Raw genomic sequence first — 44014 nt, 5'->3', positions numbered from 1 at the left:
CCTCCACCACCCAGTTCCTGCTCAAGAACACCCACGCCAAAGGCAACGCCGACCTCACCTTCACCGGCTTCACCGCCGGCATGATCCCCCTGCACGGCGACTGGGACGACGTGTGAACACCGGTCACGGCGTGTACAGGTCCCGGTAATGGGCGACCTGGTCGGTGTACGGCTTCACCTTGGGCGGAATGCCACCGGCCTGGTTGACGCTGGTCGCGGAGGTTCGATAGGCCGCGGCCAGCAGCAGCCCGCGATCGCCGTTCACTGCGGTGAGTCTCTCCGACTGGAAGCACAGCAGCTTGCCCATCGGCGGGATCGACATCTCCGGCGGGAACGGCGGTGCCGGGGGAGTGGGCGACACACTGCCCGGCAGGTAGCCGGCGAGTACCCGCGGCGTCCAGCGGGCGATGCCGTACTCGTCGTTGACCGGGTCGCTCAGATCGGGATCGAAGTCGCTCTCCACCTTGAGCATCGCGGCGATCAGGGCCGGGCTCAGACCCGGGGCCTGGCAGGTGGTGCCGGCGACGACGATCAGCTGCCGGTACTGCTCGGGAATGCCGGCATCGCGCCGCAGCAGATCATCTCCGGGGAAAGCGCCGTCGTCCCCGGCGTACGACACGGACACGGCCGTCGCCGCGGCGGCGACCGCGAGCGTCACGACCGCGGCCGCCAGCCGGCGACCCCGCCGGCGCCGGCGTACCGGCTGCCCACGCATCCGGTCCAGCAGGGACTCGGCGGTGTGCCGGCTGCGGTCGGCGTGGGTCGGCGCCAGGCAGTCGCGGATGATCGACCGCCATGCCGGCGGCACCTCGTCCGGGATCGGCAGCGGGGTGCCACTGTTCGCGTACTCCGCGGCGGCGGCCGCCCACGCCCGTTCCCCGGCGCCGGGGAACGGGAACCCTCCGGTGAAAGCCTGGTATGCCAGCACACCGAGAGCCCAGATGTCCGAGGTGGTCCGCACCGCGATACCACGTTCGCCCAGCTGCTCGGTCCAGTACTCCGGGGGAACGTATCCGGACGAGCCGATCGGAGGCAGATAGCCGTGCGTGCCCTCGACCTCCGCGGTCAGCCCGAAATCCGCCAGCCGCACCGACCCGTCCGCCGCCAGCAGCACGTTCGCCGGTTTCAGGTCCCCGTGGATCCAGCCGTTGCCGTGCATGTAGGCCAGGCCCTCACACACCTGGGTCACCAGCGTGGCCGCGTCCGGCACCGGCTGTCCCGCATGCTCCCGCAGCAGATCGGCCAGCGATCGCTCCGCGCGTTCCATCACGATCACCACCGCGCCGTCGAGGGCGGGGTGTGCCGGATCGTCGACGACGAGGATCTCGTGGCAGCGCACCAGCCGGTCGTGGGCCTCCCCCTGATGGAAACGCATCTCCCGGCCGGCCATCGCGGTCAGGTGGCTCAGCTGCCGGGCGGTGACGGTCCCGGTCGGCAGGAACTTCAGCGCCACCCGCTCCCGCGGGGCGCCGGAGCGGCACGCCTCGTACACGCTGCCCCAGCTGCCGGAGGCGATGCCGGCGGTGACCTCCCACGTGCCGACCCGGTAGCCGGTCGGCACCTCGACCGCCCACGGCGTGCTCATCCGGCCGCCACCGGCGTGGGAAGCAACCGCAGATGATCCTCCCGGACCAGGTTGAACCGCAGCGCGAGCGACACCAGCGCGGCCCGTTTCGTGTCCAGGCGACCGGCGTCACCGACCGGGTCCTGCTTGACCCGCAGCTTCGTACGGGCCAGGTAGTCGATATGGAAGTTGACCGCGGCCACGCTCAGATCGGCGCAGGCCGGCAGCGGCCGCAGCCGGTGCACCACGGTCTCCACCGTCGGGATCGCCACATGCGAGCGGTCGCGCAGCCGCGGCTCACAGAGAGCCACCAGGACCAGGAAGTACTTGGCGGACTCGTCCATCGGGAAGGCGGCCAGGGTCCCCTCGCCGTCGGGTGTCACCACGGCGGTGCGGTCCAGGTAGGCATGCATGGGCGCGAAGACGTTGAACCGTACGAAATCCTGCTCCGCCGGAAGGACGACCCGGGAGATCTCGAACGGAATCGGCGCCAGCAGCCGGCCCGGTGGCACCTTGACGTGCTCGCCGCCGCCTTCCGGGTTCTCCACCACGTAGGTCTTGTCGGCGCTCAGATTGCTCAGCAACCAGTGGTCACCGGTCGCGTGGATGTCACCCGCCGACCGCGGCACACCCCGCCCCGCGAGCCGCACATCGACCGGCGCACCGGGCGCGCCACGCCCGAAGCGGGCCTTCGACCCGGGGGACAGGGACACCCTTCCGGTACGGGGTGAGCCGTCCCGGCCGATACCGCCGGTGAACTGGATGAGCACCGTCTCCATAGGCCCATGTCTATCAACTTCTGGTGAGCCGGGGTCGCCCTGAGAGGTCTCAGGACAGTCACGCTGCCCTGGCGTGCGTCAATGGGTCGCGTCGACGTCCGACGGATACGGGGAGCCCGACGATGAACATCCTGACCGGCACCGGCCTGCATTTCGGGGTGCTCGGCCCACTGGAACTGTGGCAGTGCGACACCCGCACCACCCTGACCGCCCCGAAACTGCGGGGCCTGCTCACCCTGCTGCTGCTCGACGACGCGCCGGTCCCGGTCGCCCGGGTCCGCGGCGTGCTCGACGAGGACGAGACCTGGCGCGACGCCTCCGGCCCGCTGCACGTGGCGATCCACCGGCTGCGCCGCTGGCTGTCCCAGCACGGCGGCCATCGCCTCGACCTCGAACCCGGCGGCTACCGCCTGACCGTCACCGGCGGCGACACCGACGCCCGCCGCTTCCGCCGGCTGATCCGCACCGCCCGCGATCTGACCGGCCCGGCCGACCGCTGCGATCGGCTCCTGGCCGCCCTCGCCCTGTGGCGCGGCCCGGTCGCCGCCGACGCGCCCGCCGTGGTGCGCCGCCAGCATGCCGCCTGCCGGCTGGAACAGCTGCGCCGCCAGGCGACCCTCGATCTCGCCACGACCTGCCTGGACTCCGGCCTGTCCGGCCGGGCGCTGCCGGTCCTCGAACGGGCGGCCGCCGAAACGCCCTACGACGAGCAGACCCAGTCGCTGTACGCGTTGTCGCTGGCCGCGTGCGGTCTGCCGGCCGCGGCCTTGGACGTGATCGACCGGACGCGCCGAATCCTGGCCGCCGACCTCGGCCTCGACCCCGGCCACCACATGCGCGACGCCCAGCTGCGGATCCTGCGCGGCTGACCGCTCCGGTCACCAGTGTGCTGGTCGTACGGTGGTGGTCGGTGAGTGTCCGGGTGTGATGCACTTGGTCCTCGTTGGACGCTCGATCGGCCAAGGGGTGAGCCGCCATCGGACCGGAGTTCGACCTTGCGCGCGTCGTCGAGGTGATGACCCTGCTCCCCGGCGACCCCGGCTACGGCTACGGGTCGGGCTACCTGGTCGCGCGTGACCTCGTTCTGACCGCCCGCCACGTCCTCGCCGGAGCGATGGGCATCGATGTTCGCTTCGGCACCCGGCCCGGCCGACCGGTGTGTGGCTGCTCCGTGGTGTGGGAGGGCGCGTCGCCGGGCATCGACCTCGCGCTGTTGAAGTTGCACCGGCCGATCGATGACCAGGTCGAGCCGGTGTGGTTCGGCGACGTCGACCAGATCGCGGGTGGCCGGGCGACATTCACCGCCGTCGGCTTCCCCGCCCTCAAACGCCAGCGCATCGACGATACGGTCGTGCGGGACACCGAGCGACTCGACGGAGTGATCCAGGCCGGGTCGAATGCCAAGAGCGGGATGCTCGACCTGCTGCACCGCGACCGGCCCGGTTCGAGGGGCGCGGACTGGCAGGGCATGTCCGGCGCGGCGGTCTTCTCGCGGGAGTACCTCGTCGGGGTGGTCACGCAGGCCGAGAGCGCTGATACGCCACTGCGGGCGACGCCGGTCTCGCGGGTTCTCAGCGAGCGGGTCGCGTTGTACGGCGCGGAGTCGCCCACGAGCCGGGACCTGTTCCGAAGCGTAGCCGCAGCCGCCGGCCTGCCGGCCGGATTCCAGCCGGTCCGGCGCGGCGCCTCCTACCGGGCCACCGTCCGGCGTCTGGTGCAGCAGCTGCCCGTGCCGCCCAACTTCGCGGCCAATCGCGCGGCCCTGCTCAGTTTCGCCACCACTACGTCGAAGCCGCAGTACCAGTGGTGGGTCGGCGACGCCGGATCCGGCAAGACCTGCCTCGCGGCTCACCTGGCGAACCAGGACCACGACAACCTGGACATCGTCTCGTTCTTCTTCTCCCGCTCCTCCGGCCAGGATCTCGAACAGTTCTGGCCGGCCGTGTCCGACCAACTCGCGGCCCTCATCGGCCGGCCGGCGGTGCTCGACGCCCACCCGGCCGAGTTCCACTTCCTCTGGGAACGGGCGCGGCAGGCTGCTGTCAGGAGAAGCCGGCATCTGCTTCTGATCATCGATGGCATCGACGAGAGTCGGCGCCCGAACGTCCTGATGGCGAACCTGCCCGAGACGGGTAATCACAGCCATGTTCTGCTGCTGAGCCGGCCGCTGCCGCTCGACGCCAACGCCCTGCCGGCCGGGCATCCGGTGCGGTCCCGGATCACCTGCCCGCAGATCAGCCTGTCCTCCGACGGTGAGGCGAGAAGGAGCTGGTTGGAGGCGGTCGTCCCCGCCGAGCCCTCGCCGGAGCTCGGTCCGGCGCTGGCGCTCCACCAACGGCTGGACACCTTTCACGGCCGTCTCGAGGGCGATCCCACGCACTACCTCAGCGGTGACCGGGTCGTCGACCACGACAGATTGAGCGGCTATCTGGATGCGGTCGAGGAACTCCTCGGCCGTGAGCGGCTCGGTGATCTCCTCGCTCACCTCGAAGGCGCCGTCGTCCGGGATTCCTCCAACTTCTGGGACGCCCTCGTGCCCCTGCCGCGCGGCGGGCCGGTCGAGGCCGAGTTCCAGGCGCGGCTCGCCAGGCGGGTGCACACCGCCCTGCCGGCCGCGGCCGCGGCCGTCCCGGCCGCTGATGTCATCGAGCAACAGGCGCGCGAAGCCGTAGCCGAGCAGCGGTTCCAGGACGCCGAAGACCTGCTGCGCCGTGCCGGCGAGCTGGACGCCGCCCGCGCCGAACGGCTCGCCGGGGAGTTCGGGTTCCTCGGGCTCACCGGCGACGACCGCCTGGTGCTGACCGGACTCTGGGCGATCACCGCGGCCCCGAACGACTTCTCGCCTCTGGTGCCCGCTGACCGGCCGCCCGCCGCCGGAGGCACCAGCGCCGGACCGTCATCCGCCCGGACGGTGTCCCGGCCGGCACCGACCAGGGCTGCCGGTACGACGGCGCCGGTTCGCGAGCAACGCTCCGGCCAGAGGCACAGCGGGTCAGCGAGCCCGTTCGTGGCGCTCCAGGAACTCATGACACTGCTGTTCGCCCCGGACCAGCCGGCTCGATCACTGCCACGCTGGGACCAGCCGGCCACGCTCCGCACGCTGCACAACGACACGGTCCGATGCCGGGTCGAGGCCACGCACCAGCGGGACCCGGTCGGGCTCGCGGCCATCGCCACGGCCGTCGTCACCGCGTCGTTCCGTCAGCAGACCGACGCGATCGACCACTGGATCCTGCTCGCCCCGCACGCCGATCCCGACGACGACCTCTCCGCGATGCTGTCCGCCTGGGGCACGACCGGGCAATATCCGTTCACCGTGCATGTCTGGGGCCGCGCACGGCTGGCCCGGTACCTGGCCGCGACGCCGTCTGCCTACCGGGAGCTCTACGACGCCGAGCCGCCGGCGGAACTGGCCGGACGGCCGCCCGGTGAGACCGTCGCGGAACTGCGGGCCCAGCTGACGCCCCGGCTCCGGATCGCCGGGGTGTGGCAGCGCTACCTCGCCGACCCGCACGCGCACTGCTTCGTCAGCGAGGACCCCCGCGACTTCGATGCGCTCTATCGCGGTCACCTGCACCTCAACGTCGCCGACGCCGCCGGCTCGCGGCTGCCGGGCACTCTCGACTCCAAGGTCGACGACTGGCTGGACGACCGCAACGCACCGAGCCTGCTGCTGTTCGCCGAGTTCGGCGAGGGCAAGAGCTACTTCACCTACTGTCTGTCGCGCCGGTTGTCCGACCGGTTCCGGGACGGACGGCCCGGTGGGTATCTTCCGCTGCGTCTGCCGTTGCGGGAGTTCCGTACGGCGGGTAGCGCCCGAGCGCTGCTCCAGCAGCGGCTCGCCTACCTCGGAGCCACGCTGGCCGACTGGCGCACGTTGCGGGCGGAGAACCGGACCCTGGTCGTGCTGGACGGGTTCGATGAGATGTCGGTCAACCTGTCACCGGCGACGGTCACCGAGAACATGCGGGCGCTGCATCAGTGTTTCGAGGAGGTCGGCGCGACCAAGACCCTGGTCACGTCGCGCGGGCGGGTCCTCGGCCGCGACCAGGACCGGCTCGTCGACCGCCTCGACCGGCCGGAGATCGTCACCATCGCCCCGGTCGAACGGTCCGAGTTGTTGAAGTACCTGGAGAATGCGGTCCACGACGAGAGCTCGAAGCGTGCCCTGGAACGGGTCCGGGAGCTCTACGACCCGATCGGGCTGGCCGCCAAGCCCCTGTTCCTCGAAATGATCCGGGAGACACTGCACGACCTGCCGGACGGCGACCTCGACGAGAGGGTGCTCTACGACACCTACATCCGGCGCAGCCTACGGCGCAAGATCGATTTCCTGGAGGACGACGACCTGCTTCTCCTCCGTGATGAGCTGATCGACAACCTGCTCGAAGTGCTGGAGATGGTCGCGCTCAAGCTTCAGCTTGCCAACAAGCCGTACGTGTCGCTGCGGCAATTCACGCAGGTCGCCGAGCCGCGGCTGGCAGAGATGCTCTGGCGTATGAAGGACGCGCCGGCCGGAACCGCCGTGTCCGGTTCCGAGGACGATGCGACAGCGCGGGTGGGCGTGCGATCGCTGCTCAAGGTGGTTCCCGGAGCCGATGCCGATCAGTGGCCGGTCGACTTCTTCCACCGGTCCATGCGGGAGTATTTCGTGGCCCGGGCCATCGCTCGCGCCCTGCGCGCCGATCAACACAAGGCCCGGGAGATCCTGCGTAAACTGGCCCCGTCGCCGGAGATCACCCACTTCGCCACGGCCATGCTGCGCGCCGGCGAGACCGGGCCTGTCCGTGATGTGCTCGCCGCCTTCGCCCGGTCGGCGACCCTCGCGGTGGACGAGCGCCATCTGGGCGGCAACGCCCTCACGCTGCTCTACGCGACCGGGGACGGTCTGCCGGACACGGATTGGTCGGGGCTGCGGTTGGACTATGCCTCGCTGCCGGGCGCCGACCTGAGCCGCGCCCGATTCGCCGGGGCCTCGCTGCGGTACGCGAATCTCGACAACGCCAACCTGGAGTACGCCGACTTCACCGGGGCCGACCTGGAGGGCGTGCGGCTCGAGGAGACTGCCCAGGTGCTGGCGGTGACCGCGCTGCCGGGCGGCCGGATCGCGGCGGCATACGGCGACCGGAGTGTGCGCGAATGGCAGCCCGGCCCGAGCGGACGTTTCGAGAGCCGCCCGGTGGCGACCCTCGACTTCCAGCCGGAGCGCCTCCAGAGCACAGCGGCGGGACGGCTGGTGGCCGCGGGCGAGAGCATGCTCAGCGTCCTGGACCGGCGAACGGATGGCGGCTGGGCCGAGATCGCCCGTTTCCGCACCAAGTCACGCTTCCGCCCGATCGCCTTCGGTCCCGGGGCGGCGACCTACACCGAGGAGCTGGCCGGCGGGCTGAGCCGCCTGGTGCGATTCCGTCCGTCCACCCTGGAGCTGCTCAGCTTCGACGACAGCCCGGCGGTGTCGGGTGGCCCGTACGCCGAGTCCGGCGCCGCCTACGCGCACGCGACGCCGCATCAGGTGCGCGTGGTGATGCCGGGCGGTACCGATGCGATGGTCGAGGAGAAGAACGTCAGCTGCCTGCACCTGCGGCCCGACGGCGATCGGCTCCTGCTGGTCACCGGCCACTACGACGGGACGGTCACGCTCGTCCAGGTGGAGCCGGACCGGCCCCATTTGCGGCCGGTCCAGCTGTGGTCACGGCCGCTGCACGAGGGCATGGTGACTTCGGTCGAGCTGGCCGACGACCGGGTGCTGAGCGGCGGCGTGGACCGGGCCATCTCGATCGTGCGGCTCGACGCCGGGCCCCAGGACCGGCCGCTGCTTCTGCGGCTCACGCTGCGATGCCGGGGAGTGCGATTCGAGGGCGTCCGCACCGACCGTGAACAGCAACGCCTTCGTGACTCCTCGACGAGTGACCCGACGGAAGGAACCTGCCGATGAACCCGGACACACTCCCGCTGACCGAAGCGATCGACAGCCTGCGTGGCGAGCTGCTCTATGCCATCGAGCAGTCCGCGGACAAGGACCTGCGCTTCTCGGTCGAGGCTGTGGAGGTCGAGCTTCAGGTGGTGCGCACCGCCGGAGGCGAGGCCAGTGCCTCCGGCGGCCTGTGGCAGGTGCTCACCGTCGGTGGCAAGGCGACGTACTCGTCGGCCGCCACCCACAAGATCAAGCTGGTATTGCGTCCGCTCGCGCCGGACGACGACCCCGCACGGAAGTTCATCGTCGGCGACACCGAGATAATTCGCCCGGAGTGACCGTTGGGAACGCCGAAAGGTGCCTGCTGTCAGGATGCGCGGGGCGGTTGCTGGCAAGCTGGACCGATGGAGTCGGTCTGGGACTATCCGCGGCCGCCGCGGGTCGAGCGTGTCGTGGCCAGGGTGACCGTCGTGTATTCGGGGGTGGTGGTCGCCGACAGTGTGCGCTGCCGGCGGGTTCTGGAGACCTCGCATCCGCCGGTCTTCTACATTCCGCGCGACGACATCGCCGACGGGGTGCTGGAGGCCGGCGCCGGTCGCTCGTACTGCGAGTTCAAAGGGGTCGCCACCTACTGGGACCTCGTCGTCGGTGACGTCCGGGTGCCGCGGGCCGGTTGGTCCTACGAGCATCCGTCGCCCGGCTACGGAGAGATCGCCGGGTCAGTCGCCTTCTATCCGAGCCGCGTGGGTGAGTGCCGGGTGGGTGGTGAGCTCGTCCGGCCGCAGGAGGGCGACTTCTACGGCGGGTGGATAACCGGCGACATCACCGGCCCGTTCAAGGGCGGCCCGGGTACGGGAGGCTGGTGACATGGGGCAGACGGAGGATTTCCTCGCGGACGTCCTGCCGCGTCTGCGGGCGGCCGAGTTCGCGCTGCACACCGGCGATGCCTCCCTGCGCAACGAGCTGTGGTCGCACCGGGATCCGGTGACCCTGTTCGGCGCGGAGGTCAACCGCACGGGCTGGGCCGAGCTGGAACCCACCTTCCACTGGATCGCCGGCCGTTTCTCCGCGTGCACGTCCCTGGAGTACGAGATCATCGCCGCCGGCGCCGACGGTGATCTCGCCTATCTGGTGGCGATCGAGCGGATGACGGCGACCGCCAACGGCATCCCGACGACGTACGCCCTGCGGGCGACCACGATCTTCCGGCGTGAGGACGGTGCCTGGCGGGTCGTACACCGTCATGGTGATCCGCACCGGGAGCCGCCGGTGAGGCCATGATGGACTCCGTGACCGATGACGATCTCTGGTTTGCGATGCCGGCTCTGACCGGCCGGCTCGTGCGTCTCGAACCGCTGACCCTCGACCATGCCGCCGGCTATCTCGCCGCTGCGGGGACCGCGGAGCAGTCGGCGGAGATCTTCCGCTGGCAGAGTCCGCCCGGTGGGGCGCTGCAATGTCCGGTCACCGTGCGCGACGCCGAGCGGCACATCACGGCGGCTCTCGCCGGCCGGGCCCGGGGGAGTCGCCTGCCGTACGCGCAGATCGAGATCGCCGGCGGCCGGTTCGCCGGGACCACCTCGTTCGCCGAACCCGATCCGCGGTTGCGGACGGTGATGATCGGCTATTCCTGGCTGGGGCAGCGGTGGTGGGGTGGTGGCATCAACGCCGAGGCCAAGCTCCTGATGTTGGCTTTCGCTTTCGAAACCCTCGGCGCGGTACGGGTACCGCTGGTCACCGACATCCGCAATGTGCGTGCCCAGTCGGCGATCGAACGGCTCGGTGCCCGGCGGGAGGGTGTCCTGCGCAAGCATCGCCGTCGCGCCGACGGCTCGTGGCGTGACACGGTCCTGTACGCGATCGTCGACGACGACTGGCCGCTGCTCAGGCAGCGGCTGGAGTCGCGGCTGCGTGGCGTGAACATATCGTCAATTTGCGATTAGACGATAAATTTCGAAAATGATTATCGTTCCACTCCTCAGTGACAGGAGTGAGATCGATGAAGCACGCCCCCCGCCTGGCCTGGACCGCCGTCACGGCCGCGGTCACCCTCGCCATGGCCGCCTGCGGTTCCGAGACCCCCGCACCCGCCGCCTCCACGGCCGGTGGCCCGAAGCTGGCCGTCGTGGCCACCACCCCGGAGGTCGCCGACTTCGTCCGCAACATCGGTGGCGACGACGTCGCCGTCACCCAGATCATCAAGCCCAACGTCGATCCGCACGACTACGAGCCGACGCCCGCCGACCTGCAAGCCATCGCCACCGCCAAGCTGGTCGTCAAGAACGGCGTGGGCCTCGAGGAATGGCTCGACCGCACCATCGAGTCGGCCGGCTTCAGCGGTACGGTCGTCGACTCCAGCCAGGGCGTCACGCTGCGCGAGGGCGGACACCATGAGGAAGAGGGCGAGCACGCCGAGGAGGAGGGCGAGCACGCCGGCGAGGAGGGCGAGGAGCACGACCCGCACATCTGGCACGACCCGCGCAACGCCAAGATCATGGTGACGAACATCCAGAAGGGTCTCGCCGCCGCCGACCCGTCCAGGGCCGCCACCTTCGCCACCAACCTCGCCACCTACAGCGCCGAGATCGACAGGCTGGACAGCGACAACGCCGCCGCCTGGGCGAAGATCCCGCAGACCGACCGCAAGCTGGTCACCAACCACGACGCCTTCGGCTACTACATCGCCCGCTACGACCTGGAGTTCGTCGGCTCGGTCATCCCCAGCCTCGACACCTCCGCCGAACTGTCGGCCAAACAGCTCACCGACCTGGTCGCGAAGATCAAGGCCACCGGCACCACCGCCATCTTCGCCGAGAGCTCCCTTCCGCCGAAGACCGCCGAAGCCATCGCACAGCAGGCCGGCGTCGAGGTCGTCGCCGGCGAGGACGCGCTGTTCGGTGACAGCCTCGGCGCGCCCGGCACGCCGGAGGGTACCTACCTCGGCGCCGAGCGGCACAACACCCAGGTCATCGTCGACGCGCTGGCCGGCTGACATGACGACCGCCGCCCTGTGCCTGGCCGGGGTCAGCGTGGGCTATTCGGGCACCCCGGTTGTCACCGGCGTCGATCTCGAACTCAGGCCTGGGCAGCGGCTCGCCCTGGTCGGCCCCAACGGCGCCGGCAAGTCCACACTGATCAAAGCCGTCCTCGGCCTGGCCGACGTCCTCGATGGCACCGCCACCGTCCTGAACACGCAGCCGGCCCGCGCCCGGGCCCACACCGGATACGTCGCGCAGACCGGCAACCTCGACCCCGACTTCCCGGTCAGCGTCCGGCAGGTCGTCATGATGGGCCGCTATCGGCAACTCGGCTGGTGGCGGCCGGCCCGCGCGGCCGACCGCCGGGCCGTGGCCGAGGCCCTCGACCGGGTGGGACTCGCCGACCGGGCCGGCCTGCGGTTCGGTCTGCTCTCCGGCGGCCAGCGGCAGCGGGTGCTGCTGGCGCGCGCGATCGCCGCCCGGCCACGGCTGCTGCTGCTCGACGAGCCGTTCAACGGTGTCGACGCGGTCAGCCAGGAGGCGATCGTCCGGGTGCTGCGCGAGCTGTCGGCCGACGGGACCGCACTGGTGCTCAGCACCCACGACCTCACCGTCGCCCGTGACCTCGCCGACCTGGTCTGCCTGGTCAACGGCAGGCAATGGGCGGTGGGCGCGCCCGCCGAGACCCTCACGGCAGAGCCTTTGCGGCAGACGTACGGCAGCGCCGCGATCGACCTGGCAGACGGCCGGATGGTGGTGGTCGAACCGTGATCGAGCCGTTCGCCGTACCGTTCATGGGCCGGGCCCTCGCCGAGATCGCCCTGCTGGCGCTGATCTGCGGCCCGGTCAGTGTGTTCGTCTTCGTCCGGCGGCTGTCGTTCGTCTCCGACGCCCTCACCCACACGGTGTTCCCCGGGGTGGTGATCGGGTTCGTGGCCGGTGGTGTCGAGGGCCTGTTCACCGGCGCGCTGGTGGCCGGTGTCCTGACCGCCGTGGTGCTGACCGTGCTGACCCGTGGTGCCCGGCTCACCGACGACGCCGCCACCGCGGTCGTGCTCACCGCGATGTTCTCGATCGGGGTGGTCCTGGTGTCGCGGCGTACGTCGTACACCTCCGATCTGACCGCCTTTCTCTTCGGCCGGCTGCTGACCGTGACGCCGCGGCAGATCGCCGAGACCGCCGTCCTCGCCGCGGTGATCCTGCCGGCGCTCGCGATCGGCGCCCGGGCACTGGTGTTCCGGGCCTTCGACCCGGCCGGCGCCGCGGCGGCCGGGCTGCGGACCGGCTGGCTGGACCTGTGGCTCAACATCCTGCTCGCCCTGGTGGTGGTCGCCGCGGTCCGTGCGGTCGGCACGATCCTGGTGGTCGCGCTGCTGATCGTCCCGGCGGCCGCGGCCCGGATGGTCACCGACCGGCTGATTCCGATGGCCGTGACCGGCACCGGCCTGGTGCTCGCCGCCGGCTACTTCGGGCTGCTGCTGAGCTGGACCGCGTCACTGCGCTACGGCGTCGCGCTGACCTCGGCGTCCGCGGTGGTCCTGATGCTCGTCCTGGCCTACCTGTTGCTGCTGCCCCTGCGCCGGTGGCGCGATCGGGCCCCGGCGGAGAGGACGTCACCGCATGAACTGGTGGGATGACGTGATGCACCGCGCCGTCGCCGAGGTGGTCCTCGTCGGCGCGCTGACCGGGCTGATCGGGGTGCAGGTGGTGGTGCGGCGGCTGTCGTTCTTCACCATGGCCCTGACCCACGCCACGTTCCCCGGCGTCGTCGCCGCGTCGATCGTCGGCGTCAACCTGCTGCTCGGCGGGGTGGTGACGGGCGCGGTGGTGGCACTCGGGGTGGCCGCGCTGACCCGGCGGCGTGGGCAGGACGCGGCGGCCTCGACCGGTGTGCTGGTGTCCGGCGGGTTCGCGCTCGGTGCCGCGCTGGTGGCCACGCAGAGCGGGTTCAGCCGGGACCTGTCGTCGTTCCTGGTCGGCTCGATCCTCACGGTCAGCGCGCCGGACCTGGTCGTCACCGCGGGTGCGCTGGCCGTCGTCGCGCTGGTCCTGCTGGTCTGCGCACGGCCGCTGCGGTACACCGGTTTCGACCCGGCCGGCGCCCGTGCGGCGGGGATGCGGGCCGGTGTCTGGGACGTGGTGCTGCTGCTGACGATCGTGCTGGTGGTGGTGACCGTGGTGCCGGCCGTCGGCACGATCCTCGCACTGTCGCTGATCGTCGCCCCGGCTGCCGCCGCCCGGTTGTGGTCCGATCGTCCCGCGGTGGTCACGGGACTGGCGGTGGTGTTCGGTGTGGCGAGCGGGCTGGCCGGGCTGTACGCGTCGAGTCGCTGGAACGTGGCCGCGGGCGCGAGCATCTCGCTGGCCGCGACCGCCGTACTGGTGGTGTCGTGGGGCCTGCGGCGGGTGGTGCCGGCATGAGCGCCGAGTTGATCGATCCGGCTGATCTGGATCGGGCGGTCGAGGTGCTGCGGGGCATGGCGTACCAGCACCGCCTGCACATCCTGCTGGTTCTGCGCGCGGGTGAGGCCACTCCGGCGGCGCTGTGCGAGGTGGTGCCGGCGCATCCGACGGCCATCTCGCATCACCTGCGCCATCTGACCGGCGCCGGCCTGATCCTGCGCCGCCGCCAGGGGCAGCGGGTCTACTACTCGCTGCCGGGTGAGTCGACCGGCAAGCTGATCGACGACCTCCTCGCCTTCGTGACGGGGGCCGCCCGTTGATCGGAGATCACCCACCCCGCGTCTTGTTGAAAACGGTTTTCATTATAAGGTGGGTGGCATGTCCCACGTCTGTGACGTGACCGGCGCCAAGCCCAGCTTCGGCAACGCCGTGTCGCACTCCCACCGCCGCACCCGCCGCCGCTGGAATCCCAACGTCCAGCGCCGCCGCTACCGCCTCGCCGACGGCACCGCGATCCGGCTGAACGTCAGCACCACCGGCATCAAGATCATCGACCGGGACGGCATCGACTCCGTGGTCGCCCGGCTGCGCGCCAAGGGGGTGCGGATCTGATGGCCAGGAGCACCGACATCCGGCCCGTGATCAAGCTGCGCAGCACCGCCGGCACCGGCTACACGTACGTCACCCGCAAGAACCGCCGCAACGACCCCGATCGCCTGGTCCTGCGCAAGTACGACCCGGTCGCCCGCAAACACGTCGACTTCCGCGAGGACCGCTGACGACTCCGGCCGGGTGCCGGCCTGTTGCCGCGGGCCGCACCCGGCCGGCCCGGCCGTACTGTCAGATCGTGCGCAGGTCCAGGACATGCCACTCGGCGGCGCCGCCGGTGCTGGTGTACCACCACACCAGCCCGCCGCGGCTCTGCGTGTCGTTCGCCGCGGCGGCCAGCTCCACGGTGTCCCCGGTGTCGATGTCGTAGACGAGCAGCCCGGCGGTGCCGGTGTTCCCGGAGTTCTGGTCCGGCTCGGCGAGGATCTCGAACCGGTCGAGCGCCGCCACGTCGGGGACCGCCGTCCGGGCCGAGCCGGCCGCCATCGGGCGCCGTTGCGAGCCGTCCGGCCGCATCAGGTCGATGCGGGTCAGATCGTCACCCGCGACGACCATCACCCGGCACCAGGACGGGCTGCACGCCGCGAACTCGGAGGCACCGGTGGGCACGGTGATCTCCCGGCCGGTGCTCATGTTGCGGATCAGTGTGGCGGCCACCCCGCCGCTGGCGCCGTCGTCGAGCCACGGCCACGACGCCATCGTCCACTCGCCCGGCTGGCGGGTGACCCGCACCGGACCGCCGGTCAGCGCCACCGAACGGATCTCGGTCACCGAACTGCCGTCGTCGGGAGCCGCCGCCCAGTACACCCGCCCGGCCTGGTGCACCAGGTCGTACTGGCTGCCGTAGAAGACCACGTTGCCCAGATCGCCGGTCAGCCTGCGGGCCGGGCCGCCGCCGACCATGTCGGCCGCCCAGATCTGCGGTGGCCCGCCGTCGGCGAACTCGGTCCAGACGACGTCGTCGCCGGCCGGTGTCACGTTCTCGAACCGGGGGCCGGCGGCCGTGTCCAGCCGGCGCAGCTCCCGCAGGGTGCCGTCGGGGCCGCGCCGCAGCAGGCGCAGGAACTTGTCGTCGTTGCTGGTGGCGGTGCCGATCACGGTGCTGGTGTCGAGGAACAGCAGCGGCCGCAACGGCAGGCCGCCGAGGGTCTGTAGCTCCGCTGTCGGCCAGGCCGTCGCGACCGTCGGCCGTGGACTGCCGGCCTCCGGCACGGGCGCCGGTCCGGCCGGGCCGCCGCGCAGGATCAGGACGCCGGTCGCACCGAGCGCGACGGTAAGGCCGGCGGCGGAGAGGGCGCGCCTGCGCCCGGATGCGGTCCTCATTCGTACGGCCGCCGCGGTGCCGTGGTCTTCTGCCAGCTCTCCACCTCGAGGTAGGGCACCCCGGCACCGTTGACCGGGTCCTTGTCCATCCGGCTGCTGTAGGTGCCGATCACCTGCACCCACGTGTCGACCGGCGCGTCGACGGTCACGTCACCGGCCAGGCCCACCTTGATCGGCCGGCCGTCGGCGGCGCAGCAGGCCAGCACCATGCGGGCCACCATCGGCCGCCCGTCCGGGCCGGGTGTGACGAAACCGGTCAGCCGCACGGTACGGCCTTCGAGGCTCCGCCCCTGGTCGAAGACCGCCCGGGACGCGTAGTCCATCAGGCTCAGCGGCACCGGATCACCCGGCGGCAGCGGCGAGAACTCCGACTCGACCTGCGCGGAGGCCAGGATGCTGCCGGACTGCCCGGCGGCGTACGACCCGAGGGCCGGCGGCGCGATCAGCAGCAGGCCGATCGCGGGCAGGATCAGCAGCCATCCGACCCGCGGCTCGTGATGGGCGTGCCCGTCGTCGCCGGCCCGGGAGCGGAGGTCGTGGACGAGGGTCATCACCGCGGCCGCGAGCAGCAGCAGCGCCGCCGCGATCAGGAACGGCCGCAGGCCCTCCTTGACGTAACGCAGGTACACGTCGGTGACACTGGCCTTGAGGACCGCGCCGCCGAGCAGCACCATCACGATCGCCTGCGCCTGCCGGTTCACCAGATCACCGCCCCGACCGCCGTGCCCACCAGGACCGCGGTCACGAACGTCGCCGGCGCGAACCGGACGGCGAACCGCCGGCCGAACATCCCGGCCTGCATCGAGATCAGCTTGAGGTCGACCATCGGGCCGACCACCAGGAACACCAGCCGCGACGTCAGCGAGAACTGCGACAGCGACGCGGCGACGAACGCGTCGGCCTCGCTGCAGATCGACAGCAGCACGGCCAGCGTGGCCAGGGCCAGCACCGACAGGACCGGATCGGCGGCCAGCCCCTGCAGCCACGACTCGGGCACCACGACGTTGATGGTCGCGGCCGCGGCGGCGCCGATCACCAGGAACCCGCCGGCGTGCATCACGTCGTGCCGGCACGCGGCCCAGAACGCCCGGCTGCGGGAACCGTCGCCGTCGTCGGCCCGGTGCGGCAGCCGAATCCATTCGCTCCTGCCCAGGCGCAGCCACAACCAGCCCATCGCGATCGCGATGGCCAGGCTCGCGAGAGCGCGTGCCACCACCATTTCCGGGTTGCCGGGAAAAGCGACGGCGGTGGCGGTCAGCACGATCGGATTGATCGCCGGTGCGGCCAGCAGAAAGGCCAGCGCGGCGGCCGGTGTGACGCCGCGGCGGATCAGTGAGCCCGCGATCGGCACGCTGCCGCACTCGCAGCCGGGCAGGACGACACCGGCGAGACTCGCGGCGGGCACGGCCGCGGCCGGGTGCCGGGGCAGGGCCTTCGCCCAGAACGAACGGGGCACGAACACGGCGATCACGGCCGACAGCGCGACACCGAAGACCAGGAACGGAACGGCCTGGACCAGCACCGACACGAACACCGTGGTCCACGTCTGCAACCGGGGGTCGGAGACCAGGCCGGCCAGCGGCGACCGGAAGGCCACCAGGAGGACGAGCAGGACGGCGAGGGCTTCGACGGAGCCGGGGCGCCAGCCGCCGGCCGGGCCGGCGGTCCCGGACGTGGCCGGACGCGAATCGGTGGTCAAGAGGTCCAAGAATGCGCTCCAATTTCCGCCACGGGGATCTTCCCGGTTGCCGGAATAGTCACGGCCGTCAATCAATCTACAGGGCGGCGGGGAATGCGCAAGATTCGCTTCCGTATTCGGCTACCGGAAGCGGAGAAATCAATTGATGCTCAATTGCTGATATGTTCAGGTCGCCTGGCGGCGCCGGTTGAAAGCGGCCGGTCCGAAGCCGGCCAGGGCGACCAGGAGAGCGAGCCCGGACGCGATGGCCGGGGTCGCATAGCCGGTGTGCGCGCCCGCCACCTCGACGACCCAGCCGCCGATCGACGCGCCGGCCGAGATCCCGATCAGCAGACCGGTGGTGGTCAGGGTCATGCCCTCGGTGAGCCGGGACTGCGGAACCAGTTCGTGGACCAGCGTCATGCTGGTGATCATGGTGGGGGCGGTCGCCAGGCCCGCGATGAACAGCAGTGTGCCGAGGACCCAGACGTCGGTGGCGAGCAGCACCGGCTGCATCAGGACGGCCATCGCCGCCACACAGATCAGGAAGTGGACCGGCGTGCTCCCGGGCAGTCGAAGAGTGCCGAACAGCAACCCGGCCACCGCCGAACCGCCGGCGAGCAGCCCCAGGATGATCCCGGCCGCTGCCGGATGACCCAGCGACTCCGTGTAGGCGACCGTCACCACCTCCATGCTGCCGAACACCGCGCCGGTGGCCAGGAACGTCAGGGTGATCTCCAGGACGCCGCGGATCCGCAGCGGGGAGCGCCCCGGCTCCCGGGTGGCCTCGGCGTGCACCGGTGGCTGGGTGCGGCGCTGCGCGGCGAACGCCAGCGAGCCCGCCACCATCAGCGCAATCGCCACGATCAGCCCGGCCTGCGGCGCGACGGTCGTGCACAGCAGCGCGGCGAGGACCGGGCCGGCCATGAAACAGAGCTCGTCCAGGGACTGTTCCAGGGCGTTCGCGCTGTGCCGCAGCTCGGGCCGGCCGGGGAAGAGGACCGCCCAGCGGGCCCGGGCCATCGCGCCGATGTTCGGGCTGGTGGAGGAGGCGGCATAGGCGGCGAACAGGGTCCAGGCGGGCACGTCGGCACCCGCACAGAACGCGAGGACACCGGCCGCGACGGCGGAGACGATCGTGGCCGGCACCGTCACCCGCGCCTGACCGTGCCGGTCCACGAGACGGCCGATCCACGGCCCGGTGACGGCGATGGCAGCGAGACCGGCCGCCGAGACCGAGCCGGCCAGGGCATACGAGTCACGCAGCGTCGCCACCATCACCACGACGCTCACACCGAACATGGAGATCGCCAGCCGGGCCGGCAGGGCGGCCACGGTGAACGCCAGCGCGCCGGGTGCCGCGAACAACCGGCGGTATGACTGGAACACGCGACCCCCTCGGGCTTCGATGAGCCCGATGATCCTTACCTGCCCGGTCGCCGGGAGGCACCCGAATTCCCAGCGGTGCCGCTGCACCCGGTGCCGGCCTGCGCCGGACCGCAAACGCAGGTGGTGGCAGTGGTCCTTCCGTGCTGATGCAAATTGTGGGAACGTTTGCACGGCATTGTCGTCCACCAGGAAGGGCCCCGCGTGAGCCTGCCGACGAAAGTCCTGCAGATCGGCGCCGGTAACTTCCTCCGCGGGTTCGCGGACTGGATGATCCAGCGCGGCAACGACGCCGGCGTCCTGGACCACGGCGTCGCGGTCATGCGGGTGACGCCCCGCCACGACCTGCGGGCCGCCCGGATCGTCGACGGCTTCGACGTGGTGCTCGACGGCATCCGTGACGGGCAGCCGTTCACCGAGACCACCCGGGTGACCGCGGTGCGGGAGTACGCCAGCGCCCACGACGACTGGGACGCCTGCCTCGCCCTGATCCGTAACCCGGACCTGCGCCTGGTCGTCTCCAACACCACCGACGCCGGCATCGTCTACGTCGACGACGACCTCACCGCCCGGCCGCCCGCCTCCTTCCCGGCGAAGATGACGGCACTGCTCCGCGAACGCCGGCGGCACTTCGACGGCGACCCCGCCGCCGGCCTCGTCTTCCTGCCCTGCGAACTCATCGAGGACAACGGCCAGGCCCTGCGGTCCGCGATCCTGCGGCACGCCCGGGCCGAACCGGACCTCGCCGAGTGGATCGCCGGGCACTGCCGGTTCTACGACACCATCGTCGACCGGATCGTCCCCGGCACGGTCGTCCCGGGCGGCCTCGACGTCCGGGGTGAGTACTACGCCAGCTGGGCCATCGCCGGCGACGACGCGATCCGTGACGAGTTCCCACTGGACCGGGCCGGTCTGCCGGTCGAATTCTTGCGCGACATCCGCCCGTACCGCCAGAAGAAGGTCTCGGTCCTCAACGGTGCGCACACCGCGCTGGCCGCCGTCGCACCCGCGCTCGGCTGCCGAAGCGTCAGCGAGGCGATGGCCCACCCGGTCGCCGGCGCCTATGCGCGCCGCCTGCTCACCGACGAGGTCCTGCCGACACTGCCGGGAAGACCACAGGACCTGCAGCGGTACGCCGTAGCGACGCTCGACCGTTTCGCGAACCCCGCGCTGGACCATCGACTGGCCGACATCGCCCTCAACGCCACCGCCAAATGGCACACCCGCAACCTGCCGGTCTGGCGTGCCGCGGGAACCGCACCGCTGACCACGTTCGCCCTGGCCGCACTGCTCACCGGCTACACCGGGGCGCTCGGCGACGTGCCGGTCCGCGACGACCCGGACGTGGTGACACGGATCCGGGCCGCCTTCGACCCGGCCGAACCACGGCAGTGGATCACGGCGGCGCTGCACACGCTCGGCTGGGACCTGTCCGATCCGGAACGCGACCGGCTCGCCACCCACACCGCCGAGCACGTCCGTACCCTGCTCGACCTGGGCCCGGAGAAGGCGGTCACCGCACTGGCCGGCTGACCACCATCCGGACAGCTCTCAGGGGAAGGGAAATACGGATGCGCAACGTCGACGGGTGTGCGAAAGATTGACCGGTGACGATTCTTGACGACGGCCTGATCGAGCTCCGGCGGGAGATCCACCGTCATCCGGAGGTGGCCGGAGAGGAGAAGGCGACGGCCGGGCTGGTCGCGGACCAGCTGCGTGCGGCCGGGCTGGACGTGACGACCGGCGTCGGCGGGCACGGGGTCATCGGGGTGCTCGACGGTTCCGCCGGCGGCCCGACGGTGATGTACCGGGCTGACATGGACGCGGTCGACGTGCGCTACAACGCGCTGCCCTTCCCCCGGTCGGGTCAGGTCTTCGACGAGGCCTTCGCCTCGCGCGTCCCCAACGTCGCCCACCTGTGCGGGCACGACCTGCACACCACGGTCGGGGTCGGCGTCGCGCGGGCGCTGGCTCGGGACTCCAGCCGGGTTCGGGGCCGGCTGGCGTTCGTCTTCCAGCCGGCGGAGGAGCCACTGCAAGGTGCGCGGGCGATGCTCGGGACCGGACTGGTGCAGAGGCTCGCGCCGCGGGAGAGCTATGCGGTGCACTGCGCCCCGTTCCCGGCCGGGACCATCACGGTGTCTCCCGGGTACGGCCTGCCCGGCGTCGACAACATCCGCATCGTGCTGCCGGACAGCGACGACACCGCGGTGGCCGCCGTGGCGACCGAGGTGCAGAAGATCAACACCGTCGAGTTCCCGCAGAGCGTCGCCGACTATCACGCGCGCTTCCATGCGGTGCTGGATCCGGAGGTCGCCGCCTCGATCCAGGAGTCGGTCAGCGTCATCCAGTGGACCGAGCAGACACCCGAGGGGCAGCCCGTCGTCAGCATCATGCTGAAGGTCTGGCCGCAGGAGCGGTTCCCTGAGCTACGCACCCGGATCGAGCAGCTCGCGGCGCAGGCGGGCGGGAACGTGGAGTACCCGTACGGCGACGCGTTCCCCGCCATGGTGAACTCGGCGGATCTCAGCACGGCCGCCGGGCGGTATCTGAGCACGGCGATGGGCCCGGAGTCGGTGCTGTGGGGCCGGGCGTCCTGGCCGCACAACTGCGAGGACTTCGCCCTGTTCCTCAGGGAGGCGCCGGGTTCGATGTTCTACCTGGGAGTGGCGGACGCCGAGAAGGGCATGAACGGCGCACCCCACACCCTCGACTTCGCCGCCGACGAACGGGCGATCGGTCACGGCGTACGAGCCATGACCACCCTGCTGACCCACAGGTTGGCGGCCCTCGCATCACGCGGGTGAGTCACTGATGAAGGCCTCCGGCCGGCACAGCACGGTGATTCGATATGACAGGCCGACGTTGGACCAGATCCGGCCCCGCAGCGTGAGGCAGATGCCGACCCGGTCTTCGTGCTCCGGGTGCTCGAAGAAATCCGCACTCGGGTCCGCGATGGCGCCGACCAGCCCTTGTGAGCCCTGCGTGGTGCCCGGCACCTGGAGCAGGCCGGCGACAACCTGGATCTCGGCGTCGTCCAGCTCGCCGACGGTGTACCAGTGGGTGTCCGGCAGAAACAACTGTGAGTCGACGACACGCCGCTGGTAGTTCGGCCCCATCATCCCGGATGCCGGGTCGGGGATGTCACCGATCCAGGCCGTCCCCGCGAAGTCGGTGCGCAGCCGCTGGGCGCCGGAGCGGAACTCCGTCACGAGCGTGTCGAGACGAGGCTGGGCGACGAGGTGCACGGATGCGTCGGTCATGATCGCACTCTAATCCGGCCGAGTTCGGTGCCGGCGGCCACCGCGGCGTTGACGTCGCGAAAGCCGTGCGCGGAATCACGGCATGCCGCCGCCAGGTCCGACGGGTCGGCAATGCGGCGAGTCGGTTCGGAGGCTCACCGTGCTCCGTTGCCGGTCGGCCTGGCGCGCACCCGCTCGTAGAGTCCCTCGGCGGCGGCGGTGAATGCGGCGACGTAGTCGACGCGGTCGGGCAGCGTCGACCACTGGTCGCGGAGGCCCTCGTTGAGGGCCAGCAGTTCGAGGACGAGCTGCTGCGGATCGGTGCCCTCGGCGATCTCACCGGCGGTGATGCGCTTCCGCACGAACGGGACCAGCGTGTCCAGCGCGGCTTCGAGGTTGCGGCGGGCGCGGCCCTGCACCGGATGGCCTTCGATGCGGGAGGCGCCGGTGAGCATGACGCGGAATCGCAGCAGGTCAGGATCTTGCGCGGCCAGCCGTACGACCGCGATGAACTCGTCGAACAGGGCCCGCACCGACTCGTCGGGCAGCCTGATCGTCTGGTAGACCTCCTCGCGGCGTTCGACGACGGCCATGAACAGGTCGTGTTTGGTGGCGAAGTGGTGCAGCACCCCGGCGTCGGTCACCCCGGCCGACCGGGCGATGTCGGCGATGCGGGCGCTCTCGTAGCCCTTGCGGCCGAACTCCCTGGTGGCGGCGGTGAGGATCCGGTCGCGCCGGGCGTCGCCGCGAGCGAGCCGGTAGTCGCCGCCGGGGGGACGCTCTGAGCTCTCCACCCCGGAAACCCTACGAGATGTGGTCCGGGTCGATGCGATGGGACCTGGACGGGCACAAGATCCACCGGCTAACTTAGTCGCCACTAGGTTTGACCCGACCGCGGACGAGAAGGAGGTCGCGTGAGCGCGATCATCGCCGGGACCTACAACTCCCGGGACACCGGAGGCATCCCGCTCACGGCGGGCGGTTCGACCCGCCCCGGGGTGCTCTACCGGTCCGACGCGCTCGCCGGCACGACCGACGACGGCATCAAAACCCTGACAGCGAGCCCGATCGGTACGATCGTCGACTTCCGCACCGACATGGAGAAGGCCGGACTGCCGAACCGGGTCGGCACGCAGCGCCCGTTCACCGCCGTTGAGCTGCCGCTGCTCCAGGGCGCGTTCACGAGCATGCCGTCGGCGGCCGACGTCGACGAGACCGCGATGCGGGAGATCTTCGCGCGCATCCCCACGCTGGCGGACCTGTACATCCAGATGCTCGGTTCGGCCGCCGGGACGTTCGCCGAGGTCGCGCGACTCGTCGCCAGGCCCGCCGACGACACCTACGGTGGCGTGCTCGTGCACTGCACGGCGGGCAAGGACCGGACCGGCGTGGCCGTGGCCCTGCTGCTCGACGCGGCCGGTGCGGACCGCGACGCCGTCATCGCCGACTACGCGCTCAGCGAGACGAATCTCGCCGGCGCGTGGGCCGACCTCATGCTGACCCGCCTGGAAGCCTGGGGCGTACCCCTCATCCCGGCGATCACCGACCTGGTCACCGCCACCCCGCCGGAGGCGATCAAGGCCGCCTTCGGGTGGCTCGACGAGCGCGGCGGCTCAGCCCGTTACCTGTGCGACGGCGGCCTGTCCGACGCCGACCTCGGAGCCCTCCGCGAGCGCATCGCCGGCTGAGACGCCGGAGGCGGCGGGGACGGCCGGGGTCAGGCCGGGACGCGGGAGGTGTTCACGCACTCGGCGACATCCAGGACCAGCAGCAACCGGCCCTCGATCTTGTACGCGCCGGTGACCAGCGCACGTGACGGGCCGGTCAGTGTCGCCGGCGGCTCCTCGAACAGGTCGGCGTCCAGGTAGGCGACCTGCCCGATGCGGTCCACCAGCAGGCTCACCGGCTCACCGGCGTAGCGCACGATCACGTTCATCACCAGGCCGGTCATGTCCCGTCGCGGCAACCCGAACTGCACCCGCAGGTCGACCGCGGCGATCACCTGGCCGCGCAGGTTGAACAGGCCACCGACGGCGTTCGGCGCCATCGGCACCGGGGTGTACTCGCTGTACGACAGAACCTCCTGGACGGCGTCCACGTCCACACCGAAGAACTGGCCGGCGACCTCGAAGGTGACGAACTGGCGACTCGACATGCGCAACTCCTGGGATGGTGCCCGCCGAGAGGCTGGTGGCGACGGAACACCAGGAATATCGGAGATCCGGCAGCCGACCAAAGGAATCCGGCGGCTCTTTTCCGCCCGGCGCCGGTCAGGACTTCCGGTCGGCCTTGCGCTGCTTCTCGGCGGCGTCGGCGATGCCGTGGGCGACGGCCGTCCGGATCACCCGATAAAGCACTGCCACGCCCAGCAGCGCGAGCACTATCGACCCCATGCCGATCCCCCCGTTCACGGCACGAGACTAGATGATCATCTTGGCCCCCGACAACGCCGAGTCCGCACTCCACCGCGGCCGGGAACAGCTGCTGGACGACGTCAGCTGATCGTCCGGTACTCGGCCGGCGGTTCAGCGAGATCGGGGTGCGAGATCCAGTACCGGTTTCCGTGGATGTCCAGCATCGCCCGGTGCCAGGCCTCGTCGTGGAAGGCGATTCCTCGATAAGGGTCGTCGCTCGCCTCGAACGGGTAGCGCTTCTCCGCCGCGATCCCGGCCCGGGTCGCGTCCAGACCCGCGTGACGCCGCATCACCCACGCATAGCGGCGCCGCGCGTCATGCAGGCACTGGAGATATTCATCCTCGTCCCAGTCCGGCGACACGTCGCACAGTATCGGGCCAGCATGCACCTGGAGCGCAACCTCCCGGACTGTCACCTCCGCCACACCGATGCCGATGGTGACGCGACAGGTGGCTGCGGGAAGGCGAAGATATGTCGGCGCGGGTGGCTTCGTGGTGGCTGGCAGGGCTGCTCGCAGTCGTGCTGGCCGGCCTGTCCGGGCTGGCGGTTTACGGGTCGTGGCGGCAGGCCGCGATCGTCGACGAACTCGCCCGGGACAGTGCGAGCACCGACGCCTACCAGGAGGCGGCCTACCTGGTCAGCTGGGAGATGGCGCTGATCCAGGCGTCGCTGGTGGAGCCGCACGGCGAGGAACGCTGGCAGCTCTCCGCCGTGCACACCCAGACGCAGGGCGCCATGGAACGCATGGCGGCCGTCGACACCGACCATCCGAAGGTCACCGCCGGGCTCGTCGAGGCGCACCGCAACCTGAACTCCGAGGTGGCCACCTACCTCCGGTCGATCGACCTCGGCGACATGGAGAGGGCGGAGCAGAACCTGGAGTGGACGATCGAGCCGGCGGCCAAGGCGATCATGACCGCGGTGGTGGCCGAGCGCCGGCAGCATCTCGCCAGCCATGCGGCACTGCAGTCGGCCGGGCAGCGCGAGTCCCGGCTGCTGCTCTGGGGCAGTGGCCTGTCCTTCGTGGCGGGTCTGCTCGTGCTGGCGCTGTTCGCGTACTCGGTGCGCGTACACCGCCGGAGGGTGGAGAGGACCGCCGCGACCGACTCGCTCACCGCCCTGCCGAACCGCCTCGCCTTCACCGCCCGGACCGGGCGCGCGATCGCCGAGGAGGCGAGCCGCCGCCGGCGCCGTGACAGGTCGCGGCGGGGCCGGGTCACCGTGCTGGTGGTCGACGTCGACGGTTTCCACGAGGTCAACGACCAGCTCGGCCACGGCCACGGTGACCTGCTGCTCACCCAGGTCAGCCGGCGGCTGCGTGCCGCCGTCCGGTCGCAGGACGTCGTCGCCCGGCTCGGCAACGACGAGTTCGCCGTCCTGCTACGCGACACCGACCCGGCCATCGGCGAGGCCATCGCCCAGCGCCTGACCGGTGTCTTCGACGACCCGTTCGTGATCGGCGACATCACCGTCGACCTGGAGGTCAGCATCGGTGCCGCCACGGCCGCGCCCGGCGACGACGTACCCGCCCTGCTGCGCCACGCCGACACCGCCATGAAACAGGCCAAACGCCGGCGCCTCGGTTTCCGCCGCTACGTCGCCGACCACACCGGCGACGACGGCAACGCCCGGCTCACCCTGCTCGGCGACCTGCGGCGCGCCCTCGACGGCTCCGGCGAGATGACCCTCGACTACCAACCCAAATTCCACATGGGTACGGGCGAACTGGCCGGCGTGGAAGCGCTTGCCCGCTGGCAGCACCCGATCCGGGGCAAGGTCGCGCCCAGCGAGTTCATCCCGGTGCTGGAGGCCACCACGCTGATCCACCGGTTCACCCACCAGGTGCTGACGCAGGCGCTGACGCAGGCCCGTGCCTGGCTGGAGTCCGGGCACCGGGTCCCGGTGGCGGTCAACATCTCCACCCGGTCGCTGTTGGACACCGGTTTCCCCGGCCGGCTCGCCGAGCTCCTGAGTCAGACGGGTGTCCCGGGCGACCAGCTGTGCATCGAGGTGACCGAGCACAGCATCATGACCGACCCGGACATCGCCATCGAGACCCTCAACCGCATCCGCGAACTGGGTGTCCACACCTCCGTCGACGACTACGGCACCGGTTACTCCTCGATGGCCTACCTGCGGCAGCTGCCCCTGAACGAGATCAAGATCGACCGCTCGTTCGTCAAGGACATCAGCACCGACCACAGCAGCCGGGCCCTGGTCGCCTCCACGACCGAACTCGGCCACATCCTCGGCCTCACGGTCGTCGCCGAGGGCATCGAGGACGCCGCGACGCTGGCCGTGCTCAGCGAGATCGGCTGCGACCTGGCCCAGGGTTACCACCTGGCCCGCCCGATGACCGCCGAGGCCCTCACCCGCCGTCTCCAGATCCACACCCTGCTGCCGGCGTGAGGGCCGCACCGCTCCCGCCGGCGTAGCGGCGGTCAGCGGAAGGCCATCGATCCGCCTATGCTCGGGGCACTTTCTCCGGCGAGGTGGAGGGGTCATGCGTGGTCGGGGCGGCCTGGACGGCATGCCGTGGTGGGTGCTGCTCCTCATGGCCATCGGCGTTCTGCTGGTGCTGCTCATCCTCTGGGAGCTGCTGTCGGGCACCGGCTCCGGCCCGGAGGCGAGTCGCGGGCTGCTGCTCCGGTAGGCGCCGGCGTGCGGCGAGATCCGCGGCCGCGGTGCGCCACCGCGGGAAGTCGAAGGTGAAGCCCGCGTCGGTGAGCCGGCCAGGGACCACCCGGCGGCTCTTCAGCAGCAGCTCGGTGTCCGACCGGAGGGCGAACGCTCCGATTTCGGCCATCTGCCGGGTCGCGGGCAACCCGAAGGGCATCCGCCAGGCCGCCCGCAGCTCGCGCATGAAGTCGCGGTGCGGCAACGGGTGCGGTGCGGCCAGGTTGACGGCCCCGGTGAGGTCGTCGCGCTCGATCAGGAAGCGGACGGCGCGGGCGAAGTCGTGGTCGTGGATCCACGAGACGAACTGCCGGCCGCCGGCGACCGGTCCGCCGAGACCGAGACGTGCCAGCCAGCTCAGATAGTCGAACACGCCGCCACGGTCCGGGCTCATCACCATGGCCGACCGGAGGGCGACCTTGCGCGTGTGCGGGGTCACCGCCCGCTCCTGCGCGGCCTCCCAGTTCTTCGCGATCCGCACGCTGTAGCCCCAGTAGCCGGGCACGCCCGGCTCGTCGCCGCCGATCAGCCCGCCGGACTCGTCGTTGGGTGCGTCGAACCGGTGCGCGTAGATCGTCGCGGTGCTCATCTGCAGCCACACCGCGGGCGGCCGGGCCGCCGCGGCGATGGCGTCACCGATCACCCGCGCCGAGTCGACGCGGGAGTTCATCATCGCTTCCAGGTTGTCCCTGGTGTACCTGCAGCTCACACTGCGACCGGCCAGGTTGACGACGACGTCACTGCCGTCGACCTCGGCCGCCCAGTCCCCGAGCGACGAGCCGTCCCAGCGGACCTGCCGCTCGCCCCGCGGAGAGCGGGTCAGCACCACGACATCGTGGCCGTCCGCGGTCAACGCCCGGACGAGGATCGCACCGACCTGACCGGTTCCTCCTGCGATGACGATCTTCATGGTGGTGCCCCGTCTCCGTGGTCGACCGGTATTTGAGCGGTTGCTCAAGTCCAGCGTACGTCACTTTGAGCGACTGCTCAACCCGGCTGGTCCGCCGAGGCTGTTGCCGGGTGGAACTACGATCGACCGGCGGCCGGCAGCAGGGTTGACCTGGCCCGGAGCGGAATCGGGGAGCGGGCATGACGGAGGTTGCGGCGTCGGGCCGGCGATCCCGACGACGACGGATCGTCCTGGTTTGCGCCCTGCTCGTGGCACTCGCCGTCCCCGCCGCCGCGTGGTGGGGGCAGCCGCGGCTCGCTGAGGGCAGCCTGGTCGCTCCCGGTGCCGGGATGACGTGGGCGAACGACGGCGTCGAGGACACCCGCATGATCGTGCGGGGCAGGCCGGTCGCCACCGTCACCGCGACCTTCAGCATCCGCAACAACGGCCGCCTGCCGTTCACCATGAGCGGAGCCGGCGACACCGGGAACTGGCTCGCCAGGCAACAGGTCACCTTAATCCCGGGCTTCCCGGGAGACGACGCGACCGCGACACCGGTACGACAGGTGACGGTGCGCCCCGGCGACGAGGCGACCCTCTTCTGGTCGCTGGACATGCGATGTCAGCCACCGCTGGCCGAGGGCGCCTCCATGAGCGTGGAGGCCATCCCGCTCCGGGTGAGTACCTGGGGAGTCCCGGCGGACCGGGACCTCGTCCTGGAGCGCCCGATCACCTTCGCCGGCGCCGCCGGGACGACGACCGCGATGCCGCCGGAGGACTGTGTCGATGGCTGAGGTATCCCGATGGATGCGGCGTGACACGACCGGGCCCGCGACCGGCGGCACCGCGCGGCGGGTGTGGCAGGTCGCGCGGGTGTCGCTGGCAGCCCTGTGGGTGGTGTGGGCCGTGGCGAGCTGGTGGACCGCGCCACGGCAGACCGATCAGGCGCAGGCGAGAGCCGACCTGGCGGCCGGGCGGATCCAGTCGTATCAGTGGGCCGACAAGTGGAGCGACACCTCCGGCTTCTCCTGGAACGACCAGGCCGTGCTGCGGTCGTGGGGGAGCGACGGGCCGCTGCTGGTCTGGACGACGAGTGGCGCCCGTGTCCACTACACGATCGTCGAGACCGACCCCGAGCCGGACGCCGCGTCGCTGACCCGGGATCTGGGCGCCGCCGGGATCGGCCAGGGCGATCCGACCGGCGTGCTGCTGTCGCTGGCGTCCAGGAGCGGCGTACTGATCATGGTGTCTCTGGCGATTCTGTACTTCGGGCCCACACCGGCGACCGGGACCCGCTGGTTCTGGTTCTGGCTGCTCGTCGGCGTACCACTCGGATTCGGGTTCGTGTACTGGCTCGTCCGCGAACGCCCATGGGCGAGCCCCGCCGTCTCCGACGTCCGGCGCTGGTACGCCGGTGTCGCGATCGCGTTCGTGACCACCCTCGGCGGCTCGCTGCTCGCCTACGGCCTGCACCGGATCCTGGGGGAGTGGCTGATCCCGTCGGCGCTGTTCGGCTGAGCGATCATGAACCTCATGGAGAACCAGCAGGCGAAGGTAGTCACGCTCTGTGGCTCGACCCGGTTCGAGGCCGAGTTCGCGCAGGTCAATCAGCGGCTCACGCTGGACGGCTGCGTCGTGATCAGCCTCGGCATGTTCCGCCTTCCCGAGCTGCCGGGCTACGACTGGGCGGCCGACAGCGCGGACCTGAAGGGACGGCTCGGCCGCCTGCACTTCCAGAAGATCCGGATGGCCGACGAGGTGTACATCGTGGATCCGGGCGGCTACGTGGGTGAGTCGACCCGCCGGGAGATCGCCTACGCGGAGTCGCTCGGCAAACCGGTCCGCTACCTGAGCCGCGAGTAAGCCAGTAGATCGACGAGGTAGAAGAGTAGCTCGCCCTTTTCGTCGCTCTCCGTGCGTTCCACGTGCATACCCAGCCGGGTGACGATGTGGCGCGATGCGCCGTTGTGCGGGCGGATGCTGGCCCACACCCGGCCAAGGCCGGCGGCCCGGCACTCCCGCAGCACCGTCGCGGCCGCCTCGGCGGCATGGCCGCGACCGCGGTGCGAAGCCCGGATCATGTAGCCGATCTCCGGCTCCTCGAATCCGGTCCGGCCTCGGAGCATCCCGCAGTTGCCGATCAGCAGTCCGGTCTCCGGGCAGCGCAACGCATACCAGCACAGGCCGTGGTCGTGCTGCGCCGCGACGCGGTTGGCGATCCAGCGCTCGGTCTGCTCGAACGTGGTGAAGGGCCCGGAGCCGATGGTGTTGGTCTCCGGATCAGCGAAGAGGGCGTGCAGTTCGACGGCGTCGTCGGCCGTGAAGGCGTCCAGCCTCAGGCGCGGCGTGCGCAGCGACGGCGCCATTGCGGCACGGGCAGTGGCGGACATGGTCATCATCCAAGCAGAAGCGCACCCGCTCGATCCACGAGCCCGGGCCGTCATCGGAAGCCGGCTCGCACCGCGGTGAACTGATGAGTAACTTACGCCGTACCTCTGCCTGATCGCGTTAACGGAACCGTAACCGTCGCGGAGGTGGCGCATGTCCACGTTGCTCACCGGCCTGGGCCTGGGCCGCCTGCTTCATCGTGCCGCGCATGCCGCGACCGGCCGCCGGCGCTGGATGGTCGTCACGGGTGCGGGGGTCACCGTGCTGACGGGCCTGGGCGTCGCCGCCTACGCCCTCCCGATCCCGTTCGTCGACAGCCTGGTCGCCGATCAGGTCGCCGAGCGGGTCAGCGGTCAGGTCGCCTGCGCGCAGGTGACGGTCGGCGGTGACCGCCTGCTGGCCCAGGCGATCCGCGGCACCCTGTCCGAAGTGCGGGTCACCGTGCCGGACGCGACGCTCTCCGGTGTGCAACACGCCTCGTTCACGGCCACTCTGCGCGACGTGAGCCAGCCGGCCACCGATCAGACCCACGTCGGCTCGATGAACGCGGCGATCACGATCGGCTTCGCGAACATGCCGGCCGTCGAGGGAACCGCGCCACCCACCTACCGGCGAGCCGACGACGGCGGCCTGACGGTCGAGACCGTGGTGCCGGCCGAGGCGTCGGAGAACGTCAAGGCGAAACTGTTCCTCAAGATGCGGATCGCCGGGGACAGCGCCGAGGCGGTACCCCAGCAGCTGGAGATCTTCGGCCAGAAGGTCGCCGCGTCCAAAGCGTCGGCGCTCACCGGCGGCGTCCGCAAGCAGGACCTGCCCGAACTCCCGGACGGCGTCACCTACAAGTCGATCACCCCGCAGCGCGACGGCCTGCACGTGGCGCTGGCCGGCGTCGCGACCCAGGCACTGGACACACTGCCCACCCAGGTCGGCGACCAGACGGTCACCTATTCGGCCGCGGACGGCCTGATCGGCATCTCCACCGCGATCAAGGTCGAGCCGATCATCGACGTGCCACTCACCATCCGCGCCGAACCGCGGCTCGACGGCGACTCGCTCACCCTGGTCCCGCGCCTGGTGCACATCCTCGGCAAGGACCGGGAGACCGGCGACGTACTGTCCCGGATCGTCCTCTCGCAGATCGACGAGAAGGACCTGACCCGCAAGCTACCGGCACTGCCGCCGGGCGTGAGATACCGGGCGGTCGAGGTCGACCCCGACGGCGTCCACGTGACGGTCAGCGGCACCACCATCCAGCCGTTCTCGGTGCTCAAACAACCCGAGGGCGGACAGCCGACCACGTTCGGCGCCGAGGCCGGCTTCCTGACCGCGTCGACCAAGGGCTCACAACAGGACACCAGGATCCAGCTGTACGCCGAACCGAAGATCACCGGCAACGTCCTGGACATCGCCCCGCAGCAGATCGAGATGTTCGGCACCCGCTTCCCCGCGGACCGGGTGCTCTCCCAGGTGAAATCGTCACCGACCAGCTATCCCCTGCAGGAACTGCCCGCCGGCCTCACCTACCGGAGTGTCGAGGTGACCCCCACCGGCCTGCTGATCAAACTGGAGGGCCGCGACGTGACCCTGGCGAAAGGCGCCCTCGGCGGAGGCTCCTGCTGATCGGCTTCTGCCGTTAACCGTGGCTGTGTCGTCTGTTCCCTCTTGATCGCTACGGTGACCGCGCCGGGCCCGATGGAGGGGAATCGTTGAGCGTGCGCGAGTGGCAGTGGCTGGGTGTCGCCGGCAGCACGCTGGTCGCCGTGGGCGGGCTCTACGTGGGTGTCGGGCCGTCGGGTGATGCGGTGCAACTGCCGCACGACGCCGTCGCCGCGATCCTCTGGCCGACCGCCGTGTCCTATCTGGGCATCACCCTGTTGCTGCTGGCCTGGTGGATGATCGGGCGGCTGCGGGCCGAGCCGGCGGTCCTGGTCCGCACCGGGGTGATGTGGGCGATCCCGTTCGCCGTGAGTGGGCCGATCTTCAGCCGCGACGTCTACAGCTACCTGGCGCAGGGTGCGATGACAGTGGCCGGCATCGACCCGTATCGGTGGGGGCCGCAGGCTCTCGGCGGTGAGCCGGCCGCCCATGTGCCGTCGATCTGGCAGGACACGCCGGCACCGTACGGGCCGGTCTTCCTCCGCATGGCCGGTGCCGTCACCACCCTCACCCAGAACGAACTGTGGCCGGGCCTGCTCGGCATGCGCCTGCTCGCGGTCGCCGGGGTCGCGCTGCTCGCGGTCACCGTCCCGCGGATCGCCCGGGAGTGCGGCGCCGATCCGTCCACCTCGCTGTGGCTGGGCGTGCTCAACCCCCTGGTGCTGCTGCATCTGGTGGTGGACGCGCACAACGACGCCGTGATGATCGCGCTGATGTGCGCCGGGCTGCTGGTGGCGCTGCGTCACCGGCCGGTCCTCGGCGTCGTGCTGATCACCCTGTCCGGGCTGGTCAAGGGCCCTGCGCTGCTCGGTCTGGCGTTCCTGGCCGTGCTCTGGGCGGGCCGGCTCCCGGGACGGTTCGGTCTGCTGCGCGCCGCTTCGGCGACGCTTCTCCTCGCCGGAGGTACGGCCATCGCCGTCACCACCGTGGCGGGGACCGGTTTCGGCTGGGTGCCGGCGTTGCGTGCACCGACGCGGGCCCGTACCTGGATGTCGATCACCACCGACCTCGGTGGACTGCTCGGCGCGCGGGAGGCACTGTGGGCGGCCGGGCTGCTCCTGGCCGGGGCGATCACCCTGTTCCTGCTGCACCGGGTCGGCGCCGGATCGGACATGGTCGCCGCCTGCGGTCTCGCGCTGGTCGCGTTCGTGGTGCTCAGCCCGGTCGTGCACGTGTGGTACCTGCTGTGGGGCTTCGTGCCGCTGGCGGCCGCGGGCTCCGACCGGGCCCGCGGGGCGGTCGCCCGCGCCTCACCGGTGCTGGTGCTGTTCGCCCCGCCGAACGACGCCCCGACCGGAGTCCCGATGGTGCTCGGTGGGGTGCTCGGTACCGCCGCCGGCCTGCTGGTCTACCACGTCGTCCGGACCGCCGGCCGCCGCACCGCCCTGGTGCTCGACACCGCGTGATTCGATAATCGGAGCGGCAAAACCGGTTCCCAAACGTGGGTGAACGGGTAATACTGCCGCGCAACAGTCGAACTGATTCACGGGGAGCCCGTATGACCGCACACGCAGTGGTGTTCCGCGGCGAAGACCGACCCGCACAGGATGTCGAGCAGAGGCGGGAGACCGACCGCAGCACCGAAGCGATGCAGCGGTTGCGCCGGCCCTTCGACCTCGACCTCCGCACCCCCGACGCCATCCGGTGCCTGCCGGTCTGACCGGTGTCCGCGTCTCAGGGCAGTAGGCCCCGATCGGTGAGGAACCGTTGCAGTTCGCCCTGCTGGGAGTCGGTCATCGCGCTGCGGGGCAGGTCGAGGACGATGCCGCTCTCCTGGCGCATCAGGTAGGCGTCGGGGCTGGCGGCGACGGCGACGACGGCGGCCCACCGCCAGGTCCGGGTCGCGTCCGGGGCACTGACCCGGATCTCGTTCTCGGTGATCGTCCAGCGGCGCGGGACGGGTGGCGCCATGTTCACGGTCGTGTCGATCCGCTGCCACAGTCGTGCCGCGAGTGCGACCGGCAGGAGCAGCAGCGCGGCGGCGCCGATCGCGAGCAGGGGGCTGCGGGCGGACCAAGCGGCGGCTGCTGCCAGGGCCGCCGGGGTCGTGGCCACGGCGAGCCGCCACCACGGCATCCGGGCCATGACCCGCAGACGGCGGTCGCGGCCGGACACGTAGATCGGCGCGCCGGTGGAATCCATTTCGATCAGCATCGGTTACCGCACGTTCCGCGCGCCGACCAGACCGCGTGCCGAGAGGAAGTCCCGCAACTCGGCATCCTGGTCGTCGGTGAGCGGCCGGCGCGGAATGTCGACGATCACGTGACCGTCCTGGACCAGCAGGTAGGCGACTCTCGTCGCCTCGCCGAAACGGAACGTCGACCAGGCGTACTCCGCGGAGGTCAGCTCGGAGCTGGACTCGATCCCGTCGTCGGTGAGCAGCCAGCGGCGCGGCGACTGCCAGGACAGCGGGACCGTCACCATGGCGGCGACACGTATCTGCCAGATGACGAGCACCGCGACGCCGACGATCACGACCACCACGCCGACGACGACCTGTTCGAGGACGAACAGGGCCGCGAATCCCGCCGCGAGGACGGCCAGCCCGATGAGCAACCAGGGCAGGTTGGCGCGTCGCGCCGCACGGATCAGCTGCACCCGGAAGTACTCGGCATCCCGGCTGAAGGTGAACTCGATTCGCATCGGCTGATGTTAGGGCACAACCTGCCGCCCTTTACATCGACTTCGCTGATGCGGCGCGGCCGCGGCGTTAGAGTCGCTGGTCATGGGACTCCTCACCTTCAGCCTCAACGTCACCCTGGACGGTTGCGTCGATCATCAGGAGGGGATCGCCGACGACGAGACGCACGCCCTCTTCACCCGTCTCATGGACGAGGCCGGCGCCATGCTCTGGGGCCGCGTCACCTACGAGATGATGGAGGTCTACTGGCCGGCCGTCGCCCGCGGTGACGTGGAGGCCCCGCCGGCCCTGCGCGAGTGGGCGGTCAAGCTGGAGACCAAACCCAAGTACGTGGTGTCGTCGACGCGCACGGACTTCCCGTGGACCGGCAGCCACCACATCGCCGGCGACCTGCGCGAGGGCGTGCAGAAACTCAAGGACGCGACACCGGCCGGGGTCCTGCTCGGAAGCGGCAGACTCGCCACCGAACTCGACCGGCTGGACCTGATCGACGAGTACCGGCTGCTTGTGCATCCCCGGATCGCCGGCCACGGCCCGAAACTGTACGAGGGCGGGCTGCCCGGCACACGCCGGCTCGAACTGGTCTCGGCGGACCCGCTCCGCAACGGCGCGGTGGCCATGCACTACCGCCGCGCGCGCTGAATCCGCCTCCCGGAGACGAACGCCTACGAACGTGGCCAGGCACACCGGCCGCGATCGGGTCGCGGCGTAGCTGTCGAAGAACTCGGCCGTGCGGCGCACCGGGCGCCGCACGGCCGTTGTCGTCAGGCGAGTGGTTCGATCCGGATGTTGCGGTAACGGACGTTCGCGCCCGCGTCGCCGTGGTCCTGCAGGCGGATCGGGCCCGGTGTGGCGTTTTCGGCCGCACCCCCGCCGGTCGGACCGTCGATCGCCACGTTGTTGTGGACCGTCACGCCGTTCCACACGACGGTCACGCGGGCGTTCTCGGTCTTCGCGCCGGAACTGTTGAAGCGGGCCGCCCGGAACGTGATGTCGTAGCTCTGCCACGTCTCCGGCGCCGCCGCGGCGTTGCTGTCCGGCGCCTTCTTCAGGTAGATGCTGCCGGCCTCGTCGTTGGCGGGCGTGGTGTCGCCGTACGAGTCGAGGACCTGCAGCTCGTAGCGGTCCTGCAGGTAGATGCCGCTGTTGCCGCGCTGCTGGCCGGTCACGTTCGACGGCAGGTTCGGCTGCCAGTACTCGACGTGCAACTTGAAGTCGGTGAAGCTCTGCCGCGTCCGGATGTCACCGCCGAGGACCTCCATCGACCCGCCGGACAGCGGCCAGCTCGCGGCGCTGCCGTCGGTCTTCTGCCAGGACTGCAGGTCGTCGCCGTCGAACAGCACGACCACGCCGGATCCGCCGCCCAGCACCCAGTGCTGGCTGGCCACGCCCACGTACTCCCAGATGTGGGCCTGGGTGCCGTCGGCGGAACTGCCGTTGAGGATGTCCAGCACCTTGCCGGACTGCGGGTTCAGGATCGACCCGTCGGACTGCGGCTGCCACTTCTGCGCCCCGGAGTTGTTGCAGGTGTACAGCTGCACCTTGGTGCCGTTGGTGGTGCCGCTGTTGCTGACGTCCAGGCACTTGCCGAGCGCGCGGAACGTGTCGCCGACCCGGCTCCATTTCTGGGCGTTGCTGTTGTTGCAGGTGTAGAGCTGGATCTTGGCGCCGTCGGCGGTGCTGCTGTTGCTGACGTCCAGGCACTTGCCGGCGAGGCCGGTGATCGGCCCGGCGCCACCGCTGACCGTGATCGCGTCCAGGTTGACGTGACCGTCGTCGCCGGTGTCGTACCGGTAGGCGACGGTGTTGGCGCCGGCGTTGAGCGGGATGCTCTCGGTCTTCGTCGTCCAGTTCGCCCAGGCACCGGTGTCGGCCAGGCTCGTCTGCCCGATCTTGACGCCGTTGGCGTACACGCTGATCTTCTTGGTGCCGGTGAACGGGTTGGGCCCGTTGGCGTAGCGCAGCGCCACGTCATAGGTGCCGGCCGCGGCGGCGTTGACGGTGAACGTCGTGGTCGCGCCGACCGTGCCGTAGCCGGCGACGAATCCGGAACCGGTGTATCCGGCGTGCTCGGTGGCCACGCCGGCGCCACCGGACAGGCCGGCGTTCTCCGCCTGGTAGGTGTTCCCGACCGGCGGCGGGCCGCTGGTCAGCGAGTTGAGGGTGTACCACGCCTCGGTACTCCAGAGCGACTCACCGGTGTCCGAGGAGAACGGGCGCGGCGACCGTACGTACACCACATGCCCTGCCTTGAGGCCGTCGATGGTGAGGGTGACCTTCTTGCGGTCGGCGGACAGGGCGGCCGCGGTGACGTTCAGCGCCTGCTCGTCGATCTTGGGCCCGCCGTAGGACGCGGTCGGCTGGTAACGCCACTGCTTCACCTGGTAACGCGCGGCCAGCGCGTTGGCCGTCTCGGTGGACAGCGGCTTGGTGTACTCGAGCTCGAAGCCGCCGTTCTTGGCGCGCATGGCCAGGATGTCGAACGTGGTCGTGCCCTTCGGGCTGAGTTTCTGCAGGCCGTAGCTGAGCTTGCCGGTCTGCCCCCAGTTGCCGCCCGCCCCGAGGCCGCCGGCGTAGATCGCCCCGTCGGGTCCGAGGCTGAGCTCCGCCACGCCCGCTTCCAGTCCCTGGGTGAGCCGGAACAGGGCGCCCTGGTACTCGCCGTTGACCTTCTCCAGGTAGGCGCGCTGGATCCCGCCGTAGGTGACGTCGCCGATCAGCATCTGCCCGGCGAAGACGCCGTCCTTGACCAGCACCGGGGTGCTCGGCGAGTTGGCGATCTCGTTCTGCGGCATCCACAGCACCGGCGCGGTCACCGGCTTGGCGTCGAACGGGCCGGGCGGGGTCATGTAGTGGTTGAAGAACCGGTCCTGTTTGATGTGCAGCAGTTTCGACGAGGGCAGCCAGCCGCCCTGGTTGTCGGTGACGAACAGGGCGTTCTCCGGTCCCCAGCCGATGCCGTGCGGGGTGCGCAGTCCACCGGCGACATACGAGACGGCGCCGGTGTCCTTGTTGACCTTGACGGTCGTACCCCGGTTGGCGGCGGGTTGGGGGTTGGTGGTGTTGCCGCCGTAGTTGATCGACACCGACAGGTTCAGGTAGAAGTTCGGCGCCTCGTAGAGCAGGCCGAACGCGAATTCGTGGAAGTTACCGCCGTACGGCCAGGTCGCGACGGTCTGGTACTGGTCGGTCACCCCGTCGCCGGTGGTGTCCACGAGCCGGGTGAGTTTCGTCTTCTCCGACACGTAGATCACACCGTCGACGATCTTCAGGCCCATCGGTTCCTTGAGCCCGCCGGCGACCTTCTTCGTCGTCACGGTGCCGGGGCCGGTGTCGCCGGTCGCGTTGCCGAGGATGTGGACCTCCCCCGCCGACGAGGTGCCCGAGTCGTCCGCGCCGCCCCAGGTGAGCACCGCGAGGCGCCCGTCGGGGAACCAGTCCATGCCGGTGACCTTGGGCTGGAAGCCGCCCGGCCGCAGGTTGGTCAGGGTGTAGTCGGGATGCACCGCGGTCAGCGGCAGGCCGTCGCCGGGGGAGTCCCCGGCGCTCTCGCACTCCTTGCGGCCGGGCGCCGTCACCCGCACCACACCGGCGTCGGTGCTCAGCGCCGAGTTCGGCACCAGCGTGAAGGCGGAGGCCCCGGGAGCCCGCCACTCCAGGGTGAGCGCCTGCCCGCCGCCCCGCTCGAAGAAGTCGACGCGCAGCGGGTGGATGCCGGCCGCCAGGGTGATCGCACCCTCCTTGGACGTCACCCCGTGCAGACCGTCGTGGTTGATCACCAGGCTGTCGGCGACACTCAGCCGGGAGCCGTCGTCGCTGGTCAGGCGGAACGTGTAGGAGCCGGCCGCCGGGACCGTCACGTTGCCGAGGACCTGCGCGACGAAGTTGTCCTCGATACCGAAGTCGCCGCCGCTCCAGTTGATGGCCGGCATAAGTTTGTCGATGTTCGGGGTCTGCGCCGGTTTCAGGGTGCAGATCTTGTCGAGCGGCGTCTGCACATCGAAGACCCGCAGGGTCACGCCCGGTTCCTGCGGGGGCGGCGCGGCCTGGGCGGGCACGGCGGCGAGCATGCCCGCCATGCCGGCGAGGGTCAAGATCATCATTCGGTACGGCCGTCTGAGCATCCGGTCTCCTCGGTGGGGGAGGCATGCGAACGTGTGGTGCGCGTCACCGTAGGACGGCTTTCGTGTGACGGTCCAGATGTTCGAGATGCTCGTGCGGAACTTTCTTCATCTTGTGCGAAAGTCGGTCTTCTGAAACGAATTCATTATTCGAGCGCTTGACAACCCATCGACAACCGTCGACTGTGAACGTTCTTTTCGGTTCGCTCCCGTCCGGGGGCCATGATGGACACCGGTGCGACGGACAACGGCGCCGATACCCTGACCGCCTTCCGCCGGTCCGGCAGCCGCATGGCAGCCGACGGGGCTCCGGATCACGAGGCCGCTCCGGTGGCCGTCAGGATGGACGGCGTGAATGTGATGAAGCCCGGGGTGACCTGGCGTTCCCGTAAGGTGCCCGGGCGCAACGGCCCGGTCCGGACCCGCGAGTACCGTCCCGCGGCACCGCGTCCCGACGCCGAGGTGGTCGTCTGGGTCCACGGCGGAGCCTATGTCGGCGGCAGCCTGCGGATGCCGGAGTCGCACGCGGTGGCGACGGACCTGGCCCGGACCGGCCGCCCGGTCGTCGCCGTCGACTACCGCAAGGTGTCGTATCTGCCGCTGCTGCTGCCGAAACGCCGCATCCGGCCGCATCGCAACAACTTTCCGGTGCCGGTGCACGACGTGCTCGACGCCTACCTCGACACGGTCCGCCGTTTCCCGGGGCGACGGGTCGTGCTGGGCGGGGCGAGCGCCGGCGCGAACCTGTCGGCCTGCGCCACGCTGCGTGCCGAGGGGCACCGGCCGGCGGGCCTGATCCTCGCCTACGGGGCCTTCCACGTCGAGCTGCCGCCGATCCCCGCGGCGCTGCGGGCGAGCATCGACGCGTCGGCGGTGAAACGGCAGTTCACGGCGGAGGTTTATCGCCGGGTCACGCTCAATCTCGTCGGCGACGCGGCGGTGCTCGACGACCCGGACGCGTCCCCGGCGACGGCGCCGGTCGACGCGATCCCGCCGGCGCTGTTCGTCGACGCGGACGCCGACACCCTCAGGGCTTCCAGCGAGTTGTACGCCGAGCGCCTCACCAAGGAGGGCGTCCCGGTGGTGTCGACCTTCGTCGAGGGCAGCTCCCACGGTTTCCTGAACAGACCCGCCGCCGCCCACTACCGGCAGGGACTGACCGTCATGGGGGAGTGGCTCGACGGCCTGGGCGCTGTCGAAGGGTGATCGCGGCCGCGGCCGGTTGGCGAGCGACCGCGGCCGCGATCGGGGAGGCGGACGGCCGGGGCGTGAGTGCGGGCACGCCCCGGCCGCCGCGTCAGGGGGAGGTGCAGGTGAGAGCCGGGGTGCCGGGGGTGCCCGTGGCGATGAAGCCGAAGGTGGTGGAGCCGTCGGCGGGCAGGTTGCCGTTCCACGAGACGTTGCGGACGCTGACCGTGGAACCGGACGTGGTCAGTGTTCCGTTCCAGACCTGGCTGATCGACGAGCCGGACGGCAGCGTCCAGGAGACCGTCCAGCCGTTGGGCGTACCGTTGCCGGCCTGGACTTTGACCTCGCCCTGGTAACCGCCGTTCCAGGTGCTCACCGCCCGTAGTGTCGCCCCGCAGGCGCCGGTCGGCAGCGACGGTGACGGCGACGGCGACGAGGAGGGGGAGGACGAGGGGGAGGACGAGGGGGAGGAGGACGGCGACGACGGGGCCGAGGTCGGCGACGAAGGCGGGTTGGGGGCGGTGCTGGCCAGGCTGTAGGCGAGGTCGGGCTGGAACGATCCGGCGGCGTAACGGCAGCCGTCCGCCTCACCGGGCGGCTTGATCCACAGGAACGCGTCGATGTTCGCGTCGCCGGTGTTCACCGTCGGGTACTGGCCGATGCGACGGTCGGTGTTGTCGTCGCCGCACCAGTCGCCGCTGGCGCCACCATTGCGGCTGGTGTCGATCACCTGCCGTTTTCCGCTGACGCCCTGCCCGTTCAACGAGGAGATGATCGAGCGGCCGTACGCCGACTCGGCGCTCGTGGGCTGGAAGTTGGAGGCGTTGGTGTAGAAGCCGTCCGCGTCGGCGATCCCGGCCGCGACGAGGCGGGAGGCCTGGTCACCGGCACTGTTCCAGGCGGAGTGGCCGCCGTCGAGGTAGACCCTGGCGTTCGGGTTGGCGGCCTTCAGGGTCTGCGTGGCGGTCCGCAGTGCCTGGTTGCGGGCGGCGATCTCGCTGCTGTTGAGGCAGGTGAGCAGGGCGATCGAGTCGGGCTCCAGGTTGAGGACGACGGTCTGCCCGCCCAGGTTGCGGGCGATGTTGCCGATCCACGTCTGGTACTGGGTGAGGTCGGGGGCCCCACCGGAGCTGGCGCCGCCGCAGTCGCGGTTGGTGATGCCGTAGACGGTCAGTGCGGGGATCTGACCGGCCGCGTTGGCGGCGTTGACGTAGGTGGCCACCTCGGCGCCCACGGTGGAGATGTTGAACGACGACAACCAGCGGGTGGCGGGCTGGCTGGCGACCTTGTCGCGGATCACCGCGGCCCGTGAGTCGCCGGGGTTCGAGGCGAGCCAGCGGGCGACGGCGGTGTTCGGGTCTCGGTAGAGGGTTCCGGAGATGGTGCCGGCGGAGGCGGTGCCGGTGACGACCAGAACGCCGGCCGCCACCGCGGTGGTGCAGGCGGCAGCGACAGCGACGACGCGGGAACGGGACATCGAGCCTCTCCTGGGGGACGGGAGTTGGGAGCGCTCCCAAATTAACGATATCGATGTCCCGAGGCAACATTTGTGCAAAGTTAGGCGCCTCGTGCCTAAATTGCCGCCGGGGACATCAGGTTCGAGGGATGTGGGGGGCGCGGTGGAGGCGAACTGGCCGGAGTTGCGGCGCCGGACGGCCCGGGTTCGGGCGGCCATGACGGACGCGCCCGCGGCGCCGCTGACCGAGGCCGAGGTCGCCGAGGTCGAGGAGCAGTTCGGAGTGCGGCTGCCGGGTGTCTACCGGGAGTTCCTGATCCGGGTCGACGCCGGCGGTCACGGCCCCAGACTGAGCCGTCTCCAGCGTGGTCTCGGCGGCTGGGAGTGGGCCGACCTGCCGGTTCCGCGGGGCGACGACCTGGGCGCGCTGGCGAAACCGTTCCCCGATCAGGACGCGATCCAGGCCCGGCTCGACGAGCTCGACGAGCCGGCCGAGTACCGCAGTCCCGAGTGGCTCGCCTGGGACGAGCTGTGCGAGCAGGCGCTGGCCGACCAGATGAACGGCACGATCGCCATCGGCGGCGACACGACCTTCCCGTTGCTGCTGGTCGTCACGGGACCGCAGCGTGGCACGATCTGGTGCGATCTACGGGTGACCACCGAGGCCCTGTTCCTCGTCCGCAATCGGGACGGCAGCGCCGCCACGTTCGCCGACCTCTATGCCGACTGGCTGACCGAGGCGGAACGGCTGCTCGACGAGGGCCGTACCGAGCTGCGGCGGTGGGACGTCCGTACCCCGATGATCGAGAATATTTTTCGTCCTCCGCGGTGAGCCAGGGATCGATCGACTATGGCGCCGGGGCCTTAACCTCATGTCGAGTCGACGATCGAGGCCAGCAGGAGATGATGTCGGAGATGACCGAAAATAACCCCGCGCTCGGCAACGTGCTGTGGTCGGGGACCTCGCAGGACCTCACCTCGCTCGCCACCGGCGGCCGCCTGCAGACCGGTTCCTACACCGTGACCGAGGACGCGATCCGGTTCTCGTCGGGTGTCATCTCCACCAAGGAAGAGATCATCCCGATCTGGCTGGTCATCGACGCCGACCTCACCCAGCACATCACCCAGAAGGTCCGCGGTGTCGGTGACCTCACCCTGCGCCTGGACCCGGCGCACGCCAAGCGTTACGGGCAGAGCGAGCTCACGCTCACATCGATCGAGAACCCGTCAGCCGTCCGCGATCTGATCCTCCAGCAGGCGAACACGGTCCGCCGTTACTGGTCCCAGCATCACTACCAGCGCGATGTCGAACTGCGCCGGGCCGGCGCGACCTCGAACAACTTCGCCATGGTGACCCAGCCCGGCCCGGCGACGGCGCCGGTTGCGGCCCAGGTCCCGGCGCAGGCCCCGGCGCCGTCGCTGGAGGCCGCTCCCGCCGCCGGGGGCGACCTGATGGCGCAGCTCGTCCGGCTCGGCGAGATGAAGACCGCGGGCCTGCTCACCGACGAGGAGTTCGCGGCGGCCAAGGCGAAACTGCTCGCGTGAGACCGTGATGCGCCTGAGGGGGACGGGCATCGCCGGGCCACTCGCCGTCTGGCATCTGGTCGACCGTCGGCGCTGATCGCAGTCGCGTGTTCTTTTCCTTTCTTCATCCGCCGAAATAGCCGGCGCGGAAAGTGTTATACGGGCGGCCTCCGTGGAGTCGCATTCCGGAGAATGATTTGTTGAATTGGTGGGAGCGCTCCCGTAAGGTGCGGACAACGGCTGACATCCCCCGTACCGAATGATCGATCCCTCCGATCTTCGAGCCGTTATCCCCGTCAGGAGAAAAGCATGCACAAAAACAGAGGCGTCCGATTGGCGGCCGCATCCGGTGGTGTCCTGCTGGCCGGCTCGGCGGCGGTCGCGGTGGCGCTGCCCGCCGCCGCGGCCGCGGGCTGTTCGGTCGACTACGCGGTGTCGTCACAGTGGCAGGGCGGATTCGGCGCCGCCGTGACCGTGACCAACCTCGGCGACCCGATCAACGGATGGACACTGACCTGGTCCTACAGCGCGGGCCAGCAGGTGACCCAGGCCTGGAACACGACGCTGACCCAGGCCGGCGCCGCGGTCACCGCCCGCAACGTCAGCTACAACGCGGCGATCGCCACCAACGGCAGCGTCTCGTTCGGTTTCAACGGCTCGTGGACCGGCGGCAATCCGGCACCGGCCGGGTTCGCCCTCAACGGGGTCGCCTGCACCGGCGGCACCACACCCACGACACCACCGTCCTCACCGCCACCGTCCTCACCGCCACCCTCGTCGCCCCCACCGACGTCGTGCACCCTGCCGTCGTCGTACCGCTGGACGTCGACGGGCGCGCTCGCCACCCCCAAGGCGGGCTGGGTGTCGCTCAAGGACTTCACCACCGTGCCGTACAACGGCCGCCAGTTGGTCTATGCCACGACCCATGACACCGGCACGTCGTGGGGTTCGATGAACTTCGGCCTGTTCACCAACTGGTCGGACATGGCGTCGGCGAGCCAGAACACCATGTCGTCCGGCACGGTGGCGCCGTCGCTGTTCTACTTCGCGCCCAAGAACATCTGGGTGCTCGCCTACCAGTGGGGCGGGCCGGCGTTCTCCTACCGCACCTCCAGCGACCCGACCAACCCGAACGGCTGGTCGGCACCGCAGACGCTGTTCTCCGGGAGCATCTCCGGCTCCGGC

At 70.5% G+C, this 44014-nt stretch carries 45 protein-coding genes; 28 read left to right on the top strand and 17 right to left on the bottom strand.

Annotated features, from left to right (window positions below; genetic code table 11):
- Window positions 1–123: 123 nt before the first annotated feature.
- Window positions 124–1584 (bottom strand): serine/threonine-protein kinase, encoded by a 1461-nt coding sequence (locus ACFO0C_RS44490; protein ID WP_378072915.1) that lies wholly within the window; start codon window positions 1582–1584, stop codon window positions 124–126.
- Window positions 1581–2342 (bottom strand): hypothetical protein, encoded by a 762-nt coding sequence (locus ACFO0C_RS44485; protein ID WP_378072914.1) that lies wholly within the window; start codon window positions 2340–2342, stop codon window positions 1581–1583. Before ACFO0C_RS44485 ends, ACFO0C_RS44490 begins: the two co-directional genes overlap by 4 nt.
- Window positions 2343–2464: 122 nt before the next feature.
- Here ACFO0C_RS44485 and ACFO0C_RS44480 point away from each other — a divergent pair, with 122 nt between their 5' ends.
- The 13 genes from ACFO0C_RS44480 to rpmG all read left to right on the top strand — a co-directional run bounded on the left by ACFO0C_RS44480 (window position 2465) and on the right by rpmG (window position 14416).
- Complete coding sequence (locus tag ACFO0C_RS44480; RefSeq protein WP_378072913.1) at window positions 2465–3211, top strand: AfsR/SARP family transcriptional regulator; 747 nt, start codon at window positions 2465–2467, stop codon at window positions 3209–3211.
- 146 nt (window positions 3212–3357) lie between these two features.
- Window positions 3358–8277, top strand: a complete 4920-nt coding sequence (locus ACFO0C_RS44475) for an NACHT domain-containing protein (protein WP_378072912.1) — start codon at window positions 3358–3360, stop codon at window positions 8275–8277.
- Window positions 8274–8594 (top strand): trypco2 family protein, encoded by a 321-nt coding sequence (locus tag ACFO0C_RS44470; RefSeq protein ID WP_378072911.1) that lies wholly within the window; start codon window positions 8274–8276, stop codon window positions 8592–8594. Before ACFO0C_RS44475 ends, ACFO0C_RS44470 begins: the two co-directional genes overlap by 4 nt.
- A 66-nt stretch (window positions 8595–8660) precedes the next feature.
- On the top strand, window positions 8661–9122 hold the full coding sequence (locus ACFO0C_RS44465; RefSeq protein ID WP_378072910.1) for a DUF427 domain-containing protein: 462 nt from the start codon (window positions 8661–8663) through the stop codon (window positions 9120–9122).
- A 1-nt stretch (window position 9123) separates the two neighbouring features.
- The gene (locus ACFO0C_RS44460; RefSeq protein ID WP_378072909.1) at window positions 9124–9537 is read left to right on the top strand and encodes a YybH family protein; all 414 of its coding nucleotides are present in this window, start codon (window positions 9124–9126) and stop codon (window positions 9535–9537) included.
- Between the two features lie 8 nt (window positions 9538–9545).
- Window positions 9546–10199 (top strand): GNAT family N-acetyltransferase, encoded by a 654-nt coding sequence (locus ACFO0C_RS44455; RefSeq protein WP_378072908.1) that lies wholly within the window; start codon window positions 9546–9548, stop codon window positions 10197–10199.
- A gap of 56 nt (window positions 10200–10255) precedes the next feature.
- The gene (locus tag ACFO0C_RS44450) at window positions 10256–11248 is read left to right on the top strand and encodes a metal ABC transporter substrate-binding protein (RefSeq protein ID WP_378072907.1); all 993 of its coding nucleotides are present in this window, start codon (window positions 10256–10258) and stop codon (window positions 11246–11248) included.
- A gap of 1 nt (window position 11249) precedes the next feature.
- Window positions 11250–12005, top strand: a complete 756-nt coding sequence (locus ACFO0C_RS44445) for a metal ABC transporter ATP-binding protein (protein WP_378072906.1) — start codon at window positions 11250–11252, stop codon at window positions 12003–12005.
- Window positions 12002–12871 carry a metal ABC transporter permease gene (locus ACFO0C_RS44440; RefSeq protein WP_378072905.1) on the top strand — a complete coding sequence of 290 codons (870 nt, stop codon included), beginning with the start codon at window positions 12002–12004 and terminating at the stop codon, window positions 12869–12871. Before ACFO0C_RS44445 ends, ACFO0C_RS44440 begins: the two co-directional genes overlap by 4 nt.
- A complete protein-coding gene (locus tag ACFO0C_RS44435) occupies window positions 12855–13655 on the top strand; it encodes a metal ABC transporter permease (RefSeq protein ID WP_378072904.1) in 801 nt (266 codons plus the stop codon). The genes ACFO0C_RS44440 and ACFO0C_RS44435 overlap by 17 nt, the downstream gene beginning before the upstream one ends.
- Window positions 13652–13957 (top strand): ArsR/SmtB family transcription factor, encoded by a 306-nt coding sequence (locus ACFO0C_RS44430; protein WP_378072903.1) that lies wholly within the window; start codon window positions 13652–13654, stop codon window positions 13955–13957. Before ACFO0C_RS44435 ends, ACFO0C_RS44430 begins: the two co-directional genes overlap by 4 nt.
- 58 nt (window positions 13958–14015) lie before the next feature.
- The gene (gene rpmB, locus ACFO0C_RS44425) at window positions 14016–14249 is read left to right on the top strand and encodes a 50S ribosomal protein L28 (protein ID WP_378072902.1); all 234 of its coding nucleotides are present in this window, start codon (window positions 14016–14018) and stop codon (window positions 14247–14249) included.
- The gene (gene rpmG / locus ACFO0C_RS44420; protein WP_378072901.1) at window positions 14249–14416 is read left to right on the top strand and encodes a 50S ribosomal protein L33; all 168 of its coding nucleotides are present in this window, start codon (window positions 14249–14251) and stop codon (window positions 14414–14416) included. Before rpmB ends, rpmG begins: the two co-directional genes overlap by 1 nt.
- A gap of 61 nt (window positions 14417–14477) precedes the next feature.
- On the opposite strand, the gene ACFO0C_RS44415 is transcribed toward rpmG, so the two are convergent.
- The 4 genes from ACFO0C_RS44415 to ACFO0C_RS44400 form a co-directional block, all read right to left on the bottom strand.
- Window positions 14478–15569 (bottom strand): hypothetical protein, encoded by a 1092-nt coding sequence (locus ACFO0C_RS44415; protein ID WP_378072900.1) that lies wholly within the window; start codon window positions 15567–15569, stop codon window positions 14478–14480.
- The gene (locus tag ACFO0C_RS44410) at window positions 15566–16270 is read right to left on the bottom strand and encodes a TIGR03943 family putative permease subunit (protein WP_378072899.1); all 705 of its coding nucleotides are present in this window, start codon (window positions 16268–16270) and stop codon (window positions 15566–15568) included. The genes ACFO0C_RS44415 and ACFO0C_RS44410 overlap by 4 nt, the downstream gene beginning before the upstream one ends.
- Window positions 16267–17268: a permease gene (locus tag ACFO0C_RS44405; RefSeq protein ID WP_378072898.1), complete on the bottom strand. Its 1002-nt coding sequence runs from the start codon at window positions 17266–17268 to the stop codon at window positions 16267–16269. The genes ACFO0C_RS44410 and ACFO0C_RS44405 overlap by 4 nt, the downstream gene beginning before the upstream one ends.
- A 165-nt stretch (window positions 17269–17433) precedes the next feature.
- Window positions 17434–18636 (bottom strand): MFS transporter, encoded by a 1203-nt coding sequence (locus tag ACFO0C_RS44400; RefSeq protein WP_378072897.1) that lies wholly within the window; start codon window positions 18634–18636, stop codon window positions 17434–17436.
- Window positions 18637–18837: 201 nt separating this feature from the next.
- On the opposite strand from ACFO0C_RS44400, the gene ACFO0C_RS44395 reads away from it, so the two are divergent.
- Both ACFO0C_RS44395 and ACFO0C_RS44390 read left to right on the top strand, forming a co-directional pair.
- The gene (locus tag ACFO0C_RS44395) at window positions 18838–20166 is read left to right on the top strand and encodes a tagaturonate reductase (RefSeq protein WP_378072896.1); all 1329 of its coding nucleotides are present in this window, start codon (window positions 18838–18840) and stop codon (window positions 20164–20166) included.
- A gap of 74 nt (window positions 20167–20240) precedes the next feature.
- A complete protein-coding gene (locus tag ACFO0C_RS44390) occupies window positions 20241–21440 on the top strand; it encodes a M20 metallopeptidase family protein (RefSeq protein ID WP_378072895.1) in 1200 nt (399 codons plus the stop codon).
- Here ACFO0C_RS44390 and ACFO0C_RS44385 read toward each other — a convergent pair.
- Window positions 21429–21896 (bottom strand): hypothetical protein, encoded by a 468-nt coding sequence (locus tag ACFO0C_RS44385; protein WP_378072894.1) that lies wholly within the window; start codon window positions 21894–21896, stop codon window positions 21429–21431. The genes ACFO0C_RS44390 and ACFO0C_RS44385 overlap by 12 nt on opposite strands.
- Window positions 21897–22030: 134 nt before the next feature.
- Window positions 22031–22669 (bottom strand): TetR/AcrR family transcriptional regulator, encoded by a 639-nt coding sequence (locus ACFO0C_RS44380; protein WP_378072893.1) that lies wholly within the window; start codon window positions 22667–22669, stop codon window positions 22031–22033.
- A gap of 120 nt (window positions 22670–22789) precedes the next feature.
- Between ACFO0C_RS44380 and ACFO0C_RS44375 the strand changes: the two genes are divergently transcribed.
- Window positions 22790–23563: a tyrosine-protein phosphatase gene (locus tag ACFO0C_RS44375; RefSeq protein ID WP_378072892.1), complete on the top strand. Its 774-nt coding sequence runs from the start codon at window positions 22790–22792 to the stop codon at window positions 23561–23563.
- Window positions 23564–23592: 29 nt separating this feature from the next.
- Here the strand turns inward: ACFO0C_RS44375 and ACFO0C_RS44370 are convergent, their stop codons facing one another.
- From ACFO0C_RS44370 to ACFO0C_RS44360, 3 genes are all read right to left on the bottom strand, one after another.
- Window positions 23593–24030, bottom strand: a complete 438-nt coding sequence (locus tag ACFO0C_RS44370) for a chemotaxis protein CheW (protein WP_378072891.1) — start codon at window positions 24028–24030, stop codon at window positions 23593–23595.
- Between the two features lie 115 nt (window positions 24031–24145).
- Complete coding sequence (locus ACFO0C_RS44365; protein ID WP_378072890.1) at window positions 24146–24286, bottom strand: hypothetical protein; 141 nt, start codon at window positions 24284–24286, stop codon at window positions 24146–24148.
- Window positions 24287–24369: 83 nt separating this feature from the next.
- A complete protein-coding gene (locus ACFO0C_RS44360; RefSeq protein ID WP_378072889.1) occupies window positions 24370–24651 on the bottom strand; it encodes a hypothetical protein in 282 nt (93 codons plus the stop codon).
- A 122-nt stretch (window positions 24652–24773) separates the two neighbouring features.
- Here ACFO0C_RS44360 and ACFO0C_RS44355 point away from each other — a divergent pair, with 122 nt between their 5' ends.
- Entirely contained in the window at window positions 24774–26699 is a 1926-nt protein-coding gene (locus tag ACFO0C_RS44355) for a putative bifunctional diguanylate cyclase/phosphodiesterase (RefSeq protein WP_378072888.1), read from the top strand.
- Window positions 26700–26754: 55 nt separating this feature from the next.
- Here the strand turns inward: ACFO0C_RS44355 and ACFO0C_RS44350 are convergent, their stop codons facing one another.
- Window positions 26755–27876: a TIGR01777 family oxidoreductase gene (locus ACFO0C_RS44350; protein ID WP_378072887.1), complete on the bottom strand. Its 1122-nt coding sequence runs from the start codon at window positions 27874–27876 to the stop codon at window positions 26755–26757.
- Between the two features lie 179 nt (window positions 27877–28055).
- On the opposite strand from ACFO0C_RS44350, the gene ACFO0C_RS44345 reads away from it, so the two are divergent.
- From ACFO0C_RS44345 to ACFO0C_RS44335, 3 genes are read left to right on the top strand one after another with little or no spacing between them, the layout of a single operon-like run.
- On the top strand, window positions 28056–28649 hold the full coding sequence (locus tag ACFO0C_RS44345; protein ID WP_378072886.1) for a hypothetical protein: 594 nt from the start codon (window positions 28056–28058) through the stop codon (window positions 28647–28649).
- Window positions 28642–29373 (top strand): hypothetical protein, encoded by a 732-nt coding sequence (locus ACFO0C_RS44340; protein WP_378072885.1) that lies wholly within the window; start codon window positions 28642–28644, stop codon window positions 29371–29373. The genes ACFO0C_RS44345 and ACFO0C_RS44340 overlap by 8 nt, the downstream gene beginning before the upstream one ends.
- Before the next feature lie 15 nt (window positions 29374–29388).
- Complete coding sequence (locus ACFO0C_RS44335; protein ID WP_378072884.1) at window positions 29389–29718, top strand: hypothetical protein; 330 nt, start codon at window positions 29389–29391, stop codon at window positions 29716–29718.
- On the opposite strand, the gene ACFO0C_RS44330 is transcribed toward ACFO0C_RS44335, so the two are convergent.
- Complete coding sequence (locus ACFO0C_RS44330; RefSeq protein WP_378072883.1) at window positions 29700–30251, bottom strand: GNAT family N-acetyltransferase; 552 nt, start codon at window positions 30249–30251, stop codon at window positions 29700–29702. The genes ACFO0C_RS44335 and ACFO0C_RS44330 overlap by 19 nt on opposite strands.
- Window positions 30252–30396: 145 nt before the next feature.
- Between ACFO0C_RS44330 and ACFO0C_RS44325 the strand changes: the two genes are divergently transcribed.
- The 3 genes from ACFO0C_RS44325 (at window position 30397) to ACFO0C_RS44315 (ending at window position 33559) form a co-directional block, all read left to right on the top strand.
- Window positions 30397–31863, top strand: coding sequence for an LmeA family phospholipid-binding protein (locus ACFO0C_RS44325; RefSeq protein WP_378072882.1), 1467 nt, complete (start codon window positions 30397–30399; stop codon window positions 31861–31863).
- Window positions 31864–31955: 92 nt separating this feature from the next.
- The gene (gene mptB, locus ACFO0C_RS44320; protein WP_378072917.1) at window positions 31956–33305 is read left to right on the top strand and encodes a polyprenol phosphomannose-dependent alpha 1,6 mannosyltransferase MptB; all 1350 of its coding nucleotides are present in this window, start codon (window positions 31956–31958) and stop codon (window positions 33303–33305) included.
- Window positions 33306–33397: 92 nt separating this feature from the next.
- Window positions 33398–33559 (top strand): hypothetical protein, encoded by a 162-nt coding sequence (locus ACFO0C_RS44315; protein WP_378072881.1) that lies wholly within the window; start codon window positions 33398–33400, stop codon window positions 33557–33559.
- A 14-nt stretch (window positions 33560–33573) separates the two neighbouring features.
- Here ACFO0C_RS44315 and ACFO0C_RS44310 read toward each other — a convergent pair whose 3' ends face one another.
- Together ACFO0C_RS44310 and ACFO0C_RS44305 are read right to left on the bottom strand one after the other, a co-directional pair.
- The gene (locus ACFO0C_RS44310) at window positions 33574–34041 is read right to left on the bottom strand and encodes a YcxB family protein (protein ID WP_378072880.1); all 468 of its coding nucleotides are present in this window, start codon (window positions 34039–34041) and stop codon (window positions 33574–33576) included.
- Window positions 34042–34056: 15 nt separating this feature from the next.
- A complete protein-coding gene (locus ACFO0C_RS44305) occupies window positions 34057–34542 on the bottom strand; it encodes a YcxB family protein (RefSeq protein ID WP_378072879.1) in 486 nt (161 codons plus the stop codon).
- A gap of 82 nt (window positions 34543–34624) precedes the next feature.
- Between ACFO0C_RS44305 and ACFO0C_RS44300 the strand changes: the two genes are divergently transcribed.
- Entirely contained in the window at window positions 34625–35182 is a 558-nt protein-coding gene (locus ACFO0C_RS44300; protein ID WP_378072878.1) for a dihydrofolate reductase family protein, read from the top strand.
- Window positions 35183–35304: 122 nt separating this feature from the next.
- On the opposite strand, the gene ACFO0C_RS44295 is transcribed toward ACFO0C_RS44300, so the two are convergent.
- Entirely contained in the window at window positions 35305–38664 is a 3360-nt protein-coding gene (locus tag ACFO0C_RS44295) for a family 16 glycoside hydrolase (protein WP_378072877.1), read from the bottom strand.
- Between the two features lie 357 nt (window positions 38665–39021).
- Here ACFO0C_RS44295 and ACFO0C_RS44290 point away from each other — a divergent pair, with 357 nt between their 5' ends.
- Window positions 39022–39867: an alpha/beta hydrolase gene (locus ACFO0C_RS44290; RefSeq protein ID WP_378072916.1), complete on the top strand. Its 846-nt coding sequence runs from the start codon at window positions 39022–39024 to the stop codon at window positions 39865–39867.
- A 91-nt stretch (window positions 39868–39958) separates the two neighbouring features.
- On the opposite strand, the gene ACFO0C_RS44285 is transcribed toward ACFO0C_RS44290, so the two are convergent.
- On the bottom strand, window positions 39959–41326 hold the full coding sequence (locus ACFO0C_RS44285) for a glycoside hydrolase family 6 protein (RefSeq protein WP_378072876.1): 1368 nt from the start codon (window positions 41324–41326) through the stop codon (window positions 39959–39961).
- A 196-nt stretch (window positions 41327–41522) separates the two neighbouring features.
- Here ACFO0C_RS44285 and ACFO0C_RS44280 point away from each other — a divergent pair, with 196 nt between their 5' ends.
- The 3 genes from ACFO0C_RS44280 to ACFO0C_RS44270 all read left to right on the top strand — a co-directional run.
- Window positions 41523–42137 carry an SMI1/KNR4 family protein gene (locus ACFO0C_RS44280; protein ID WP_378072875.1) on the top strand — a complete coding sequence of 205 codons (615 nt, stop codon included), beginning with the start codon at window positions 41523–41525 and terminating at the stop codon, window positions 42135–42137.
- A gap of 83 nt (window positions 42138–42220) precedes the next feature.
- The gene (locus ACFO0C_RS44275) at window positions 42221–42850 is read left to right on the top strand and encodes a PH domain-containing protein (protein WP_378072874.1); all 630 of its coding nucleotides are present in this window, start codon (window positions 42221–42223) and stop codon (window positions 42848–42850) included.
- 288 nt (window positions 42851–43138) lie between these two features.
- Window positions 43139–44014: non-reducing end alpha-L-arabinofuranosidase family hydrolase (locus tag ACFO0C_RS44270; RefSeq protein WP_378072873.1), on the top strand; the 876-nt coding region annotated here is incomplete at its 3' end.

This window comes from Actinoplanes subglobosus (assembly GCF_042650585.1).
Lineage (GTDB): Bacteria > Actinomycetota > Actinomycetes > Mycobacteriales > Micromonosporaceae > Actinoplanes > Actinoplanes subglobosus.
The sequence above is the reverse complement of the archived record's forward strand: the minus strand, read 5'-3'. Positions and strand labels throughout refer to the sequence as shown.

Bases quoted from the DNA above. Each gene is read 5' to 3' on its own strand.
- ACFO0C_RS44465 (WP_378072910.1), top strand. From the start codon at position 8,661: ATGGAGTCGGTCTGGGACTATCCGCGGCCGCCGCGGGTCGAGCGTGTC.
- ACFO0C_RS44460 (WP_378072909.1), top strand. From the start codon at position 9,124: ATGGGGCAGACGGAGGATTTCCTCGCGGACGTCCTGCCGCGTCTGCGG.
- ACFO0C_RS44310 (WP_378072880.1), bottom strand. From the start codon at position 34,041: ATGGATTCCACCGGCGCGCCGATCTACGTGTCCGGCCGCGACCGCCGT.
- ACFO0C_RS44325 (WP_378072882.1), top strand. From the start codon at position 30,397: ATGTCCACGTTGCTCACCGGCCTGGGCCTGGGCCGCCTGCTTCATCGT.
- ACFO0C_RS44385 (WP_378072894.1), bottom strand. From the start codon at position 21,896: ATGACCGACGCATCCGTGCACCTCGTCGCCCAGCCTCGTCTCGACACG.
- ACFO0C_RS44335 (WP_378072884.1), top strand. From the start codon at position 29,389: ATGGAGAACCAGCAGGCGAAGGTAGTCACGCTCTGTGGCTCGACCCGG.
- ACFO0C_RS44280 (WP_378072875.1), top strand. From the start codon at position 41,523: ATGACGGACGCGCCCGCGGCGCCGCTGACCGAGGCCGAGGTCGCCGAG.
- ACFO0C_RS44295 (WP_378072877.1), bottom strand. From the start codon at position 38,664: ATGCTCAGACGGCCGTACCGAATGATGATCTTGACCCTCGCCGGCATG.
- ACFO0C_RS44290 (WP_378072916.1), top strand. From the start codon at position 39,022: ATGAAGCCCGGGGTGACCTGGCGTTCCCGTAAGGTGCCCGGGCGCAAC.
- ACFO0C_RS44350 (WP_378072887.1), bottom strand. From the start codon at position 27,876: ATGAAGATCGTCATCGCAGGAGGAACCGGTCAGGTCGGTGCGATCCTC.
- ACFO0C_RS44330 (WP_378072883.1), bottom strand. From the start codon at position 30,251: ATGACCATGTCCGCCACTGCCCGTGCCGCAATGGCGCCGTCGCTGCGC.
- ACFO0C_RS44450 (WP_378072907.1), top strand. From the start codon at position 10,256: ATGAAGCACGCCCCCCGCCTGGCCTGGACCGCCGTCACGGCCGCGGTC.
- ACFO0C_RS44445 (WP_378072906.1), top strand. From the start codon at position 11,250: ATGACGACCGCCGCCCTGTGCCTGGCCGGGGTCAGCGTGGGCTATTCG.
- ACFO0C_RS44480 (WP_378072913.1), top strand. From the start codon at position 2,465: ATGAACATCCTGACCGGCACCGGCCTGCATTTCGGGGTGCTCGGCCCA.
- ACFO0C_RS44485 (WP_378072914.1), bottom strand. From the start codon at position 2,342: ATGGAGACGGTGCTCATCCAGTTCACCGGCGGTATCGGCCGGGACGGC.
- ACFO0C_RS44370 (WP_378072891.1), bottom strand. From the start codon at position 24,030: ATGTCGAGTCGCCAGTTCGTCACCTTCGAGGTCGCCGGCCAGTTCTTC.
- ACFO0C_RS44300 (WP_378072878.1), top strand. From the start codon at position 34,625: ATGGGACTCCTCACCTTCAGCCTCAACGTCACCCTGGACGGTTGCGTC.
- ACFO0C_RS44285 (WP_378072876.1), bottom strand. From the start codon at position 41,326: ATGTCCCGTTCCCGCGTCGTCGCTGTCGCTGCCGCCTGCACCACCGCG.
- ACFO0C_RS44345 (WP_378072886.1), top strand. From the start codon at position 28,056: ATGACGGAGGTTGCGGCGTCGGGCCGGCGATCCCGACGACGACGGATC.
- ACFO0C_RS44340 (WP_378072885.1), top strand. From the start codon at position 28,642: ATGGCTGAGGTATCCCGATGGATGCGGCGTGACACGACCGGGCCCGCG.
- ACFO0C_RS44435 (WP_378072904.1), top strand. From the start codon at position 12,855: ATGAACTGGTGGGATGACGTGATGCACCGCGCCGTCGCCGAGGTGGTC.
- ACFO0C_RS44490 (WP_378072915.1), bottom strand. From the start codon at position 1,584: ATGAGCACGCCGTGGGCGGTCGAGGTGCCGACCGGCTACCGGGTCGGC.
- ACFO0C_RS44415 (WP_378072900.1), bottom strand. From the start codon at position 15,569: ATGAGGACCGCATCCGGGCGCAGGCGCGCCCTCTCCGCCGCCGGCCTT.
- ACFO0C_RS44315 (WP_378072881.1), top strand. From the start codon at position 33,398: ATGACCGCACACGCAGTGGTGTTCCGCGGCGAAGACCGACCCGCACAG.
- rpmG (WP_378072901.1), top strand. From the start codon at position 14,249: ATGGCCAGGAGCACCGACATCCGGCCCGTGATCAAGCTGCGCAGCACC.
- ACFO0C_RS44430 (WP_378072903.1), top strand. From the start codon at position 13,652: ATGAGCGCCGAGTTGATCGATCCGGCTGATCTGGATCGGGCGGTCGAG.
- rpmB (WP_378072902.1), top strand. From the start codon at position 14,016: ATGTCCCACGTCTGTGACGTGACCGGCGCCAAGCCCAGCTTCGGCAAC.
- ACFO0C_RS44470 (WP_378072911.1), top strand. From the start codon at position 8,274: ATGAACCCGGACACACTCCCGCTGACCGAAGCGATCGACAGCCTGCGT.
- ACFO0C_RS44305 (WP_378072879.1), bottom strand. From the start codon at position 34,542: ATGCGAATCGAGTTCACCTTCAGCCGGGATGCCGAGTACTTCCGGGTG.
- ACFO0C_RS44275 (WP_378072874.1), top strand. From the start codon at position 42,221: ATGACCGAAAATAACCCCGCGCTCGGCAACGTGCTGTGGTCGGGGACC.
- ACFO0C_RS44475 (WP_378072912.1), top strand. From the start codon at position 3,358: ATGACCCTGCTCCCCGGCGACCCCGGCTACGGCTACGGGTCGGGCTAC.